The sequence below is a fragment of the Ruminococcus turbiniformis genome (assembly GCF_020687545.1).
Lineage (GTDB): Bacteria > Bacillota > Clostridia > Lachnospirales > Lachnospiraceae > Mediterraneibacter > Mediterraneibacter turbiniformis.
In genome coordinates, this window is the sequence record NZ_JAJEQX010000018.1 from 1 (window position 1) to 57671 (window position 57671).

The 57671-nt window shown below is 50.7% G+C and carries 54 protein-coding genes, 1 tRNA gene and 1 rRNA gene (1 of these 56 running past the window's edge); 9 read left to right on the plus strand and 47 right to left on the minus strand.

All coding sequences use genetic code 11. The annotated features are described in order from the left end of the window. From LKD70_RS10530 to iorA, 4 genes are all read right to left on the minus strand, one after another. A 16S ribosomal RNA gene (locus LKD70_RS10530) occupies positions 1–118 on the minus strand; the annotation flags it as partial. Between the two features lie 832 nt (positions 119–950). Further along, on the minus strand, positions 951–2183 hold the full coding sequence (locus LKD70_RS10535; protein WP_227707991.1) for a phenylacetate--CoA ligase family protein: 1233 nt from the start codon (positions 2181–2183) through the stop codon (positions 951–953). Beyond that, complete coding sequence (locus LKD70_RS10540; protein ID WP_227708056.1) at positions 2180–2761, minus strand: indolepyruvate oxidoreductase subunit beta; 582 nt, start codon at positions 2759–2761, stop codon at positions 2180–2182. Before LKD70_RS10540 ends, LKD70_RS10535 begins: the two co-directional genes overlap by 4 nt. Continuing rightward, complete coding sequence (gene iorA, locus LKD70_RS10545; RefSeq protein WP_227707992.1) at positions 2761–4593, minus strand: indolepyruvate ferredoxin oxidoreductase subunit alpha; 1833 nt, start codon at positions 4591–4593, stop codon at positions 2761–2763. The genes LKD70_RS10540 and iorA overlap by 1 nt, the downstream gene beginning before the upstream one ends. Positions 4594–5173: 580 nt before the next feature. Here iorA and LKD70_RS10550 point away from each other — a divergent pair. Together LKD70_RS10550 and LKD70_RS10555 are read left to right on the plus strand one after the other, a co-directional pair. Next, positions 5174–5398, plus strand: coding sequence for a hypothetical protein (locus LKD70_RS10550; RefSeq protein WP_227707993.1), 225 nt, complete (start codon positions 5174–5176; stop codon positions 5396–5398). Positions 5399–5401: 3 nt separating this feature from the next. Further along, a complete protein-coding gene (locus LKD70_RS10555) occupies positions 5402–5710 on the plus strand; it encodes a GNAT family N-acetyltransferase (RefSeq protein ID WP_227708057.1) in 309 nt (102 codons plus the stop codon). Between the two features lie 120 nt (positions 5711–5830). Here the strand turns inward: LKD70_RS10555 and LKD70_RS10560 are convergent, their stop codons facing one another. From LKD70_RS10560 to LKD70_RS10625, 14 genes are all read right to left on the minus strand, one after another. Continuing rightward, entirely contained in the window at positions 5831–6493 is a 663-nt protein-coding gene (locus LKD70_RS10560) for an ABC-2 transporter permease (RefSeq protein WP_227707994.1), read from the minus strand. Then, the gene (locus LKD70_RS10565) at positions 6490–7341 is read right to left on the minus strand and encodes an ABC transporter ATP-binding protein (RefSeq protein ID WP_227707995.1); all 852 of its coding nucleotides are present in this window, start codon (positions 7339–7341) and stop codon (positions 6490–6492) included. Before LKD70_RS10565 ends, LKD70_RS10560 begins: the two co-directional genes overlap by 4 nt. A 3-nt stretch (positions 7342–7344) precedes the next feature. After that, entirely contained in the window at positions 7345–7716 is a 372-nt protein-coding gene (locus LKD70_RS10570) for a GntR family transcriptional regulator (RefSeq protein ID WP_227707996.1), read from the minus strand. Between the two features lie 274 nt (positions 7717–7990). Further along, the gene (locus LKD70_RS10575; RefSeq protein WP_227707997.1) at positions 7991–8380 is read right to left on the minus strand and encodes a molybdenum cofactor biosynthesis protein MoaE; all 390 of its coding nucleotides are present in this window, start codon (positions 8378–8380) and stop codon (positions 7991–7993) included. A 68-nt stretch (positions 8381–8448) separates the two neighbouring features. Beyond that, complete coding sequence (locus LKD70_RS10580; RefSeq protein WP_227707998.1) at positions 8449–8883, minus strand: acyl-CoA thioesterase; 435 nt, start codon at positions 8881–8883, stop codon at positions 8449–8451. A gap of 134 nt (positions 8884–9017) precedes the next feature. Then, positions 9018–10394, minus strand: coding sequence for a DNA repair protein RadA (gene radA / locus LKD70_RS10585; protein ID WP_227707999.1), 1377 nt, complete (start codon positions 10392–10394; stop codon positions 9018–9020). 174 nt (positions 10395–10568) lie between these two features. Next, entirely contained in the window at positions 10569–10985 is a 417-nt protein-coding gene (locus LKD70_RS10590; protein WP_227708000.1) for an endosialidase, read from the minus strand. A 71-nt stretch (positions 10986–11056) separates the two neighbouring features. After that, positions 11057–13498 carry an ATP-dependent Clp protease ATP-binding subunit gene (locus LKD70_RS10595; protein ID WP_227708001.1) on the minus strand — a complete coding sequence of 814 codons (2442 nt, stop codon included), beginning with the start codon at positions 13496–13498 and terminating at the stop codon, positions 11057–11059. 13 nt (positions 13499–13511) lie between these two features. Next, on the minus strand, positions 13512–13880 hold the full coding sequence (locus LKD70_RS10600; RefSeq protein ID WP_227708002.1) for a GntR family transcriptional regulator: 369 nt from the start codon (positions 13878–13880) through the stop codon (positions 13512–13514). Positions 13881–14006: 126 nt separating this feature from the next. Beyond that, entirely contained in the window at positions 14007–14861 is an 855-nt protein-coding gene (folK, locus tag LKD70_RS10605) for a 2-amino-4-hydroxy-6-hydroxymethyldihydropteridine diphosphokinase (RefSeq protein WP_227708003.1), read from the minus strand. 53 nt (positions 14862–14914) lie between these two features. Further along, the gene (gene folP, locus LKD70_RS10610) at positions 14915–15721 is read right to left on the minus strand and encodes a dihydropteroate synthase (RefSeq protein ID WP_227708004.1); all 807 of its coding nucleotides are present in this window, start codon (positions 15719–15721) and stop codon (positions 14915–14917) included. Beyond that, on the minus strand, positions 15718–16221 hold the full coding sequence (locus tag LKD70_RS10615; RefSeq protein ID WP_407690955.1) for an HD domain-containing protein: 504 nt from the start codon (positions 16219–16221) through the stop codon (positions 15718–15720). Before LKD70_RS10615 ends, folP begins: the two co-directional genes overlap by 4 nt. Positions 16222–16226: 5 nt before the next feature. Further along, on the minus strand, positions 16227–16781 hold the full coding sequence (gene folE, locus LKD70_RS10620) for a GTP cyclohydrolase I FolE (protein ID WP_407690961.1): 555 nt from the start codon (positions 16779–16781) through the stop codon (positions 16227–16229). Positions 16782–16940: 159 nt separating this feature from the next. After that, entirely contained in the window at positions 16941–18299 is a 1359-nt protein-coding gene (locus LKD70_RS10625) for a bifunctional folylpolyglutamate synthase/dihydrofolate synthase (protein WP_227708005.1), read from the minus strand. A 193-nt stretch (positions 18300–18492) separates the two neighbouring features. On the opposite strand from LKD70_RS10625, the gene LKD70_RS10630 reads away from it, so the two are divergent. The 4 genes from LKD70_RS10630 to LKD70_RS10645 all read left to right on the plus strand — a co-directional run bounded on the left by LKD70_RS10630 (position 18493) and on the right by LKD70_RS10645 (position 22937). Then, positions 18493–18915, plus strand: a complete 423-nt coding sequence (locus LKD70_RS10630; protein ID WP_407690956.1) for a GntR family transcriptional regulator — start codon at positions 18493–18495, stop codon at positions 18913–18915. Beyond that, complete coding sequence (locus LKD70_RS10635) at positions 18908–19810, plus strand: ABC transporter ATP-binding protein (RefSeq protein WP_227708006.1); 903 nt, start codon at positions 18908–18910, stop codon at positions 19808–19810. The genes LKD70_RS10630 and LKD70_RS10635 overlap by 8 nt, the downstream gene beginning before the upstream one ends. Next, complete coding sequence (locus LKD70_RS10640; RefSeq protein ID WP_227708007.1) at positions 19785–21926, plus strand: DUF6449 domain-containing protein; 2142 nt, start codon at positions 19785–19787, stop codon at positions 21924–21926. Before LKD70_RS10635 ends, LKD70_RS10640 begins: the two co-directional genes overlap by 26 nt. A gap of 111 nt (positions 21927–22037) precedes the next feature. Further along, positions 22038–22937 carry a deoxyribonuclease IV gene (locus tag LKD70_RS10645; RefSeq protein ID WP_227708008.1) on the plus strand — a complete coding sequence of 300 codons (900 nt, stop codon included), beginning with the start codon at positions 22038–22040 and terminating at the stop codon, positions 22935–22937. A gap of 108 nt (positions 22938–23045) precedes the next feature. On the opposite strand, the gene LKD70_RS10650 is transcribed toward LKD70_RS10645, so the two are convergent. The 19 genes from LKD70_RS10650 to LKD70_RS10740 all read right to left on the minus strand — a co-directional run bounded on the left by LKD70_RS10650 (position 23046) and on the right by LKD70_RS10740 (position 43493). After that, positions 23046–23117 (minus strand) — tRNA-Arg (locus LKD70_RS10650). Between the two features lie 93 nt (positions 23118–23210). Continuing rightward, the gene (locus LKD70_RS10655) at positions 23211–23693 is read right to left on the minus strand and encodes a signal peptidase I (protein WP_227708009.1); all 483 of its coding nucleotides are present in this window, start codon (positions 23691–23693) and stop codon (positions 23211–23213) included. Beyond that, on the minus strand, positions 23690–26650 hold the full coding sequence (locus LKD70_RS10660; protein ID WP_227708010.1) for an isopeptide-forming domain-containing fimbrial protein: 2961 nt from the start codon (positions 26648–26650) through the stop codon (positions 23690–23692). The genes LKD70_RS10655 and LKD70_RS10660 overlap by 4 nt, the downstream gene beginning before the upstream one ends. Before the next feature lie 13 nt (positions 26651–26663). Beyond that, complete coding sequence (locus tag LKD70_RS10665; protein ID WP_227708011.1) at positions 26664–27218, minus strand: hypothetical protein; 555 nt, start codon at positions 27216–27218, stop codon at positions 26664–26666. Further along, positions 27215–28423 carry a hypothetical protein gene (locus LKD70_RS10670; RefSeq protein ID WP_227708012.1) on the minus strand — a complete coding sequence of 403 codons (1209 nt, stop codon included), beginning with the start codon at positions 28421–28423 and terminating at the stop codon, positions 27215–27217. The genes LKD70_RS10665 and LKD70_RS10670 overlap by 4 nt, the downstream gene beginning before the upstream one ends. Before the next feature lie 96 nt (positions 28424–28519). Then, positions 28520–29197: a TasA family protein gene (locus LKD70_RS10675; RefSeq protein ID WP_227708013.1), complete on the minus strand. Its 678-nt coding sequence runs from the start codon at positions 29195–29197 to the stop codon at positions 28520–28522. A 17-nt stretch (positions 29198–29214) separates the two neighbouring features. Next, complete coding sequence (locus LKD70_RS10680) at positions 29215–30183, minus strand: DUF5688 family protein (protein ID WP_227708014.1); 969 nt, start codon at positions 30181–30183, stop codon at positions 29215–29217. A gap of 305 nt (positions 30184–30488) precedes the next feature. Further along, positions 30489–31046, minus strand: coding sequence for an elongation factor P (gene efp, locus LKD70_RS10685; protein ID WP_227708015.1), 558 nt, complete (start codon positions 31044–31046; stop codon positions 30489–30491). A 53-nt stretch (positions 31047–31099) separates the two neighbouring features. After that, complete coding sequence (locus LKD70_RS10690) at positions 31100–31609, minus strand: YqeG family HAD IIIA-type phosphatase (RefSeq protein ID WP_227708016.1); 510 nt, start codon at positions 31607–31609, stop codon at positions 31100–31102. Further along, the gene (locus LKD70_RS10695) at positions 31602–32393 is read right to left on the minus strand and encodes a shikimate kinase (RefSeq protein ID WP_227708017.1); all 792 of its coding nucleotides are present in this window, start codon (positions 32391–32393) and stop codon (positions 31602–31604) included. The genes LKD70_RS10690 and LKD70_RS10695 overlap by 8 nt, the downstream gene beginning before the upstream one ends. A 96-nt stretch (positions 32394–32489) precedes the next feature. Then, on the minus strand, positions 32490–33212 hold the full coding sequence (locus tag LKD70_RS10700) for a peptidoglycan recognition protein family protein (protein WP_407690957.1): 723 nt from the start codon (positions 33210–33212) through the stop codon (positions 32490–32492). A gap of 254 nt (positions 33213–33466) precedes the next feature. Next, positions 33467–34921: an IMP dehydrogenase gene (guaB, locus tag LKD70_RS10705; RefSeq protein ID WP_227708018.1), complete on the minus strand. Its 1455-nt coding sequence runs from the start codon at positions 34919–34921 to the stop codon at positions 33467–33469. 285 nt (positions 34922–35206) lie between these two features. Beyond that, positions 35207–36832: a chaperonin GroEL gene (gene groL, locus LKD70_RS10710; RefSeq protein ID WP_227708019.1), complete on the minus strand. Its 1626-nt coding sequence runs from the start codon at positions 36830–36832 to the stop codon at positions 35207–35209. Between the two features lie 140 nt (positions 36833–36972). Beyond that, positions 36973–37260 carry a co-chaperone GroES gene (locus tag LKD70_RS10715; protein ID WP_087152540.1) on the minus strand — a complete coding sequence of 96 codons (288 nt, stop codon included), beginning with the start codon at positions 37258–37260 and terminating at the stop codon, positions 36973–36975. A 248-nt stretch (positions 37261–37508) separates the two neighbouring features. Continuing rightward, positions 37509–37835, minus strand: a complete 327-nt coding sequence (locus tag LKD70_RS10720) for a hypothetical protein (protein WP_227708020.1) — start codon at positions 37833–37835, stop codon at positions 37509–37511. Positions 37836–37852: 17 nt separating this feature from the next. Next, complete coding sequence (gene codY, locus LKD70_RS10725) at positions 37853–38632, minus strand: GTP-sensing pleiotropic transcriptional regulator CodY (protein WP_227708021.1); 780 nt, start codon at positions 38630–38632, stop codon at positions 37853–37855. Positions 38633–38763: 131 nt separating this feature from the next. Then, positions 38764–40845 (minus strand): type I DNA topoisomerase, encoded by a 2082-nt coding sequence (gene topA / locus LKD70_RS10730; protein WP_227708022.1) that lies wholly within the window; start codon positions 40843–40845, stop codon positions 38764–38766. 13 nt (positions 40846–40858) lie between these two features. Further along, positions 40859–41944: a DNA-processing protein DprA gene (gene dprA, locus LKD70_RS10735; protein ID WP_227708023.1), complete on the minus strand. Its 1086-nt coding sequence runs from the start codon at positions 41942–41944 to the stop codon at positions 40859–40861. A gap of 22 nt (positions 41945–41966) precedes the next feature. After that, a complete protein-coding gene (locus LKD70_RS10740; RefSeq protein ID WP_227708024.1) occupies positions 41967–43493 on the minus strand; it encodes a YifB family Mg chelatase-like AAA ATPase in 1527 nt (508 codons plus the stop codon). A gap of 310 nt (positions 43494–43803) precedes the next feature. Between LKD70_RS10740 and sigK the strand changes: the two genes are divergently transcribed. Further along, on the plus strand, positions 43804–44427 hold the full coding sequence (gene sigK, locus LKD70_RS10745; protein WP_227708025.1) for an RNA polymerase sporulation sigma factor SigK: 624 nt from the start codon (positions 43804–43806) through the stop codon (positions 44425–44427). A gap of 89 nt (positions 44428–44516) precedes the next feature. On the opposite strand, the gene pckA is transcribed toward sigK, so the two are convergent. The 9 genes from pckA to LKD70_RS10790 all read right to left on the minus strand — a co-directional run bounded on the left by pckA (position 44517) and on the right by LKD70_RS10790 (position 54842). Then, on the minus strand, positions 44517–46121 hold the full coding sequence (pckA, locus tag LKD70_RS10750) for a phosphoenolpyruvate carboxykinase (ATP) (RefSeq protein WP_227708026.1): 1605 nt from the start codon (positions 46119–46121) through the stop codon (positions 44517–44519). Positions 46122–46250: 129 nt separating this feature from the next. Continuing rightward, entirely contained in the window at positions 46251–46598 is a 348-nt protein-coding gene (locus LKD70_RS10755; RefSeq protein ID WP_227708027.1) for a hypothetical protein, read from the minus strand. Positions 46599–46604: 6 nt separating this feature from the next. Further along, entirely contained in the window at positions 46605–48098 is a 1494-nt protein-coding gene (gene thrC / locus LKD70_RS10760; protein ID WP_227708028.1) for a threonine synthase, read from the minus strand. A 106-nt stretch (positions 48099–48204) separates the two neighbouring features. After that, the gene (locus LKD70_RS10765) at positions 48205–49485 is read right to left on the minus strand and encodes a Na+/H+ antiporter NhaC family protein (RefSeq protein ID WP_227708029.1); all 1281 of its coding nucleotides are present in this window, start codon (positions 49483–49485) and stop codon (positions 48205–48207) included. Positions 49486–49677: 192 nt separating this feature from the next. Further along, positions 49678–50172, minus strand: a complete 495-nt coding sequence (leuD, locus tag LKD70_RS10770; RefSeq protein ID WP_227708030.1) for a 3-isopropylmalate dehydratase small subunit — start codon at positions 50170–50172, stop codon at positions 49678–49680. Then, on the minus strand, positions 50173–51447 hold the full coding sequence (gene leuC / locus LKD70_RS10775) for a 3-isopropylmalate dehydratase large subunit (protein WP_227708031.1): 1275 nt from the start codon (positions 51445–51447) through the stop codon (positions 50173–50175). Between the two features lie 83 nt (positions 51448–51530). Further along, entirely contained in the window at positions 51531–52616 is a 1086-nt protein-coding gene (gene asd, locus LKD70_RS10780) for an aspartate-semialdehyde dehydrogenase (protein ID WP_227708032.1), read from the minus strand. 100 nt (positions 52617–52716) lie between these two features. Then, complete coding sequence (gene argH / locus LKD70_RS10785; protein ID WP_227708033.1) at positions 52717–54093, minus strand: argininosuccinate lyase; 1377 nt, start codon at positions 54091–54093, stop codon at positions 52717–52719. A gap of 119 nt (positions 54094–54212) precedes the next feature. Then, a complete protein-coding gene (locus LKD70_RS10790) occupies positions 54213–54842 on the minus strand; it encodes an epoxyqueuosine reductase QueH (RefSeq protein ID WP_227708034.1) in 630 nt (209 codons plus the stop codon). A 146-nt stretch (positions 54843–54988) separates the two neighbouring features. Here LKD70_RS10790 and LKD70_RS10795 point away from each other — a divergent pair, with 146 nt between their 5' ends. Both LKD70_RS10795 and LKD70_RS10800 read left to right on the plus strand, forming a co-directional pair. Beyond that, the gene (locus LKD70_RS10795; protein ID WP_227708035.1) at positions 54989–55765 is read left to right on the plus strand and encodes an ABC transporter ATP-binding protein; all 777 of its coding nucleotides are present in this window, start codon (positions 54989–54991) and stop codon (positions 55763–55765) included. Next, positions 55749–56546, plus strand: a complete 798-nt coding sequence (locus tag LKD70_RS10800) for an ABC transporter permease (protein ID WP_227708036.1) — start codon at positions 55749–55751, stop codon at positions 56544–56546. Before LKD70_RS10795 ends, LKD70_RS10800 begins: the two co-directional genes overlap by 17 nt. 408 nt (positions 56547–56954) lie before the next feature. Here the strand turns inward: LKD70_RS10800 and LKD70_RS10805 are convergent, their stop codons facing one another. Beyond that, on the minus strand, positions 56955–57671 hold the 3' portion of the coding sequence (locus tag LKD70_RS10805) for a sodium-dependent transporter (protein ID WP_227708037.1). The gene runs 654 nt beyond the window's last position; the window shows 717 of its 1371 coding nt (coding positions 655–1371); the start codon falls outside the window, past its right edge; the stop codon is at positions 56955–56957.

Sequence of the window (57671 nt, forward strand, 5' to 3'; positions counted from 1 at the left end):
CGCCGCTCAGTCACAAAACTCTTCATCCGAAGAATCAAAGTAAAGTGCTTCGCTCGACTTGCATGTGTTAGGCACGCCGCCAGCGTTCATCCTGAGCCAGGATCAAACTCTCGTTAAAAGTGTTTGTATCCAGTTCAGAATTAACTACTAGCTAATTCTTCCCTTTTTACTGTGTTTGGTTCCGCTTCGGCTGTTCCTCAGCTCGAAACAAAGTTTCTCGCTTCGTTGGCTCCGCCAATGCTCGCATGCGCCATCCTCAGAAAACAAGTTTTCCAGTCTGCCGCCTTGCTCGCACAGCCTCCGCTGTTCGAAAAATTTTCTCTTCAAAGAAATTTTCAAGGGTTGTTGTCTATTGTTCAGTTATCAAGGTTCCTGTCGTTCTTTTCAAGCGACAGCTTTGATATTCTATCAAATCTCTTTTCGTTTGTCAAGAACTTTTTTATTTTTCTGTTTCATCGAAGCCTTCGTGATGTCCGGCTCTCGATGACAGCTTATATAGGTTATCACATCTTTCCGGTTCTGTCAACAACTTTTTTTCGTTTCTCAGCTCCCCGGTCGTTCCGCCTCCGCGTCTCCGGTTGAGCCGATCTGCTCTGTTGTTGTGTCCCCGTCATCAGCGACAGGTGCTATCTTATCATCATCGGAGGGAATTGTCAATGTTTTTTCTCTTTTTTATTTATTTCAGACAATTCACACAATTCTGTCTTTTCCCGGCATCTTTTTTCCCATATATTATGGCCTGCACGCCGCCCCGCTGCCCCTCCCTTCCTCTCAAACCCGGACAGATCCAGTACTCTCCATTCCCCGGGAATACCAGGAAACATCAAACAAAAAACCCAAAACAGAAAAAGCTGAAAACGCAAAAAGACCCTGGCCACAAATACTGCTTCCAGGATCTTACGTTCTTTATCTTCTTTTCTTCTTTCTGTCTGTTTCTCTCCGGAGTCCCCCTAATACCTGTTGTCAAATATTCTCGTAGACTTCTTTTCGCTTCTCGGCAGGTCTCCGATCGACACCGGTTTGACATGCACAAGAATACCGATCTTTTCTTTAAACGCCTTCTGTATCGCTGTCTCCGCCTGCTTCTTATCCACCCCTTTATTAATCTCCACAAAAAGTGTACACTCGTCCTTTCCAAACAGATGGTCCAGCATAAACTGATATTCACTGGAAGCCTCAGGCACGTTTTTAAGCATTTCTTCAATCTGGCTCGGGAAAATGTTCACTCCTTTTACCTTCACCATATCATCCGTTCTTCCGATCAGCGTATCGATTCTCGGGAATTTTGAACCACACTTGCATTCGCCCGGAATAAATCTTGTCAGGTCATGTGTTCTGTAGCGAATCAGCGGCGCCCCCTGCTTTCTCAGCGTAGTAATGACAAGTTCACCCACCTCGCCGTCCGGAACATTCTTCCCGGTCTTCGGATCAACAATCTCAAAATAGAGATAATCATCCCAGTAATGCATCCCGCACTCATATTCACAGCTCATAGCGATTCCCGGTCCGTACACTTCTGTCAGTCCGTAAATGTCATAGAGCTGCACGCCGAGTTCAGCCGCAATGCGCGCACGCATCTTGCTGCCCCATCTCTCCGAACCGATCACACCTTTTCTCAAATAGATTTTATCTGTCAGGTTTCTTTTTCCGATTTCTTCCGCCAGAAGAAGTGCGTAAGAAGACGTCGCGCACAGCACCGTTGATTTCATATCCTGCATCATGCGAAGCTGTTTCTCCGTATTTCCCGGCCCCATCGGAATCGTCATTGCCCCCAGATACTCTGCTCCGGCCTGGAATCCGATTCCGGCAGTCCACAGACCATATCCGGGCGTGATCTGGATACGGTCAAGTGCGGTAATTCCCGCCATCTCATAGCAGCGCGCAAACATTTTTGCCCAGTCTTCCACATCTTTTTTCGTATAGGGAATAATAACCGGGATTCCGGTTGTTCCCGACGAAGAATGAATCCGAACCACTTCTTCGTCCGGCACGGCCTGAAGTCCAAGCGGATATGCCTCTCTTAAATCTCCCTTCCACGTGAAGGGCAGTTTTTCAAAATCTTCCTGCGTCCTGACCGACTCAATATCGACATCTTTCAGCTTTTCTTTATAGAAGCATTCTTTTGAGGTGAGCTGCCGGAGGTTCTCCTTGATCATCTCAAACTGCAGTTCTGTCATCTTCATACTTGTTCTCCTCCGAGTTCCAGCGCCCTTTCATTGAGCGCGATATATTTTTCCTTCACGTTCCTTCTCACAGCCTCCAGCATTTCCTCCATGGAAATGCCAAGCGCACCGCTCTTTGCCGCAGCACCGAGAAGCGCCACATTGAGCACTTTCGGGGAACCCGCCTCTCTGCAGATTGCTTCTCCGTCAATCACGAGAAGCCTCCCGGCCTTTTCTTTCAGATAATCAAGCATCGTATCCGCAGTATAACCGCTTCCTCCCAAAGTTGCAGTTACCGGTTTTACGATCCTGCTGTTTGTAATCACAACTCCGTCTTCTTTCAGATACGGAAGGCATCGCACCGCTTCGCCCGGTTCAAAGGCAAGAATCACATCCGCACATCCAAACGGAATCAAAGGGGAATGAACATTTTCCCCTGCTCTCACATGACTTACTACCGATCCGCCTCTCTGCGCCATTCCGATCGTTTCAGTAGTGCGCACAAAATCTCCCTGTTCCATAGCCGCATACGCAATGAGCCTTGATGCCAGTACAACTCCCTGGCCGCCCACTCCGCACAGCAGACAACTTCTGCTCATCATGCCTCACCTCCCTGTCTGTCTGATTTTTGAATCGCCTCAAACGGACATACTGACGCACAGATTCCGCATCCGTAACAAAGTGACGGATCAATCTGTACACGTTCTCCTTCTGTCACAATTGCAGGGCATCCCAGCTCTTTGATGCACACTTTGCATTTCCGGCACATATTCTGATCGACTTCATATCCAGTCTGCGGTCTTGCCACCGCAATACACGGAGACTTGAATATAATAGCGCGGACGCCGTTTCCTTCCGCCGCCTTTTTCACTGTCTCCACCGCCTCCTCAAGCTGAAGGGGATCCGCCTCATAAATGCGCTCCACTCCGATTCCTTCCAGCACCTTCCGGATGCTGACTTTCGCGGCTACCTCTCCCATGATCGTTTTCCCCGTTCCGGGATGAGGCTGATGTCCTGTCATGGCAGTTGTGGAATTGTCAAGCACAACAAGCACGATATCATTTCCATTGTATACAGCATTCACTGCGCCGGTGATACCGGAAGCAAAGAACGTAGAGTCTCCGATAAATGCAAAATTCACTGCATCCGGCTCAATCACATGGAGCCCCTGCGCAATCGTTACGCCTGCTCCCATGCAGAGACAGGTATCCACCATATCAAGCGGCTGCGCATTTCCCAGCGTATAACATCCGATATCTCCGCTGAATACCGCCTTCTTTCCTTTCATCGCTTTTTTCACCGCGTAAAACGAAGCTCTGTGGGGACATCCCGCGCAGAGGACGGGCGGACGCACCGGCAGCTCCGGAGTCTCCGGATTAGATTCTATATCCTCAGACATCAGGGACATGCCGAGAAACTTTTCCAGGTCAGCCCGGATACTCTCCGTGCTGTTCTCCCCGGCATTCTTTGTATCTCCGGTCAGTTTTCCGCGCACCGTTACCGGAAGATGATATTTTCCCGCAATGCGCAGCAGTTCTCTCTCCACCATCGGATCAAGTTCCTCCAGAACGAGAACTTCATCCAGCCCTTCCAGATACTCTTTCGCCAGCCGCTCCGGGAACGGATGCGGAGTCGAAATTTTCAGAAGCGGCACTCCGTCCGGAATTACTTCTTTTGTGTATGCATAACTTATTCCCGATGCCGCGACTCCTTTACGGCAGTTCTTCTCTCCGATACCGGAGCCTGTCACAAAATTCCGCGGATAATCAGAGAGCAGTTCTGAAAGTTCAGCGTTTCTTTTTTCAATTTTCACATGATTCAGATAAGAAGTGCGTGGAAAAATCACCCAGCGCATCGTATCTTTAATAAACCCTTCCGGCTCTGCTGTTTCCATGTCCGGCAGAAGCGTGATACTCGCACAGGCATGACAGACTCTCGTAGTCGGGCGGAACAATACCGGCGTTGCATATTTCTCTGAAAACTCAAACGCCTCCCCGATCATTTCATACGCCTCTTCCGGAGATGACGGATCGAATACCGGAAGCTTCGAAAACTGGGCAAATGTTCTCGTATCCTGCTCTGTCTGGGATGAGATCGGACCCGGATCGTCCGCTGACACGATCACCATGCCCCCTTTCACACCCATATATGCAAGGCTCATGAGGGGATCAGAAGCCACATTTAATCCCACCTGTTTCATCGTAACGATTGTGCGCGCGCCTGCGTATGCCGCTCCGGCCCCCACTTCCATCGCTGCTTTCTCATTGACGGACCATTCCACATGGATCCGGCCGTCATTGTGTTTTGCAATTGTCTCCAGTATCTCTGTTGACGGGGTGCCCGGGTATCCCGCAGCCATGCGCACGCCCGCCCGGATGGCTCCGAGGGCGATCGCCTCATTTCCCATCGCCAGAATTTTTTTATCAGCCATAGATATATGTACTCCTTTATTGTGATATGTCACTTTTGTATTTTACCACAGTGAAGCAGGAAAAGGAACTGTTAAATTGTGATTTATCGGGAACCGGATAATTCCGCCGGGAGGAGGGTGTTGGTTTCACCCGCACTTTCGTTCGGGACGCAGCGCAGCGGTACATAGGTGCGCAAAGTACGCGCACCAAGTGTCGGCGCTGCTTTACGTGGTTCAACCAACACCCTCCTTCCGGCTAGGCGCATCCAGGAACTACGAAAATCACAAGTTTTCACTGGTATCTCCCGTCCATATATGTTATGATACACACAAAGCATTAACCATTTCCAGCATGTTTTTATTCTAAAAATGCACGATGCCATTTCAGAAATTCTAATCACATTCAGGAAAATCTCAATGCTTTTATTCCCATTCAATACAGCAGAGAGATTTTTTGAAAGGATCAGACAGACGAAACAGTCTCTTCTGCACCATTTATCAAAAAGGAGGCTGTCATATGACAAAACGCAACCTTAAATCCAGAAGCAAGAACTGAATCCTGAAAGAATTTCTGGACAAACACAGAGCGGAGGCGAAGGAAATGAGTATTTTTGAATATAATCAGGAACGTCATATGATGCAGGAGCGTGAAGCTGCCTGGAATGAGGGCAAAGAATCCGGCAGACAGGAAGGAATCCAGGAGGGTATTCAAAAAGGTATCCGGGAAATTGTCCAAAATATGCTCCGACAGGGACTTACCGATGAGCAGATCAAAAATTACTGCAACATCACCAGTGAGGAACTGGAAAAGTTCAAGGAAGAATAGAACATTTACACACAAACCAGAAAGGAGACCCCGAAAATGAACTTCAAACACAACGAAAACCAGATCGCCCTCTACTCAGAGGACGGCACACTGACTGCAGAGATCACGTTTCCTTACATCGACAGCGAAACCGTGAACATAAACCACACCTTCGTCGACTCTTCCCTGCGCGGTCAGGGAATCGCCGGGAAGCTCATGGAGGAACTGACAGCAGATCTCAAAAGCCGGAATTTAAAGGCTGTGCCTACCTGTTCCTATGCCGCGGGGTGGTTTGAGAAACACCCGGAATATCAGGACCTTGTAAAGAAGTGAGAAGCTGCTTTTCCATTCTTTTCGATTAAAATCATTCAGCGCCGTGCGAACGGGAGGGACACATACTGCGTTCCTTCTCATTCGCCGGCGCTGTTTTAGAAATAAGCCGTTTCAGGCTTCTCAAAACTCTTTCTTTTCCATCACATGCATGCTGCACAGAAAGGAAATAATCAGAGCCACAACTGCTGCCACACCGAAAATTGCGCCCAGCTCCCCAACTCCCAGACGGTTTGCCGCGGCAACAAGATCCCCCAGCACATTTCCCGGAATTTTCTCCAGAATCTGATAGATGCACACAACCAGAAGTGCCACTCCTCCGGCAACGATCGGAATGACCAGCTTTCCTCTTTCCCCGTCGAACTTCAGCCTGACCGGAATAAGAACGCTGTCAAACAGAAGAGCGATCGGAGCGATGAGACATCCGCCCAGAACCACCTCGGAGAGACTCGTCTCCATGCCCTGTACCGCCCAGATGACGATTCCCACTGCCATGCTGATCAGCCATGCACCGACTACGAGCAGAAGCGTGAATACATATTTTTCCACTGTATACTGCTTCCTTGTCACAGGAAGAGTGAAGAGAAACAGATAACAGTTTTCATACTCGTCATAGCTGATTGTCGACACTGTAAAAATGGCAAGTATTACTGTAACATAGGAGACGATTGTCAACGGATTTGCATTCATGGCGCCCCATACGATCCCCAGGACAAAAAGCGTGATAATCAGCGTTTTCCCCTGGTTTTTCAGAAGTTTTATATCTTTAATAAGCAGTCCTTTCACAGTTCTTTCCCTCCTGTCAGCATCATAATCACATCATCAAGTGCTCCGTTCTCCACTACGATATCCGGATAGTTTTCCCTGTAATACCGTTTCTGGTCTGTCAGGCAGTCATACCCGTATGACTCCCTTCTCACTCTCAGAATATGTTTCCGGTCAAGTCCGGCAAACTGCTCCGGTGACGCCTTGATCAGACCGTATTCGTTGAGCAGTACATCCGTATCCTCGTGCAGAATAATTTTTCCTTCATGTATCATGTAAATATCGTCGCAGAGTCCCTCCAGATCCGACGAGATATGGGAGCTGATCAGAATCGCCCTCTCCTCGTTCTCTTCCATGTACTCTCTTAACAGATTCAGGATCGCCTCTCTCGACATCACATCCAGACCTACAGTCGGCTCATCCAGAATGAGAAAATCCGCCCTGTGTGTGATCGCTGTGATCACTTTCAGTTTTGCCTTCATACCGGATGAGAACTCTTTGATAAACTTATCAGACGGCACGCTCATCTTCCGGCAGAGATTCATAAATTTTTCTTTTTCAAATCCCGTATACATGGCCTCAAGAACCGGCACGATATCTTTTACTTTGAGATATCCGCTGAAACCGGAACCGGTCATGACCGCTCCAATCTTCTCTCTGTCCTCCCTTGTCAGCTCCGCAGGGGACTTTCCGAAAAGTCTGATCTCTCCTCCGTCGTATGCGATCAGTCCAAGCAGCGCCTTGAAAGCCGTACTCTTTCCTGCGCCGTTCTCCCCGACCAGTCCGGTGATGCACCCACGCTCCACCTTCATCGTACACTTCAGGGTGAAATCCCTGTAATTCTTTACCAGGCTGTTAATTTCCAACATTTTCTAGTCCTCCATGATCAATTCAAATAACTCCCTGATCTCGCTGTCCTCAAGTCCGCATCTGCGGCCCTTCTCCACTGCTTTTGCCAGATCGTCCTCCACCTCCCGGCGCCGTTCTTCCATCATCCGCTCCGGGTTGGCCGCAGCCACAAAGGTTCCTTTGCCGTGGACAGTGACAGTGTACCCTTCCTGTTCCAGATTGTCATATGCTTTTTTGACAGTCAGGGCGCTGATCTTCAAATCTTTTGCAAGAGTCCGGACAGAGGGGAGTATGTCGTTTTCTTTCAAATCGCCGGCTGTGATCAGAGCCTTGATCTGATCCATGATCTGTTCATAGATCGGTACCATCGATGAACTGTTGATTATAATCTTCATTTTTGTCCTCCTCTTGATTAACAGTATATAACAGTATATAACTGTTGTCAACTGTTATATACTGTTTATTTTGAAATTTGTTTCTTTCCGGCTCCTTTCCGCTGAAACCACTATAAAGGCAATCACCGGAAGTGCCTGGCAGCACATTCCGGGATTGTAAGCGGTCGCCAAGGCCTCGGGCAAGCCCGGGCTTTGGCTAGGCCGCCTCACAAAAAAGCTGCCGCACTCAATCCGTGCAGCAGCTCCTTCCTGCTTAACGACTGAAATCACACAGTCAGCCAAATATTTCTTCTTCCGTCACGCACTGCGTTTTCAGCTCTCCCACGAGAGTCTGCAGCGCGTCCACAACATGAGGCCGGATATCGCCTCCGATGAGAACGAGCATGATGTCGTCTCCCACATTCAGCACTCCCTCATTGAGCCACACGCGCACATAGGAGATCCCGGGCATCTTCCGCGCACGCTCCACCGCTGCCTCCACTTTCGCCGCGTCGCTTGAAAAACGCATCGCCGTAACCTCGCCTGTATCTTCCGCGCCCTGTCTCACAGCCGCCTTGGCCGATCTGCGGACCACTCCGTTGTGAAAAAGATACATTCCGCACCCGGAAGCGCCCTCCTGTGATTTTGCTTCTCTTATCCATTCATCCATTGAAGGTGTTTTCATCTTTCTTCTGCCGCTCCTTTCACTCAGACTGTCTCTATGGCCTTTTCCCGTTCGCCCTCTGTTCAGCCCTATTCGCTCTTATTTTCCTGCTCTTCCTTGAGTTTTACCATTATCTCGTAAAACTCTTTCATTTCTTTGTTCATTATAACAGGTCTTCCGTCACGGTTCAGCATACAGTGAGTCGTCGTCCCGTAGGCACTGAGCACTCCTCCTTCGGACATGTTGTAGATATCATATCTGAGCGTAAACTTCACCTTTCCAAAGTCCTGGATGCTGACTGCGATCTCTATGTCATCGTCAAACTTCACACTCTTCCTGTACTCGCAGTCTGCGTGAAGTACCGGGCTTAAATACCCCATCTCCTCGAATCTCCGGTACGGATATCCAAGCTGACCCATCACGTCGATTCTCGCCTCCTCCATCCAGCGGATGTAGTTGGAATGATGGATAATCCCCATCTGGTCTGTCTCATAATACTTTGCTTTCCTTCTGTATCGTTCCATTTCTGTCCTCCGTTGTTCCATTATCTCGTCACTCTGTAATTTTATTGCTCCGCTATTTTATCACTCCGCTATTTTGCTGCTCTGTTATTTTGTTATTCCGCTACTTTTTTATTCCGTTATCTTCAGTCTTACTGTCAGATTCCCGCAACCGCATCCCCGATATTTTTCACGCCGACAAGCCGGATGCCCTTGATCCCCCTTACCATCTTAAGCGATACCTCCGGAAGAATGCATGTCTCAAACCCAAGTTTCTTCGCCTCTGCCACGCGCTGCTCCGGCATGCTCACCGCCCGGACTTCTCCGCTGAGTCCGACCTCGCCGAACACGATCGTCTTCTCATCCACCGGACGGTTCCGGAAACTTGAAACGATCGCCATCACGATCCCGAGATCAATCGCCGGCTCATTCATCCGGATTCCTCCGGCAATATTTACATAGGCGTCGGAACTGGCAAGCGCCATGCCAAGCCGTTTTTCCAGCACAGCCATAAGCAGGTTCACACGGTTGTAATCCGTCCCGGCAGCCGTCCTTCTCGGCATCCCGAAATTGCTGTGGCAGACGAGCGCCTGAATTTCGATCAGAATCGGCCTCGTTCCCTCGATGGAACATGCCACAACTGATCCGGAAGCGTGCTCCGGCCTTCCGCTCAGCATATATTCCGACGGGTTTTTCACCTCTGAGAGCCCTTCCCGCCTCATCTCGAAAACACCGATCTCATTTGTGGAGCCGAACCGGTTTTTCACCGCCCGAAGGATCCGGTAGGACGCATGGCGGTCCCCCTCAAAATAGAGCACAGTATCCACCATGTGTTCCAGCACTCTCGGGCCTGCCACGGTTCCTTCCTTCGTCACATGTCCCACAATAAAGATCGAAATATTCAGCCCTTTCGCAAGCTGCATGAGCAGATGGGTAGCCTCCCGCACCTGGGAGACGCTTCCCGGGGCCGAACCGACTTCCTCGCTATACATCGTCTGAATAGAGTCAATAATGACAAGATCCGGCTTCTGCCTCTCAATCACGCCCCGTATGATCTCCAGATTCGTCTCGCAAAGAAGCAGCAGCCCGGACGGAAACACGCCCATACGGTTTGCCCTGAGCCGGATCTGCGCCCGGGACTCCTCCCCCGATATATACAGTACCTTCCTCTGCGCCGACATCTCCCGGCATACCTGAAGAAGCAGCGTTGACTTTCCGATTCCCGGATCACCGCCCACAAGCACGAGCGATCCGGGGACGATCCCGCCTCCCAGCACCCGGTCCAGCTCTCCTATGCCGGTGCAGCACCGCACGTCGTTGTCCGCGTTCACCTCATTGAGCGGAACAACATCCGCCTCCCTTACCGACTCTCTCACCGATCGGGAAGATACAGTTGATCCCCTCGTAATCCCGCTGTCAATCCTCTCTTCCACAAAGCTGTTCCACTCTCCGCAGGCCGGACACTGCCCCAGCCACTTCGACTCTTCATGACCGCAGTTCTGACAGAAATATACGCTCTTTTTTCCTTTCGCCATTGTACCTTTATCCTCTCTGAAGCTGTTTTTTTCCGGATCGCAGGCAGCACACGTCAGAGCCGTTCGCTGTCCGCTGCCCGGCAAACGCATGCTCATGCAGGCATGGCATCCGCTTGCCGGGCTTATCACGCAAGAAAACAGGGTGGATTCACATCCACCCCGGAAAGAACTATCTCATTCGCATTTTGCGACTTTCACCTGCGCGCTGTTGTCTGCGCTCAGTTCTACACTGACGCTTAACTTTCCGCTTAAATTCGTACTCATCTTTCCTGCGGAAACACCGTCGATAAATACCTCGTACTCGCTCTCCGGCTCAAGCTCCAGCGTAAACTGCACGTCCCCCGCCGCAGATACCTCAAACGAAACTTCCGAGTCAGTCTCTCTGTAGCTCTCCACCGCGCTTCCCGGAACGGACTCATAGACGAACATTCCGTTTTTCTCAAGCTTTGTGATCTCCGAAAATGTCTTCACCTTATAAATATCACCCTGGAACTCGAAATTGTCCTTCTTTGTCTTCGCACCAAGCGTGTAGTCCCCAAAGCTGAGAGTGCCGTCGTTTTCTGCGTGCAATAAGTCTTTTACCGCTGCCATCTTAAATTTTCCTCCTAAGTATTTCAGATTCAATCTGCTATCGATATTATAATATAATCCGTTCTTTTTTTCTACTGAAATTTCTTCACTGTGAAGCGGATCTCCTTCTTTGCCGTCCCTGCCTCTACATGGTCTCCGGCCTTTATCTCCCCGGAGAGAATCGCGTCCGCAAGCTTATCCTCCAACTCTGTCTGAAGCGCGCGCCGAAGCGGACGGGCCCCGTATTTGGCGTCCGTTCCCTTTTCAACGATCAGATTTTTCGCCGAATCGCGCAGCGTCAGATGGATATCCATCTCCTCCGCCAGCCTCTTCGTAAAGCTGCGCACAAGAAGTGTCACGATCTTCTTCATGTGGCTCTTGTCAAGCGCATGGAACACAATCGTCTCGTCGATCCTGTTTAAAAATTCCGGACGGAAGATCATCTTCACTTCGTCCATCACATTCTGCTTCATCCGCTTGTAATCTCCCGCCGGATCTTCCTTTGCCGCGAATCCGAGTTTCTTCGGATCTACGATCGCCTTTGCCCCGGCGTTGGACGTCATGATGATCACTGTATTTGAAAAATCCACCTTTCTCCCCTGGGAGTCCGTGATATGTCCGTCGTCCAGCACCTGAAGAAGGATGTTAAACACATCCGGATGGGCCTTTTCGATCTCATCAAAGAGCACAACCGAGTACGGGTGGGTCCGCACCCGGTCACTTAGCTGTCCGCCTTCCTCGTGTCCAACATATCCCGGAGGAGAACCGATCATCTTTGAGACAGAGTGTTTCTCCATATATTCCGACATATCCACGCGGATCATCGCTTCCTCGCTTCCAAAAAGAGCTTCTGCAAGCGCCTTGGACAGCTCGGTCTTTCCCACGCCGGTAGGCCCGAGGAAAAGGAAGGAGCCGATCGGCCGCTTCGGGTCTTTGAGCCCGACTCTTCCCCTCTTTACCGCACGGGCGACCGCGCTGACCGCTTCTTCCTGTCCGACAACCCGCCTGTGAAGCACTGTCTCAAGTTTCTTTAAGCGCTCTGTGTCACTCTCGGTAAGCTTCTGCACCGGCACCTTTGTCCAGGCTGACACAACGGATGCAATCTCATCTTCCGTCACCGCCGGATGCGCTGCAGCACTCTTTTTATCAAAGCGTTTCTTCACCGTTTCCAGACGCGCTTCCACCTGCTCCTGCTCTTTCTGTATCATGGACGCTTCGGTGAAGTCTCCCCGGCGGATGCTCTCCTCTTTCTGAGAGACAAGTTCTTTGAGTGTTCCTTCCAGCGCTGAGAGCTGCTCCGGCACTTTGTATCCTTTCAGGCTGACTTTCGCGCACGCCTCATCCAGGACGTCGATCGCCTTATCCGGCAGATTCCGGTCTGTGATGTACCGCTCTGACATCTGTACCGCTGCCTCCAACGCGCTCTCTTCGATAGAAACGCGATGATGGGATTCATACTTTTCCTTCAGGCCGCTTAAGATGGCAAGACACTGCTCCTTTGTCGGCTCCTCCACGGATACAGGCTGGAACCGCCGCTCCAGAGCGGCGTCTTTCTCGATATATTTCCGGTACTCGGCAATGGTCGTGGCGCCGATCAGCTGTAACTCCCCTCTTGCAAGAGACGGCTTCAGGATACTGGACGCATCGATGGCGCCCTCTGCTCCTCCGGCTCCGATCATGGTGTGGATCTCATCCAGAAAGAGGATAATATTTCCGCTTGCCTCCACTTCCCCGATGAGGCCTTTCATCCGCTCTTCAAATTCACCGCGGTATTTGGATCCCGCGATGAGGCCGGGCAGATCGAGGGTGTAGATCCGCTTCCCTTTCATCTTCTCCGGCACGATTCCGGATGCGATCCGCTGTGCCAGTCCTTCGATGATCGCGGTCTTGCCTACACCGGGCTCACCGATCAGGCAGGGGTTGTTCTTCGTCCGGCGGCTTAACACTTCCATGAGCCGGTACATCTCCTGATCCCTGCCGATCACCGGATCAAGCTTTCCCTCCTCTGCGCGGGCCGTCATGTCCGTACAGTACTGCTCTGTCATGGAGCCGGCGCCTCTTGAGTCCTCCTGAAGCTCTTCCTGATACTCTCTTAAGTCCGCGCCCGCCGCGTTTAAAACATCCTGAAGGATCTTCTGAAGATTGATGTTAAGCGTGATCAGAATCCGTGTCGCCACGCAGTCCACATCCCGGATCATGGAGAGCAGCAGATGTTCCGTTCCGATCTCCGGAGCGTGCAGCCTTACAGCCTCCCTCTCGCTGTTCTTCAAAATGTCCTGGAACCTCGGACTCTCCTCAGGCTTCCGGCCGGCAAACACATTGTCCCGGGGAACGATCAGCTCATCCATAAGCCGGAGGATTTTCTCCTCCTCCACTCCGTTCTGGGAGAGCACCTGTCCGGACACTCCGGAATACTGCGCCCCGAGTCCAAGAAGGAGATGCTCGGTTCCGATGTACGGATGATTCATCTCCTTCGCTTTGGCGGCGGCAAACTTAATCGCTTCCTCCGCCTGTTTCGTATATGATAACTGCATAGATTCCTCCCTGTCACTCGTAGTCGTCAAATATTTCATCTACCAGATCGTGCACTTCCTGCCGCGAAATATTTTTGCAGCATCCCCTTGCAAGCACGATCTTAAGCTCCCGTCTCATCTCCTCGAGCTGCTCCATCTTGTCGATGTCAAGCGCAATGACGGCGCCTCTTCTCTTGTCCAGGCTGATGTATCCCTCTCTTTTCAGCACACTGTACGCCTTGTTCACCGTATGCATATTTACTCCGATTGTGTCGGCGAGCTGGCGGACCGACGGAAGAGAATCCCCCTCCCGTATGACGGATGTCGCAATCCCCATAATAATCTGATTGCAGAGCTGAACGTATATCGCCTCGTCACTGTCAAAATCAACTTCTATGATCATAACGGTCCCCTTTCTCGTTCGTGTTATATAAATAATAGCACACCATACAGTTCCTGGCAAGCGCAAAACCGGAAGTGCGTTCCGCACAGTCTGCCGTACCGCTTCGCCATAACCGGAAACGGGAATTTACCGCTGTGTTCCTGCCCGCGCTGCTTCTATTCTCCCTGTACAGTCTTCAAGCATCTCCGTCACTGTTTTTCCATATACCGGATGGCGCTTATACGGCGCGATCTGGGAAAGCGGCCTTAAGACAAACTCTCTCCTGTGCATGTCCACATGAGGAATGCACAGATTATTCTCCTGTACAACCTCATTATCGTAAAAGAGAATATCCAGATCCAGTGTTCTCGGTCCCCAGTGGATCTTCCTCTCCCGTCCTGCCTCTTTTTCAATCCGGTTCAGTTCTCCGAGCAGTTCCTCCGGAAAAAGAAGCGTCTCCAGTTCCAGGCATCCGTTCAGGAAATCTGCCTGATCCGTGACGCCGTAGGGCGCAGTCTCGATAAAGTCCGACACTTTCTTTACAGAGCATCCTCTGATATGATCCAGCGCTTCCACTGCGTTTTTCAGATATGTTTCCCGTTCTCCCATGTTGGAGCCAAGTGCGATGTACGCGGTGTGTCTTGCCCGCTCGATCTTCACGCTGACCGTCTTAAGAGGCAGTCCTACCGGAGCCCACGGTTTTTTGATCTCCAGGGCAATTCTTCCGATCTTCGGATAACGGATCAGAATCTCTTCTGCCAGACACTCCGCAGCCCTCTCAAGAAGCTGGTATGTGTTTTCCCTTAGGTAGCTGTCAATGAAGGCGCTGACCTCCCCGTAATGAACCGATGCGGTCAGATCGTCTGTCCGCCCCGCCTGCCTTGTATCTGTATACAGGTCCGCGCACACAAGAAACTTCTGCCCCAGCCGGTTCTCCTCCGGAAACACCCCGTGGTTTGCAAACACCTCCAGATCCTCGATCCGTATCCTGTCTTTCTGCATTGCACTTCCTCCCTACTACAATAATAACTTCTCGGAATCTTCAGCCCTGTTTCTCAGTATTTCATAAGGGCTCTTGTCATCGCGACTGCCCGCCTGTTTTTCTCCACGTCATGCACTCTCACAAAGGCACACCCCTTCTGGACACCGTAGACCGTCGTCACAAGTGTTCCTTCCTCCCTCTCTGACGGCGGAAGGTCAAGTGTCAGCCCGATTACGGATTTTCTCGACGTTCCGAGAAGTACCGGGAGCCCGAACTCTTTCATAATCTCAAGATGCGCGATGATCTCAAGGTTCATCTCATAAGTCTTGCCGAATCCCACGCCCGGATCCAGTATGATCCTGTCTCTGCCTATCCCCGCCCGGTCAGCGATCGCAAGGCACTCCCGCATGTCGTCCATAAATTCCGGCAGAAACTGTCCATAATCCGATCCGTTCCTGTTGTGCATTAGACAGCACGCCGCGCCGCTCTCCGCGATGACGCGGGCCATCTCTTCGTCGTACTTCAGCCCCCAGATATCGTTGATCAGATCCGCCCCTGCATCCAGAGCAGCCCGGGCCACTGCGCTTTTATATGTGTCCGCGGACACCGGGACATCAAACTCCTTTTTCAGCCGCTCGATCACCGGGGTGATCCGGGATATCTCTTCCCCGTCCGAAATCTGCTCATGGCCGGGACGTGTGGACTCTCCGCCCACGTCGAGGATATCCGCCCCTTCGCGCACCATCTGCTCCGCGTGAAAGAGCGCCGCGTCAGGGGTATTGTACTTTCCCCCGTCGGAAAAGGAATCCGGCGTCACGTTCAGGATTCCCATGATGTAAGTATTGTTGTCTGTGTCGAATTCTTTTCCGCCTATAATCATATCTCTATCTCCATATTTTTCTTTTCTTCATCCCAGTCGCATTCCCGCTCTGCCGGACAGGCAAAGCACATCCGGGACGCTTTGTCGCTCATATACAGAAGCCTCTCCAGAGGCTCTGCATCGCCTTTCAGTCTCCGGTGCCCGAGGATGGCTGTCAGAATCATCTGTTTCTCCTCCGGGGTGCATATACAGTCCGAAGGCAGTTCGTCAAGAATCTGTTCCGCAATCTTCGCACCGGCCTTCTCGTGAGGAATCCCCTCCTCATACTGCGCGTATTTTCCGATATCGTGGAGAACCGCCGCCAGGTAGATCGTCTCTTTTTCCAGAGGAAGCCCCTCTTCCAGCGCAGTGATGTACGCGATTCTCGCCACATCGAGGAGATGGTTCATCTGGTGCCGGCAGAAGATCCTCCCCTGCTCCAACTCTTCCAGCTTCCGGCTGCACTCACTGTACAGCGGATGCCGGAGAACAGCGTTTACCCGTTTCATCTTCTCCGCCACGCCGCTCACCTCCCGAGCATGCGGAAGAACCGCTCTTCCAGCACCGGATCGGATTCAAAAACGCCTCTTCTTGCAATCGTCACCGTCCTGCTGCCCGGTTTCTTTATTCCCCGCATTGTCATGCACATATGCTCCGCCTCAATCATAACGATGGCTCCCTTCGGTGCCATATGCTCCATCAGAGCATCCGCGATCTGTCCGGTAAGCTGCTCCTGGAGCTGGAGACGTCTCGCATAGGTCTCCACCGTGCGGGCAAGCTTGCTTAACCCCACCACTCTGCCGTCCGGAATATAGGCGATGTGCGCCTTCCCGTAGAACGGAAGAATGTGGTGCTCACAGGTGGAATAAAAAGTAATGTCCTTCTCCAGCACCATCTCGCTGCTCTTTGAAGTAAATGTCCTTGCCAGATGCACCGCCGCATCGTCCTCGGCCCCTGCGTACAGCTCCTCACACATCCGGGCAACTCTCGCAGGCGTATCCTTCAGCCCTTCCCGGTCCGTATCTTCTCCGATTCCTTCCAGAAAAAGCCGAACCGCCTGCTCTATTTTCTCATGATCTATCATTTTCATCCCTCTTTTTCTCTTTCCCGCCTTTGTTCGTTTCTGACTTTATCCGGCTCCGCTTTGATTCATCTCCGGCTTTGTCCGTTTCTGCCTTTGTCCGGCTCCGCTTTGATTCGTCTCCGGCTTTGTCCATCTCCGGCTTTGTCTGTCTCTGCCCTATCCTTCTTCATCTTTCACAGCGCGGTATGCCGCCTCTGCCTGCGAGAGAAAGGAAAGCGATCCAAACACAAGAACCACATCTTCCTCCGCAGCCTCCTGAATCGCCGCTCTCACCGCTCTTTCCACTGTCTCGGACGCTTCGTTTCCCGGCATCTCCCGCTCCGGCGCTCTTACGTCCCCACAGTAATCCCGGTAAACTTCCGCCAGCTCAGAAGCCGGAAGCACTCTGTTTCTGTCAGGAAGATCCACGGTAAAGACGGTATCCGCAGCAGGGCCCATAATCCGGGCGATCCTTCTGTATTCCTTATCCCGGAACACGCCTGTAATGTACACCAGTCTCCGTCCGTGGAAGTAAGTCTCCACAGACTCCTTAAGCTTCAGCGCTGCGTCCTCATTGTGGGCTCCATCCAGAATAAAAACCGGATTCTCCCCGAGACAGGTAAAACGCCCCGGCCAGACGGTGCGCTCCATGCCCCGCTTCACCGCTTCTGTACTGACTGCATATCCTCTTTCCTGCAGTGCGCGGATCACCTCCAGGGCTGTCACTGCATTCTCAATCTGGTTCCTTCCCGCCAGGACGGTGTGAAATTTTTCCCCGCGATCCCTGCATTCACCGCCGTTCTTCCATCCGCTGTATGCGAACCGGGTTCCCCGGTGACTCTCCTCCAGGATCTCTGCCCGGCGCGGGTCCGCCTGCACGTAACTGCAGCCGCACGCCTCCGCCCGGCTCTTTATCACCTCATTCACTGACTCCCTCTGCCGCACGGATACAACCGTGCATCCGGGTTTTATGATCCCTGCTTTGTTCTGCGCGATCTCCTCAACCGTGTCGCCGATAACGCCGATGTGATCCCTTCCAATGCTTGTAAACACAGCACAAATTGTATTGCTTACTATGTTTGTCGCATCCAGTTCTCCGCCCAGTCCGGCTTCCAGCACAACCAGGTCGCATTTCATTTCCCGGAAATATAAAAAAGCTATCGCCGTCTCTGCTTCAAACACGGTCGGGCTGTGTTCCCCGGCCGCTTCCATGCGGGCAATAGCATCTCTAACTTTCTCCGTCAGCTGCGCGAATTTTTCTTCCGGTATCCACTCTCCGTCCGTCTGGATCCGTTCCAGATAGGAGACTACCGTCGGCGAGACATACCGCCCGACTCTGTATCCTGCCTCACTTAGTATCGTTGAAGTGTATGCAAGCACAGATCCCTTGCCGTTTGTCCCTGCAATATGTATGAACTTCAGATCATCCTGCGGATTTCCGAGTTCACGCAACAGACCTCGAATCGTATCCAAGCCAAGTACACTTCCGTATTTCGACATTTCGTCCAAATATACCCTTGCTTCTCTGTAGGTCACGTCTTTTCATTTCCTTTCGGTAAAGACTCGTTCCGTGATATCATAGCACTATTTTGCAGGATGCACAAGTTTTTATTTGCCGGCCGGCAAAGTCCGGCAAAGTCCGGATTGACATGCCGTACAATATATGTTACGTTTAGTGTACTAAATGAAATAGTACACTTATTACAGTGTCATCGGTGTACGAGGGACAATGTATCCCTGTACACCGGTGCTGATTTCAGAGAAAGGGCGTACCATGATTGCGATTGACTATCAGAGCAGACTGCCTCTGTACGAGCAGATTGTCCGGCGTTTCCAGACGCTGATTTTAAGCGGCGCCATGCCGCCGGACACACAGATGCCCTCTGTCCGTTCGCTGGCAGTAGAGCTTTCCATCAACCCGAACACCATACAGAAGGCTTATTCCATGCTGGAACAGCAGGGCTATATCTATCCGGTCAAAGGGCGCGGAAACTTTGTCGCGGACACCGCTGTCCTCGTAAAGGAACAGAAGGGCTCCCTGTTTCAGGAACTGGAAAGACTGCTCTCATACGGCATGAAGCTGGGGATCACGAAGGAAGAATATCTGGAGGCCGTGGAGCGGCTCTGCCAAAAGGAGGAACACCATGATTGAGTTAAAGAATGCCGACAAGACATTTCGGAACGTCCACGCCGTTGACCATGTGACTGCACAGATCCGGGACGGGATGGTTTTTGGCCTGATCGGTTCAAACGGCGCGGGAAAAAGCACGCTTCTGCGCATGATCTGTGGGATTATCCGTCCCGATTCAGGCGAGGTGCTGGCCGACGGCCGACCCGTCTTCGAGAATCCGGAAGTCAAGGCTCAGATCTGCTTTCTGTCCGATTCGCCGTACTATTTTTCAAATGCGGACATCCGGCAGATGCGAGACTATTACTGTATGATCTATCCGTCATTTAACCGGAAGCTCTTCGACTCCCTGACAGAGAAGTTCCGCCTGGAGTCCTCGCGGAAACTGGCCTCCTTTTCAAAGGGGATGAAAAAACAGGCCTCCATACTGCTGGGGCTCTGTTCCGGCACAAAATACCTTCTCTGCGACGAGACGTTCGACGGGCTGGATCCTCTGATGCGCCAGGCAGTCAAAAGCCTTTTCGCCTCGGAGATGCTGAACCGGGATTTCACCCCTGTGATCTCCTCTCACAACCTCAGAGAACTGGAAGATATCTGCGACGGCATCGGACTTCTTCACCAGGGGAAACTCCTTCTGACCGAGGACCTGGACCAGATCCGCTGCTCCATATGCAAGCTTCAGTGTGTGATCCCCGACGCCCGCAGGGAAGAAGCGCTGATCCGGAGCCTGCGCGTTGTAAAAATAGAGCGTTCCGGCTCTCTTCTCACACTGACAGTGAGGGGAGACCGCTCAGACGTTCTCGATCTTGCCCGGGCGCAGGAACCGCTCTTCGCGGAAGTTCTGCCGCTGACACTGGAAGAAATATTCATAAGCGAAACGGAGGTGGCCGGCTATGACATCAAAGATTTCCTTTATTAAACTCATCCGCGCGGAATTAAAGCAGAGAGGATGGCTCCTTGCGCTGACCTGCATCGTCCTTTTTCTCTCCATGCCCGTATATTCGATGATGTGGCTGGATGCCTATATGACGAACTACGGCCCGTCCGAATATATCACGGCCGCCGAAATGTACACGGATATCCGGAATATGTTTCCCGGTCTCATAAACGGGTTCCGTTTTTCGATCCTGACTGCGGCCTTCGCAGTGTTCGGAGCGCTCAGCGCCGCAGCCGGGTTCGGATACATTCATTCCCGGGAAAAGCTGGATTTTTATCACGCACTTCCCATCAGACGAAGCCGCCGTTTTGCCGTATCCTGGCTCTGCGGGCTTCTCACATTCGTGGTGCCCTATGTCATATGCGCCGCGCTGACCGTGGCCGCAGGCGCGGTGCAGGGAATAATGGACGCGCAGCTTTCAGCCGCATGTGCTCTCGCGGCACTTGCCGGCATCCTGTGCTTCCTCCTCGTTTATCACACATGCATCCTCGGATTTATGCTCTCCGGCCGGACACCGTCCGGTCTGCTCGCCGCCCTTGCCATTTTTGTATACGCTTCCCTTGTCCTCGGGACAATAAGTTCTCTGCAGAATGTGTATTTTAAGACTTACTATTCCCCGGGCGAAACTTTGTCAGACCGTCTGATGCAGGTTCTCTCACCGCTGGGACTTTTCTCGGCGATGAACAACTTTACGGGCATGAACGGCTTCTCCCCTGTGTCTTTTATACTGGCGGCGGTCATGTCCTGTCTCCTCCTCGGGGCTGCCCTCATTCTGTACCGCCGCTACCCGTCAGAGGCCGCGGGGAATGCCCTTTCTTTCCCGGCAGCAGCGCCCTTTGCAAAAGTGGCAGTCTGCATACCGGCGTCAGTTTTTCTGGCGCTTTTTGCACAGGCATTTACCGGAGCGGACGCATCCGGATGGACCTTTCCGCTTAGTATTCTTGCCGCACTGATTCTCTGTGCGCTGATCGAATTTATCTACCGGATGGATCTGCGGCAGCTTTTAAAAGGATGGAAGTCTTCCCTCGTCTCCGTTGCGGGAGTGGCAGCGGTGCTTTGCATATTTCAGTTTGACCTGTTCGGATACGACACGTATCTTCCCCGGGAAGATCAGATTGAAAGCATCCGTTTCCGGGCGGACTCCTTTCCCGCCTATTTAAATTCCGTCGGATATTCGACGGGGTATGACGATGCTGACCTCTACTATTTCGGCGCTCCCGCCCCGGACAGCAGTACCCATCTGCTCTATACGCTCGCCCAGTCGGGTGTCCGCAGCACCCGGGACGAAAGCACCGGTTCCGAAGAAAACATACTGGGCGCGGCCTTCTGTTTTGAGCTTGAGAGCGGGCGCTCGGTCACACGATGGTATACATTGAACTTCAGCGATGCATATGATATCATGGAAGAGCTGTTTTTAAACGAAGACTACCGGCGTTCACTTTTCCCGGTTTTTACAATGGACCGGGAACAGATTTCCGGCGTTTCACTGACAGACGCCTACGCTACATCCACAGAGCTTCCACTCAGCGAGGAAGAGCGAAACAGTCTGCTTGACGCCTGTGAAAAGGATCTTCTCGCCGTGGACTTTTCCGTTCTTCAAAATGAGAGTCCTCTGGCAGAACTTTCTCTGGATATTCCGGATCCGTATGCAGTGACCTCTCTGCCTGCTTCCGCCGCCGCGGACACTGCCGCATCAAAAGATTCCTCTCTGGATCCCGATTCTCTGTTCACCGTCCGCGGGCTTTATATTTATCCGGGCTATGTCAATACGCTTGACTGGCTGGAGGAGCACGGGTACCGGATCCGCACAGAGATCGATCCGCAGGATGTGGCGGAACTGACTCTTACGCTGTCCCTTGAGTCTGTCCAGAGCGGCAGATACGACAGTCTTATCGGCTCTTTAAGCGGCACGGCCGTGTATACGGAGTACGGAGACAGCGGGCTTCTCACAGTTTCCGACACAGAGGACATTGCCGCAGTGCTGGAAAACACAGAGCAGTACTGGCCTGATCTTCTCGGAAACAGGCTGTCCTCCGGGGATTATCTGGACATCCGCTACCTGGAAGGGAAAGGATCCGCCGCATACGATGTGATATAATCCAGTGCAGTCGTGGCGCTGTGATCTGGTGCGGACGATGCCGTCTGGTATGATCTGATATGATCTGCCGCACGTCTTCCTGCATAGAAAAGAAAAGGAGAGTTACCTGTCATGATCATCGGTTCACATGTCGGCATGAGCGGAAAGGAAATGCTGCTCGGCTCCGCAAAAGAAGCCGTATCCTACGGCGCGGACACATTTATGTTCTACACGGGAGCGCCGCAGAATACAAGACGCAAAGAGATCAGCGAGTTAAACATCGGTCCTGCATGGGATTACATGAAAGAGCACGGCATCCGCGATATCATCGTCCATGCCCCGTACATCATCAACCTCGGAAATACCGTCAAGCCGGAGACCTTCTCCCTGGCGGTGGAATTTCTCGCAAAGGAGATTGACCGCACCGTAAGCTGCCGAAGCCACACTCTCATTCTCCATCCCGGCGCTCACGTAGGCGCAGGCACGGACGCGGGTACAGCCCAGATCATCAAAGGGCTTAACGAAGTGCTCACCGCTGACACCGACTGCCATATTGCGCTGGAAACCATGGCCGGGAAGGGATCTGAGATCGGCCGTTCGTTTGATGAGCTGGCGCGCATCTACGACGGAGTGACGCACAGCGAAAAGCTCCGCGTCTGCTTCGATACATGCCACACAAGCGACAGCGGATATGACATTATCCACCATTTTGACGATGTCATGGAAGATTTTGACCGGATCATCGGAAAGGATCAGATTGCCGTCTTCCACATCAATGACAGCAAGAACGTGCCCGGAGCGGCGAAAGACCGTCATGAGAACATCGGTTTTGGGGAGATTGGGTTTGACGCGCTGAACTATATCGTACACCACCCTGATTTTGAGAACATTCCAAAGATACTTGAGACGCCGTACATCCCGTCTCCGTCGAATCCGAAGAAATCCTTCGCCCCGTACCGGCATGAAATCGCAATGCTCAGAAGCGGCGTGTTCAATCCGGATCTGAAAGAAGAAGTTATCCGGGATGCGTAAGAGGATGCCAAGGTCTCGGGCAAGCCCGGACTTTGACTCGTCGTCTATACAAAAACCGGGAAATGCATCAGGCCCTGACCTGAACGCATTTCCCGGTTTTTCTGTTCCAGCGTCTGAACGGAGTCGAACCGTCGCACATGCCTCCGGAGGGCATTGCTCTATCCACTGAGCTACAGACGCATTCCGGCTGTCATAAAAGAGGAAAGCTTACACTTCCTCTTCAACAGCCGTAATTATCCTAGCACAAATACAGAAAAAAGTAAAGAGCTTTCTCTACAAATTCCTTCTGCCGGAAAACGCCCACAGCACCCAGACAAAAACAGCAGCGGTGGCAACCGCCGCTTTCACTCCCGGCAGCGCAAGCACATGTACCGCGTATCCTGCATATGGGACCCACGCCATTGTCTCTCCCGCGAAATTTTCCTCTGTAGTCACAGCAGCGTCCGGCACGTCGTTGCTGTCCCCCTTCGTGACAATCCCCTGTGCCGTAACCTCTGCCGCCCGGTGTGTCACAAGCACACCGGACGCACTCTCAAATGCGATGATATCGCCCTTTTCCACGTCTTCATACGCTCTGTTCGTATCCACGAAACAGAGACTTCCCACAGGAATCTCCGGCTCCATGCTTCCGCTCATGACGACATAGGGCCGGATACCCGCAGCCCGGGACAGAATCACTGCAAGGACGGCCAGGACAAGCGCCCCCTGCATCACGTCTAAGAGCATCCATTTTCTTCGTCTCCTTGCCTTTTTCATCTCCCGGTCTCCTCTGCCGCCAGAGTGAAGCTGTTTGTCTTAAGATCCGTATGCGAAAAACGGTCCCATGTAATCTTCCGGTTTATGAACGTCACCTCCGCGTCTTCCGCTGTCATGTCCGCGCAAACCGCAGCCTGGACAGGGGTAATTCCTCCGTAGGAAGTTTCTGCCGGGGAAAGCGACACGCTCACGTTCTCTGTCTGCGCGGTCACGTCTGTCAGAACATACCGGGAAACCCGCTTCTCCTCCACGGTGTATGTCCCGGAAGGGAGCCCCCGGATCACCGTCTGAAGCGTCGCCGTCCCGTCATCTGCCGTAAGCGACTCCACCTCATCCTCCGTAAAGGACACCGCCCGCGCGTAGGACCGCTCTGCCCCGGTCACATCTGTCCCGCGCACCTCGAAGAGAAAGACTGCGCTTCCGTGGAAGCTGTAAAAATCCTCCGCATAGATCGTCTTATTGATCGTCAGGTCAAGCAGCCTGACATTTTCCGCCGTGTAGGAAAACTTCTGTACTCCTCCGTCAGCCTCGAGAATGCAGAACTCCTGCTCCCATGCTCCGGTATAACCGTCCGGAATTTTCGTCTCCACGATTTTAAACCATCCTTCGTTGTCCTCTGTCCGCTCAACCGTTTCTTCATTATAATAGGTGCCCGCCGCTTCATCGAAGCTCAGGATCAGGGCCGGAGTTTTGCCGTATCCCCCTTCTTTCCTGCTCCATTCGTACACTGCGAACTCCGCACCCGGCAGCAGTTCTCCTGTCGCTTTATCCTTCTTTGTCACCTCAATCTCAGCTTTTGGCGCAAGAGGATCGTTCTTCACAGTATAAGAAAACTTCTGTCCTTCCCCGCCTTCCTGTGCCACCTGAAATTCCTGCTCCCATTTTCCTTCAAATCCTTCCGGACACTTTGTCTCCGCCGCCTTGAACCATCCGCCGTTTTCCTGCGTATATGTCAGTCCGGACAGGCTGTACGTCCCGTCGCCGTTGTTCTGCATCTTTCCGTATTCCGCATATCCGCTGCCGTCCCACTCATAAACAGTAAACTCCGCATCGGTCAGCGGGCGGCTGTCCCTGCTGCTGATTTTTGTCACTGAAATATCTCCCGTTCCCGCCGGTATTTTCAGTCTCGTAATCACCTCATTCGTCTCATAAGACTCATCTTCATAGGCCGATTTTACCGAGAGCACGGCTGTATTCGGAATCACACAGACTCCGTCCTGAAGGTAACTGCTCAAGTCCGCTCCTGCATCAATCTCCACTCGGATAATATAATGATAGTTTTTCCCGTAGAACGAGTCCTGTCCGGGATCACGGCACGTAAATGCAATCCGGTTTCCTGTACCGGTAATGGAAAACAGCTCTGTCACATCGTTTCCTCCGTCGTCCACTACCTTTGCATCGATATACCGAAGGCAGGATGCCAGCGTATCAGAAATACTGTACTCTGTGTAGTAAAATTTCCGGTCTGACTGAAGCGGCACGTTCTCTGAAATTTTATAGGTGAATATCTCCTCCCGCGCGTCCAGCGTATTTTCCCGCGCGTCTGTCTCATCGCTGTCAGAGACAGTCTTTACCGGAGGGTACGGCGTCGTTACTCTTGCGAATCTAGTCGCAGTGTAGCCAAGCCAGGAATATTTTCCAAGATCCGGATCATTTCTCACATCGCTCTCCGTAAAATGCGGGTACCGCCCGCCGCTCATTCCGTAATAAAACGGCAGTCCCAGATCATTGTTCCAAAACGTCAGGTTGTTGTACAGCCCGTATGAAAATGAATCTGACGTGAAATTGACAAGTACCTGACCGGAGCTGTCCTCATCCTCCCGGCTCGTCATCTCATACGCCCCGTCCGCAAACACCGGGTTTCCATTGTTATTCTGCGTATACAGAAGGCCGCAGTCGTCCGCCACAAAGATCTTGTCATAATCTGATGTAATCACACACGTCTGGGAGAAATCGATATCCGTAATCGTTGCGTACCCTTTCACCGTAACCGGTTCTCCTGTCTCGTGGTCATAAAACGCAATCGAACACTCCGCGTACCGCACTCCGTCCTCCGCGATTCCGATTGCCTGTGTGTCAAAACCCACTGTGCCGTACTCCAGACCGTACAGGGTCAGCAGTTCATAATCCGTGATCGTAAATTTCACATCCACGGAACGCCCGGCAAATGTACCCACATTCCGGTACCATGCCCCGATCTGACCTTTCAGAGAGTCGTCCGGCAGGTTGCACCAGTAAATGTGGTCTGCATACTCTGCCCCCGCAAACAGCGACGAGTCAAAACCGAACGGTTCCACCACTGTATTTTCATTGACCTTTGCCTGGAACTCATAGTCCCCGCTCACCACATCATCCGGAGCGAGCGTCTCAAACACATCCGAGGCGTTCACAAACGGCGCGCCCTCCGACTGGTACGGCCTGCTGCATATGCCCGCCGCATCGGTAATATACGTCTCCCCGTTCACCTGGAACTGGTATCCGAGACGCGCCAGGAGATACCCCTGTCCGTCGAAATATCTCCCGATCCCGTCAATTTTCTGATAGCCTGTCACCATCCACGCGTTCACCGGATCATAATACATCAGCCATGCATTGCTTCCCCATCTGACATCCGGCGTCGTCCGGATCCACCCGGTCACACAGTAGCCCGACTTGTCAAAATAGTACCATTTTCCGTTAATCGGCTGCCATCCGTCTGCATAGTAGGTATTCCCGCTGATCGTATAAAACCACCGTCCGCCCTCCATATGCCATCCCGGGGAATAACTGGCCCCGGACGTCACGCGCGACGCAGCCTTTCCTTCATAATAAGGCGCATGAAACGGCTGTGTGTACGCATTGTTTTCCATTGCCGCATAAGCTTCCCCGGACGGCGCTGCAAGGGCGGCCGCCGCGGAAAAGAAGAGCCCTGCCGCCACAGTCAGCAGAAGACGCATTCCTCTTGTTATATTTCTCATCGCATGTTTCACCTCACTCTCTCAGGAAAGAACTCCAGGCTTCCGCATACGAGCCGTAACTTCCCTGCTGAACAGACTCCTCATAGATATATATATCAAAATTCTCCTCCGCCATAAGGGAAGCGTCCGCCTCCGCCGAAAAGCTCACTTTTTCCATAAGAAGTCCTGTCTCCTCTCCGGGCGCCACCGCGTTTTCATAGTAATAGTAGCCTCCCAGCTTCGCATCCTCCTCCGGACTGATATATCTCCATCCGGTATCTTCCGGATACAGGACATCCACGCCTTTGCTCACATCCCCGTCACTGAACAGAACCGCCGCCCGGATGTAGCACGGAACTGACTCCGTATTCTCCACCCAGACTTCCTTTTCGTATGTACCTCCCGTGTCCGGCACACTGTCCGGATTCGTAAAATTCTCTTCTATGACAGAGGTATTGACGCCAACAGGCACTGCATTCTCCTCGGTGTCCCTGTCTGTCAGGTAGGCGAAAAGCATTCCCGCCGGGACGGCTGACATCACAGCCACAGCAGTAAGCAGCGCCGCAAAACCGTTTTGTTTTCTCATCATCCCGTCTCCTTTCCGCCATATGGCCTGTTCTTCGCTCTCCTGCCGGCTGCCTCTGTCCCGATCCCTTCTCTGCTCAGATACTGAAGAAGCGCCGCAACTCCCATGACAGCACCGCCAAGCATCATTACAAGGCCCGCAAGAGCGGCTCCGGACAGGCCATCATCTCCTGTTTTCACCGTCTGCACCGGTTCCGGAATCTCCTCCGTCGAAAAGATCCATCTCACACAGCTCGAAAGAAGAGAATAGTCGTTGTCAAGTTCTGCCGGCACATCGAGTGTAAAGCGGAAGTTTCCATTCTCCCCCGCCGGTATCGTTCCCAGACAGATGTTGTCTGTGATTGCCTCTCCCTTCAGCGGGCCGCTGTATATCACGAGCTCCTCTCCCCCGGTCTCCGCCGCAATGGTCAAAAGAATCTTCTCCAGTATGTCATCTTCCTCGACAATGACATTTCTGAAATAAATCCGTATCTCCTTTCCGCTGCTGTTGATCAGAGCCGCGTTGTCGCTGTAGCTGTCTCCCGGCATAAGGTAGGGCAGATTTTTAAAAAAATTGTCCGGGTCCGCTGTTAGCGCTTCCGCGTCCCCCTGGTACTCCACCTGCAGAGAAGTTCTCTCCTGTGTCTGAAATACCGTAATGTCGTGTCCGTTTTCATTTCTGCTCTCCTTTATCTCCGTCTGCCCCCACGGAGCCTCCGATTCAAAATCAGGCGTAAAATTGGCCGCCTGTATAGCGTCCGCATCGATCCGGAGCCGGAAGCTTTTCCCCTCCAGTTCGTCCTGCGGCAGATCTTCGGGAATGAAAATCCCCTTGAACACATCCACTGACTCTCCGTTTTTCAGGATATCCCGCAGGTAATAATATCCGTCCTGCGCCCTGATCCAGCACTCTTCCATCCCATACAGATCATCCTCTGTAACTGCACCGGTATCTTCAAAAGTCAGTTTCACGCGCACATAACAGTCCGCTCCCTCCCCCGTGATACGCGGGATTTTAGATATTTCCGCTCCCGGAAGAATATCGGGTATATCCTCCCACTCTTTTTCTGTTCCGTCTTCCGTCAGCATATATTCTTCCAGCCGGATATCAACAGTTCCTGTCTGGAAAATGTTTGTCACCGCCGCCTCGGGCATTGCGTAAACTGCCGTTCCGGATACGCACAGCAGCACTGACGCCGCCGCAAAACCGGCGGTTAAATTTCTCCGCATCTGACTGCCTCCTTTCTGCCTGCCGCCGGCGCACTATTGCACACTGCCGTTGCCGTACTTTTACACTGCCGGCAGGCCTCTTTTCTATTCAAATTTCTAAGCTGTCTCCGGAAGCTGGTTTTTCAGCACGTTCCACACTTCCGACGGAGACGTCACTCCGCCGCTGATATCTGAAGTCTGGATACCGTATGCATTGACAATGATATGCTGCGTGGACTCCTCAAGTCCCTGGCCCTCCACTGCGTTGATAAACTTCACACTGTCAAACAGTGCCGGCGTCGACTCATCCTGCTTCAGCGCCGTACATGCAGTAGCTGTACCGTACACATACAGATGCGTTACCGTACCTCTTCCCGCATCTTTCGTACCGCTTCCCATCTCTGTCCACCCGCGGTTCACCGTATAGGTAAAAAGCTCTTTCTCAGCAGACGGATTCTTCGTCCCGTCCTGGTTTGCAGTCACCACATTTTTATAAGGAACGGATACCTCCATGAAAACATACTCATCATTAATGCCCGTATTGACAATCTGAGGATCCTTCTCAATCTCCTGTTCCGGCGTAATATTCTCCGGGGGATTCCATCCCGGCTCCTCGATCTCCAGTGAGACTTTCCCGACAGTAAATGTATTGGTCACCGTATCTCCGTCTGTAAAATATGCCATGATCCGTCCCGCCGCGAGACTTCCCGCCAGTGCCAGTCCGACCGCAAGTACTCTGATTCCTCTGTGCTGCTTTTTTCCTCTGTTCTCTGTATTCACTCTGTAATTCTTCATTCTGTAGTCTCCTTCCACTAAAACACATTTTCCTGAACACAGCATTTCCCCGCACGGTTTTCTGTTCCGCAGAGGAGCCTGCCTGTATTTCTCTCATAAAGGTACACATGGTCACTTAACACTTCCTCGTCCTCCACCTGTGTCTCATTGACCTCTTTTACCATCTCGTTCATATCACTGCAGCAGAGCACCGGATTCTGAGGCACAATCACCACCTCATGGATACTGCTCGGAAGAATATAAAAATCTTTCCGCAGGATCTGTCCGATCATATCCAGCACATGAGGATAGGCCATGCATGCCGCTCCGTAACTCCTCAATTTGTTGGACAGTACATACATTCCGTCAGAACATTGTACATTTGCGGCAAACAGGTTGCCCGATTGGTCCGCTCTCCCATATTCCGTGCTTTTCCCCATAATTTCACGCAGCGCATACTTCATCGTAAAAAATTCGGCCGGAAGCAGCACTTTGGCATTTTCCGCAGCTGTTTTCCACAGTGTTTCCACTGTCACATCCCATCTGCGCATATGAGCATGATTGACCACAAGCGTGGCTGTGCTCTCCCCGTTCACTTCAAGAAGGACGTAGAATACGACAGACAGGTCAAGAAAGGCCAGATGCGGCACTTCTTCCAGAAATTCCCGGTTCGCCGCCGTGTTGATCAGCCGGAAGACAACTCTGTCCTTCACCCCTTCAAAAGTCAGAAGGTCCTCGCAGTTCCATGATTCTTCCTTGCGAATGCTCTCATAGAACTTCAGCATCTCTTCCACAACCTCGTCCATGGAAGTCCCGTTCCTGTAGTTTTCAAAAAATTCTTCCAGATAAATTGTCGGAGATATATTAACCCCCGGCGCCTCAATCAATATGCCGGTCCGCTCTCTCCCGTTATTCTTTACTGCGGTGTATATTCCTGCTCTTACACCTCCTGTCAGATTCAGGTTAATCCGTTCCTCAACCGCACACGCAAACTCATTGAAATCCATTAAACTCCTTTCTCTGTGCGGTCCGTCCTAAATTTGATGAGAAAATCGGTACGAAATGTACCTTTGAAATTAATGTGATACTTGAACAATATTATGTGATCCTGATTATAGATGAATCAGAACGAAAAAGCAATGGGGAATACTGAACAAAAAACACCCGAAATGTTTTTACAGTATTACATAAGTTTTGAGACCATTTTCCCCTTGACAGAAAAAACAGTAAAAAAACAGGACACGGTTCAGACCGCATCCTGCTTCGTTACTATCATATATTATATTATGATTCTGTATGATTTGTCTCTGTATTATACTCTTGACAGATACTCTCCTGTACGAGTGTCAATCTTCAGCACATCGCCTGTATCACAGAACAGCGGAACCATAACAACCGCTCCTGTCTCCACAGTAGCCGGCTTTGTTGCGCCCTGTGCCGTATCTCCCTTGAATCCCGGCTCTGTCTCTGTGATCGCCAGTTCTACGAACAGCGGCGGCTCTACGGAAAATACATTGCCTTTATGTGAACAGATCTTGACCGTCTCATTCTCCTTGACAAACTTCAGCGCATCTCCGACAACCTCACCGTCAAGTGCAATCTGGTCATATGTCTCAAGATCCATGAAATTGTAAAGATCTCCGTCTTTATAGAGGTACTGCATATCCTTTCTGTCGATATGAGCATTCTCAAATTTCTCAGTCGGGCGGAAGGTCTTCTCGACAACTCCTCCGCTGATGATATTTTTCAGTTTGGTTCTTACGAACGCCGCGCCCTTTCCAGGCTTTACATGCTGGAATTCCAAAATCTGATAAATATTACCGTCGATTTCCACGGTAATGCCGTTTTTAAAATCTCCTGCTGCGACCATTTATCTTCCTCCTTAAATCACGCTTTACTAACGTTCCATTTTATAATTCTATACTAAACTTCCTTATTTTTCAATCTTTTTTTATAGAAATGAAGGACGATCTTCTCCAGATACCGCTTCAGTACAATCTGGATCTCCTCCTTCGGATGAATCGGCTTTACAAGGATGTTATGGATTCCCGCCCTCTTGGCTCCCCATACATCGGTAAAAAGCTGATCACCGACAAAAACCGTGTTTGATCTGTCCGTCCCCATGATCTCCATGGCCTTTACATAATTCTTCGTGGAAGGCTTATGCGCATTGTAAATATACTTTGTACCGATCTCTCTGTTGAACATCTTCACCCGTTTCTCCTGGTTGTTGGAGATCAGACATGAGGCAAATCCGATGTCATTCAGGCGGGCAAAAAGCTTCTTCGCGCGCTCGTCCGCAGGAGCGCCGTGGGGCACAAGTGTGTTGTCAATGTCAAAGATCACCCCTCTGTACCCCTCTTCATACAGTTTTTCAAAAGGGATGATATAAGTGGACGCCACATACTCATCCGGGAAAAATTTTTCAAACATCACTCTTATCCAACTCCGTAAGCTTTGAAATCAGTTCCTCACAGATCTCCAAAATCGACTTGTTGTCCGTCTGCACTACAACATCCGCGGCAGCCTCATACTTCTCCCTTCTCTTCTCCATCAGCTCGGCAATGTATTCCACACTGTTGTTTCCGGCGAGAAGCGGTCTGTCATTGCTGTCCTTGACACGCTCATGTATCGTCTCCGGGCTTGCCGTAAGAAGCACGACGCGGCCGTTTTTCTTCATCTCAGTTACATTTTCCTCTCTCATGGCAACACCGCCGCCACAGGAGATTATGCAGTTCTTTCCTGTCTGCAGCTCTCTAAGCAGGCTCGTCTCCAGGTTCCGGAAATATTCTTCCCCGTAAGTAGCAAAGATATCCGGAATACTCATCTCCTCGCGCTCGGCAATCTCCTGATCCATTTCAACAAGCCGCATATCGAACATTGTGCTTAAGTAGTCCGATATCGTCGTTTTTCCCGCTCCCATAAAGCCGATCAGGACGATATTGTAGGAGAAAAGCTTTCTCGCCTGAATACGCTTACTGTTGCGCAGGATCCGACTGAATACGTCCTGAATTTCCTCCTGATACTTATTATCTTTAAGTTTCTCATCCAGCCGTCTCTTCTGTTTTGCCTCCTGAGCCGGCTGCAGAATCGGCATACCGTATTTTTCTTTATACGCCATAATCTTTTCGATGATGGCGTTTCTCTCCACAAGCGCATCAATAATTCTGTCATCACAGATCGCAAGCTGCTCGCGGTACATTTCCAGATCGTTCATTTTCACCCTCCGCAATTTTATACACAATACATCATATTATAGCAATTTTCATCTGCAATAGCAAGAACTTCCAGATCTGCATTTCTCGTGCATTTCTCATGTTCTCGCCATGGCAGCCGCCACGTTCTCCCGGAACTCTGTCCAGGCGTTCTCATGCTCCACGAAATATTTCGGACAGATCTTCCCCGTCACATCATAGTGCCGGATCACGCTCTCCTCAGTCAGGCCGAACTTCACGCACAGCCATGCCGTGAGCTGCACAAGAGAGCGGTACGTCTCATCTGTAAAATATCCGTCCTCACTGGGATGACACACCTCGATGGAAACCGTATCATTATTTCTCTCATTGGAAGCATAGGCCACCTCCCATGTGGGAACGCACTGAATGATCTCTCCATCCAGCCCAACGATAAAGTTGCTGCTTGCCTCCGTCTCCTGTGAATACTGCAGACCGTTAAAGTAATCCCTGTTCTCCTGCGCCGTGCTTCCGGGGTTGGCCGTATAGTGAATCACGATTCCATTGATTCCGTCGCTCTGGATTCCCGGCCTTGAATAAGGGTTGACATCCAGAAGCTGAACGTCAATTTCCGGCTCAGAAGCGTCCACGCTGACACTGCGCCCGTCCTGTGCAAAGATCATACGCACTGCAAGCAGGATGCTGAGTGCAGCCAAAATAAGGATCCCGGCCCGCATATACCGCATCTTCTGCTGCCGCGCCCGTGCGCTTTTTGTATGGTTTGCCCGCTTTGCGCTGCCCGGCTTTTTCTGCTGTGTCCGTGTTTTCGGCGTTCTTTTTCCTCTGTAACTGTTCATTGCCATGCCTCGATCCTGTCTTGTCTCTTCCCCGACGTGCCTTCAATCCCGCTTTGTCTTTCCGCTGATGCGCCTTCAATCCCGCTTTGTCTTTCCATTGATGTAACCGACAATGCCTGCAGGAACCATGAGAACACACAGAGTCAGAGAAAATATTTCCTCCCTCTGCCCGCTCTCACAGTTTCTGCAGGCATCTTTTCCCCCTTTTTCCGGCCGGTCATCTTGCCGCCGGAAAAAACAACAGTCTGATAATTGCCGCTTTACTCATCTACACTGTAGTTCGGCGCCTCTTTCGTAATATGAATGTCATGCGGATGGCTCTCGCGAAGTGATGCGGCGGAGATCTTCATAAATCTGCCATTCTCCTTCAGTTCTTCGATCGTCTTTGTTCCGCAGTATCCCATACCGGAACGAAGTCCTCCCATCAGCTGGAATACCGTATCCTCAACAGTTCCCTTGTACGCAACGCGTCCTTCCACGCCCTCCGGCACAAGCTTCTTGGCGTTCTCCTGGAAATAGCGGTCCTTGCTGCCGTTTTCCATGGCGGCAATGGAGCCCATTCCACGGTATACTTTATACTTTCTTCCCTGATACAGCTCAAATGTTCCCGGGCTCTCATCGCATCCGGCAAAGATGCTTCCCATCATACACACATTTGCTCCCGCTGCAATCGCCTTCGTCATGTCTCCGGAATATTTGATACCGCCGTCCGCGATAATCGGAATGCCGTACTCTTTCGCCGCCGTATAGCAGTCCATGACTGCCGTGATCTGCGGAACACCGATTCCCGCCACCACGCGGGTCGTACAGATCGATCCCGGTCCGATACCGACTTTGACAGCATCCACACCGGCCTCGATCAGAGCCTTTGCAGCCTCACCTGTGGCAACATTTCCGGCGATCACCTGAAGCTCCGGATATTTTTCCTTCACCATACGCACGGTACGGAGCACATTTGCAGAATGTCCGTGAGCGGAGTCCATCACAACCACGTCCACTTTTGCTTTCATCAGCTCTGCCACACGTTCCAGGCAGTTGGCTGTAATACCGATCGCTGCGCCGCACAGAAGCCGTCCCTGGGAATCCTTTGCAGAGAGCGGATACTTGATCTGTTTCTCAATATCCTTGATTGTGATAAGTCCCTTCAGGTTGCCCTCGTCATCCACAATGGGGAGCTTTTCCTTTCTGGCTTTTGCGAGAATCTTTTTCGCCTCTTCAAGCGTGATCCCCTCTTTTGCGGTAATCAGTCCTTCAGAAGTCATAGATTCCTTTATTTTCTTAGAGAAGTCTTCTTCAAATTTCAGATCACGGTTCGTGATAATTCCGACCAGCTTGCGTCCCTCCGTGATCGGAACGCCTGAGATACGAAACTTCGCCATCAGATTATTGGCATCCTCCAGAGTGTTCTCCGGCGAAAGATAGAACGGATCTGTGATAACACCATTCTCAGATCTTTTTACCTTATCCACCTCTTCCGCCTGTTCCTGGATTGACATATTTTTATGAATAATACCGATACCACCCTGGCGCGCCATCGCAATCGCCATGCGGTGCTCTGTAACCGTATCCATGCCCGCGCTCATCATCGGAATATTGAGTTTGATCTTCTTTGTCAGATAAGTTGACAGATCCACCTCATTCGGAATCACCTCCGAATACGCCGGTACAAGGAGCACGTCGTCAAATGTAATTCCTTCGCCAATAATCTTACCCATGTATGCTGACCTCTCTTTCTTTCAAATCCCAATATGTAAAATTGCAGATATTAACTGATATACTACCGAAATTTCCGGCATCTGTCAACTGTTTCCATTCTGCCCGGCCTAAATTTAAGCTTATTTATTTTAACATTTATTTATAAGCATTTCTTATTTATCCCGTCTGAATGCACTGTCTGTTTGGATAAATGCAGAAAAAGCACTTTTTCCTTCTGCAAAAGAAGGGAGAAAGCTGAACTTTCTCAATAAAATCCAGCTTTCTCCCTCTGTATTTTTCCGGAATTACATCATGCCCATTCCGCCTGCACCGCCTGCCGGAACTGCCGGCTGCGGCTCTTTGATTGTGGAAACAACAGATTCTGTTGTCAGCAGTGTGGATGCAACGCTTGTTGCATTCTGAAGAGCACTTCTTGTAACTTTCGCAGGATCAAGAATACCGCTCTCAACCATGTCCACATATTCCTCTTTATAAGCGTCGAATCCGATTCCCGGCTCAGACTCTCTTACTTTGTTGACAATAACCGCACCCTCAAGACCTGCGTTTGCAGCGATCTGATGCAGCGGAGCCTCCAGAGCTTTCAGGATAATTTTTGCTCCTGTCTTCTCGTCCCCTTCCAGTTCCTCTGTCAGTTTTGCAACTTCTTTTGCAGCGTGGATATATGCCGAACCGCCTCCTGCAATGATTCCTTCCTCAACTGCTGCTCTTGTAGCATTTAAAGCATCCTCCATGCGGAGTTTTGCTTCTTTCATCTCTGTCTCAGTAGCTGCGCCTACGCGGATAACCGCTACGCCGCCTGCCAGTTTTGCAAGTCTCTCCTGAAGCTTCTCTCTGTCAAAGTCAGATGTTGTATCTTCGATTGCTTTCTTGATCTGAGCGATTCTGTCTTCAATTGCCTTCTTGTCGCCATATCCGTCAACGATAACTGTGTTCTCTTTCTGAACTTTAACGGATTTTGCACGTCCGAGCTGTTCCATTGTCGTCTCTTTGAGGTCAAATCCAAGCTCCTCGGAGATCACCTGTCCGCCTGTCAGGATTGCGATATCCTGAAGCATCTCTTTTCTTCTGTCGCCGTATCCCGGAGCCTTCACTGCAACTACATTGAATGTTCCTCTCAGCTTGTTGACAATCAGAGTTGTGAGAGCCTCACCCTCGATATCCTCTGCGATGATGAGAAGTCTTGCTCCGGACTGTACGATCTGCTCCAGAAGCGGAAGGATATCCTGGATGTTGGAAATCTTCTTGTCTGTGATCAGGATATACGGATCGTCGAGAACCGCTTCCATCTTCTCCATATCTGTAGCCATATATGCGGAAATATATCCACGGTCAAACTGCATACCTTCTACAAGGTCAAGCTCTGTCTGCATTGTCTTGGACTCTTCGATCGTGATAACTCCGTCGTTGGATACTTTCTCCATCGCATCGGCAACCATCTCGCCTACAGACTCATCTCCTGAGGAAACTGCCGCAACTCTTGCGATCTGCTCTTTTCCTTTTACCTTGCTGCTCATCTCCTGGATTGCCTCAACAGCTCTGTCTGTCGCTTTCTTCATACCTTTTCTCAGGACGATCGGGTTTGCTCCTGCCTCAAGGTTCTTCATACCCTCATGAACCATTGCCTGTGCAAGGACAGTTGCTGTTGTCGTACCGTCTCCGGCCACATCGTTTGTCTTGGAAGCGACTTCTCTGATCAGCTGTGCTCCCATATTCTCGAATCCGTCCTCCAGCTCGATCTCTTTCGCGATCGTAACACCGTCGTTTGTGATCAGCGGTGCGCCGAATGATTTGTCAAGAACAACGTTTCTTCCTTTCGGTCCAAGTGTGACCTTTACTGTATCTGCCAGTTTGTTTACGCCCTTTTCCAGTGCTGCTCTGGCCTCAGCACCATATTTGATTTCCTTTGCCATTGCTGTACATCTCCTTATAAATTACTTGATTGATACACTAAGCTCGAAAGTACCTCGCTAAGTGTCCGGGGTTGATACACCTCATATTCACTCGGTGTATCGGCTAGAACACTAACCTCGAAAGTACCTCGCTAAGTGTTCTATGCCTCTACAATTGCGAGAATGTCATTCTGTTTTACGATGATGTATTCCTCTCCGTCAAGTTCAACATCTGTTCCTGCATATTTGGAGTAAATTACCTTATCTCCAACCTTTACCTGCATCACAACTTCTTTTCCATCTATATTTCCGCCCGGGCCTACTGCGATAACTTCAGCTTCCTGCGGTTTCTCTTTCGCCTGTCCCGGCAGCACGATACCGGATTTTGTCGTCTCTTCTGCTTCTAACTGTTTTAAAACAATCTTGTCACCCAATGGTACTAACTTCATTGTGATTCCTCCTTAACTATTGTTTGTTAGCACTCATTTCTCACGAGTGCTAAACCTCATGAATATAAAATAGCACTCTGCCCTCAATTTGTCAACACAGTTTACAAGGTTTTTATAAATTTCACAGGAGCCAGTTTCCTATAATCCCCGATAGTACTAAAGGTACCATTCCGGGATTGTAAGCAGCCGCCAGGTTCTCGTACAGGCCCGGACTTATGAACGCCGTCTGTACAAAAAAAAGCGTGCCCTTAAGCACGCTTTGTCATTCTTCTTCCTTCATACACGTTATAAAACCCGTTCTCGATCCGGAATTTCAGCAGATTCTGATCTTCCCTGCGAAACCTTTCCTTTACCACTCCCGTACAGTAGAGAAGTTCCGTTCTCGTCGATATATAGCACCGGTACTTCGCATCCAGCGATATGGCTGTCAGGTCATCCTCCTTAAGTTCCAGATAGATATAGTCTTCTTCCGGGTCATACTTATGTACCCTGCACTGACGTGTTGAATCATCAAAAATGCCGTCTGCGGATATAATCTTTTCCATCCGCAGATCGACGGGATTTCCTTCGTACATACTGTCTGTCCTCCCGGTTACATCCGTTCTTTCCTGATTCTGTCAAGCTCTGTGAAAACATAATCGTTAAGCACCTTGATGTAAGTTCCCTTCATTCCGGATGAACGGGACTCAATCACCCCTGCACTCTCGAATTTTCTTAAAGCGTTTACAATCACGGATCGGGTGATGCCGACCCGATCCGCCACCTTGCTCGCCACAAGGATTCCCTCTGTTCCTCCCAGCTCATCAAAGATATGGATGATCGCCTCAAGTTCCGAGAACGACAGCGTGCTGATCGCTGACTGTACGATGTGTTCCTTTCGTGTCTCTTCCGCACTCTCCTCATTGACCGACCGAAGCATCTCAAGTCCAACGACTGCTGTTCCATACTCGCTGAGAATAATGTCATCGATCGAGTACATTGCATCCTGCCTGTAAATAAACAGGGTTCCGAGTCTCTCCCCTGCAATGTCAATCGGAGTGATAATTGCCTGACATCCTTCCACTGCCTCCGGAGAAAATCCAAGTGTCTCCAGATTCACATTTTCCTTCGTGGACAAAATGCTCAGCAGCCGCTCGTTAAGCATCGAATCAATATGAGAACCTACCGACTCCGTGATCAGTTCATTGATCTCCTTGACACTCGGACACTTGCTCACGCCGAGTATCTTTCCCTTTCTGCTGACAACAAGGACATTTGAGTCAAGAATCTCTGTCAGTACTGCACAGATATCATTAAAAACGACCTTGCTCGAATTGTTATTATGGAGCAGCTTATTGATCTTTCTAGTTTTGTCTAACAGTTGTACGCTCATTACTTCCTCCGCATATTCTTGAACGCGTCAGAATTGTATATTCAAAATCTGACAAATTTATAGATATATTTATATTATCATACAATTTTCTGAATAGCAATACAATTTATCTATTCTTTTGTTTTTTTTCACTACTCTTCTTTTTTCCGCTTCACTGTGCTCACATAACCGCACTTTTCGTTCGCGCAAACAAGTTTGCTGCCCTTTTCAACCATATATCCACCGCACTCCGGACACTTTTCCGTTGACGGTTTCTGCCAGGACATAAATTCACATTCCGGATTATTCTCACATCCGTAGTACTTTCTTCCTTTCTTTGTCTTACGGATGACAACATCTTTCCCACAGACCGGACAGGGCACCCCGATTTTTTCAAGATACGGTTTTGTGTTGCGGCATTCCGGGAATCCCGGACAGGCGAGGAACTTTCCGTGAGGCCCGTATTTGATGACCATGTTTCTTCCGCACTCCTCGCAGATAACATCCGTCACCTCATCCTCGATCTTCACAGTCTCAAGCTCTTTCTCTGCCTTCTTCACAGCTTCTTCCAGATCCGGGTAGAAGTTTCGTATCACTTCTTTCCACTCGACCTTTCCCTCTTCGACCATATCCAGAAGTCCCTCCATGTTCGCCGTGAAATTCACGTCCACAATACTCGGAAAGGACTGTTTCATCATATTGTTGACTACCTCGCCGATCTCTGTAAGATAAAGGTTTCTCGCCTCTTTTGTGACGTACCTTCTCCCGAGAATGATCGAGATCGTCGGCGCGTACGTACTCGGACGACCGATTCCCAGTTCCTCAAGCGCCTTGACAAGGCTGGCCTCCGTATAGTGGGCCGGAGGCTGTGTGAAATGCTGCTTTTCTTCCAGGCTTTCCTTTGTCAAAACGGAATCCATATTCAGGCCGCCCACAAGAACATTGCTCTCTTCCTTCTCCTCATCCGCCTCTGTGTACACAGAGCGGAATCCCTCGAACAGAAGCTTGGAAGCCGCAACCGTAAAGCAGTACCGGCCGGCTCCTATCTTCACCGAAGTTGCCTCGTATCTGGCCGGAGTCATACGGCTGGCCGCAAAGCGTTTCCAGATCAGCTGATACAGCCTGAACTGGTCTCTCGTAAGGGAGTCCTTAATGGACGCGGGCGTCCGGGAAATATCCGTCGGACGGATCGCCTCGTGCGCGTCCTGGATCTTCTTTCCGTCATTTGAAGCATTCTGACGGGCCGCAGCGTACTCATTTCCGTATATGGAAGAGATATACTCTCTCGCGGCCGCATCCGCCTCGTCAGCAATTCTCGTGGAATCCGTACGCAGGTACGTTATGATACCCACTGTGCCATTTCCTTTGATATCGATTCCCTCGTAGAGCTGCTGTGCGATTCTCATCGTCTTCTGAGTTCCGAAGTTCAGTGCTTTTGCTGCCTCCTGCTGAAGCGTACTGGTCGTAAACGGAAGAGGAGCCCTGCGAATCCGTTCGCTCGTCTTTATATCCGTAATTTTAAACTCCGAGTTCTCGATCTCCTGCACAATCCCCCTCAGTTCTTCCTCCGAGTGAATTGTCATTTTCTTCTTATCAGTCCCGTAAAATTTTGCCACAAGAGGTCTCTTTTCCCCTTTGATCTTCAGCACTGCGTCGAGAGTCCAGTATTCCTCCGGAATAAATGCGTTGATCTCATCCTCCCGGTCAGCTACAAGCCTCAAGGCAACTGACTGAACACGGCCCGCACTTAAGCCCCTCTTTACTTTTGCCCAGAGGAGTGGGCTGATCATATATCCGACCATACGGTCGAGCACACGTCTGGCCTGCTGTGCATCGACCAGATCCATATCAATATCCCGGGGTGCTTTCAACGACGCTTTCACCGCATTTTTTGTGATCTCATTGAAAGTAATCCGGCGCATCTTCTTCTCATCCAGCTTCAGTGCTGCCGCCAGATGCCATGAGATCGCCTCTCCTTCACGGTCAGGGTCGGTCGCGAGATACACTTTATCTGACTTTTTCGCCTCTTTCCTTAGTGCGGCAAGAATATCTCCCTTGCCCCGTATCGTGATATATTTCGGTTCATAATCATGTTCAATGTCAATTCCGAGGGAACTTTTCGGAAGATCCCGCACATGTCCCTGAGATGCCGCGACTGTATAATTGCTTCCCAGAAATTTTTTAATTGTCTTCACTTTTGCAGGTGACTCAACAATTACCAAATAATGTGCCATAAAAATGTTTCCCCTATCTGATATAATGATTCTTTGATATTTCTCTGGCGTATCCTTTCAGTTCCAGCGACACCAGCAGTCCCATAAGTTCTCTGACATTCATCCCGGTCTCTGCGGCAAGCTGATCCACATCCTTTGGATACAAACCAAGACGACTATACACCAATTTTTCTGTAGTTTCAAGCACTTTTTCATTTTTGTCGCACTTTTCGCACGACTGTACATCCGGTTTCTGCTCAAGATGCCACTCTTCAAGCAGACTTTCCGGCGACAGGAGTATCCCGGCCCCCTGACGGATCAGGCGGTTGCATCCGTCGCTCAGCTCACTGTTCACGGGCCCCGGCAGCGCATAGATATCCTTTCCCTGTTCCAGTGCCAGATCTACCGTGATGAGCGATCCGCTCTTTTTTCCCGCTTCCATCACAAGCACCGCGTCGGAGAGCCCGCTTATGATCCGGTTTCTCGCGGGAAAGTGCTGCGGGAGGGGCGGCGTCCCCGGAGGCTGCTCGGACAGAATCCCTCCGTCCTGTTCCAGAATATCCATGTACAGACCTATATGTTCCCTCGGATAGCAGATATCCACTCCGCTGCCAAGAACCGCAAAGGTTCTCCCGCCTGCCATCAGGGCTCCCCTGTGTCCCATTCCGTCGATCCCTCTGGCCATCCCGCTTATGATCTCCACGCCTCTTCCCGCAAGCGCAGCGGCAAAGTCCACAGCATACTTTTCCCCGTACGGCGTGCACCTTCTGGCGCCGATGACCGCCGCTGTTCTGGAAGTCTCCAGAGGCAGCTTTCCCTTAACATACAGAGCATAAGGCATATCTTCCATCTCCCGGAGGCGGCCCGGATATTCCCTGTCAGACCAGGGAATAAAGCGGATCCCTTTCCCGCACATCTTTTCGTATTCCTCTTCCGGGTCTTCCTCCTTTTGTGCGTCTCGTATTCTGTCTTTCTCATTTTCATTCAGAAATCCGGCTTCCTCAAGCTGTGTTTCTTCTATATAATAAACGCTCTCTGCTGAATTCATGTGTTCTCTGAGCATCCTTTTTTTCTTCGCCGATATCCCCCGGATGCGCGCGAGCCAGTATTCATATTTCATCTTCTGTCTCCTTTCCCATACTCTATTTTTTCCAGTATTTGTTATCCACTGTGCGATAGCCGAGCGCCTCCCGCAAATGTTCCGTCCGGATCTGATCCTCCCCGTCCAGATCCGCGATCGTGCGCGCAGTCTTTATGATTCTGTGATAGCCGCGGGCGGTCAGATCCATGACGGAAAACGCCTGTCCCATCAGCTTTTTTTCCGCTTCTCCAAGTGCGCAGTATCTCCCCATATCATTCGCCGCAAGCCTCGCATTGCAGCGGATTTTAGTCCCTTCATACCGCTGTCTTTGTATCTCCCGCACACGGCAGACTCTCTTTCTGATTTCCGCGGAGCTCTCTTCCTTCGTCTCCTTTGTGAGATCTTCATACTGCACTCTGGGAGCTTCCACGCAAAGATCGATCCGATCCAGAAAAGGCCTGCTGATCCTGCTTAAATAGAGCTGAATCTGCAGAGGCGTACATGTACAGGAAGAATCAGGATATTTCCCGCACACACAGGGATTCATGGCTCCTACAAGCATAAAATCCGCCGGAAACTGATAGTTTCCGCAGCTCCTTGTAAGTTCTATGCTCCGCTCTTCCAAAGGCTGTCTGAGCACGTCGAGAACACTTTTGCGGAACTCCGGAAGTTCATCCAGAAAGAGTACCCCTCCGTGCGCCAGGCTGATCTCCCCTGGTTTCGGCACTGCCCCGCCTCCGACCAGAGCCGCCTTTGTCGCCGTATGGTGTACCTCCCGGAAGGGACGTCTGGTAATCAGCGGATGCTCCTCATCCACCATCCCGAGCACGCTGTATATCTTTGTAATCTCCAGACTCTCCTGAAAATCCAGAGGCGGAAGGATTCCCGCAATGCACCGGGCGGTCATGGACTTTCCGCTTCCGGGAGGACCGATCATCAGAAGATTATGCCCTCCTGCCACCGCGATCTCCGCTGCTCTCTTTACATGCCCCTGTCCTCTGATGTCTGCAAAATCCGGATATTGTCCGTTTTCTTCCGACTCTGTTTTCTCTTTTTCCCAGGCGCGCAGTCTCCGCTTCCCCTGAAGAAACTCCGCCGTTTCGGCAAGGCTTGTGACTCCATACACCTTCAGTCCGTCTACAAGTGCTGCTTCCGCCGCATTCTCCCGCGGGACGATGCATGCCGCAATCCCGCTGTCCCGCGCCTCCACCGCCGCCGGAAGAATTCCCGGGACTTTTCTCACTCTGCCGTCCAGGCTCAGTTCTCCGATCATCAGATACTTTTCCGCCGCCCCGGGATCAATCTGCCCCAGAGATGCCAGTATCGCCGCCGCAATCGGCAGATCAAAGGAGGCCCCTCTTTTTCTCATGGTGGCAGGCGACAGATTGACAACCGTCCGCTTCGGGGGAAAGTCAAACCCCGAATTTTTAATCGCTGTTCTCACCCGTTCTCCCGCCTCTTTCACCTCTGATGACAGATATCCTATCATATGAAATACAGGCAGGCCGTTTGATACATCCGCTTCCACACGGATCTGTTCCGCTTTCAATCCGTCTATGGAAACGGATAAAACTGTGCTGAAACTCATCTGTACTCCTTCCTTACAATGAGTCCCTGTCTGTAAAAAATTGCCGAGTAAACACCACTGTTTAACCTGTAACACTGAATTCCGGCCGATCCGGCCAGATACCCGTCTCCGGGCAAGATTACCGAAGCAGAAAGCCTTCGGGAATGTATGTCTATGATAGCTTACCACACTGCCGGATGTCAAGACACAAATAGGAAGTCCCAAAAGACAGATCCCCCAGAAATGTCCGGACCTGTACATTTTTCGGTGGAAAAGCACAAACCGCGCCGCTTTTTCATAAACTATATCAAATGTGCTAAGAGGTGCCGTCTTGAAATCATTTCCCAATCCCCTCACCCCAGCGGAAGAAAAATACTACATCCAGAAATATACCGAGGGAGATCTCGAGGCAAAGCACATCCTGATCGAGCGCAACCTCAGACTTGTAGCCCATGTAATCAAAAAATATCAGAATCTCGGGGAAGACCCTGAGGATCTGATCTCTATCGGGACAATCGGACTGATCAAAGCCGTTGTGACATTCAACCCCGACAAAGGAAACCGCCTCGCAGCCTACGCTTCCAGATGTGTGGAAAATGAGATTCTGATGCATCTCAGGAGCAGAAAAAAGGCCTCGAAAGAAATCTCACTGTACGAACCCATCGGAACTGACCGGGAGGGCAATGAGATCCGCCTCTATGATATTCTTGAGACCGATGAGACCGACGTCCCCGAAAAACTTTTTCTGAAAGAAAATATACAGAAACTGTATGAAAAGGTCGAAAACGAGCTTTCCCCGAGAGAAAAGCTCGTTTTAAAAATGCGGTATGGACTCTATAACGGCGAAGAGTACACGCAGCGGGAAATAGCCAGACAGATCGGCATTTCCCGCTCTTACGTCTCCCGGATCGAGAAAAGTGCAATCGAAAAACTGCGGGAGCACTTTGAGGAGTAAACGAAAATGTGCCCGCAGAAGGGATCATTTCCTTCCTCACGGGCACATTTTCAAATCACAGTTTTATCTGAGCAGAACGCAGTTTAAATTTACTCCTGCGGACCTGCTGCCACGAGAGCTTTTCCAAGCTCGTTGCTCTCGTATTTCTTGAAGTTCTTGATGAAGCGCGCTGCAAGATCTTTTGCTTTTGTCTCCCACTCGGAAGCATCAGCATAAGTGTCGCGCGGGTCAAGGATCGCCGGATCAACTCCCGGAAGCTCTGTCGGAACTTCGAAGTTGAAGTGCGGGATCGTCTTTGTCGGAGCTGTCAGAATTGAGCCGTCCAGGATCGCATCGATGATACCGCGGGTATCTTTGATGGAGATACGTTTTCCTGTTCCGTTCCATCCTGTGTTTACAAGGTAAGCTTTTGCTCCGCTTTCTTTCATTCTCTTAACAAGTTCCTCTGCGTACTTTGTCGGATGAAGCTCAAGGAAAGCCTGTCCGAAGCATGCGGAGAAGGTCGGTGTCGGCTCTGTGATACCGCGCTCTGTTCCGGCAAGTTTTGCAGTAAATCCTGACAGGAAGTAGTACTCTGTCTGCTCCGGTGTCAGAATGGATACCGGCGGAAGTACTCCGAATGCATCAGCTGAGAGGAAGATAACATTCTTAGCTGCCGGTGCTGCAGATACCGGGCGAACGATCTTCTCGATATGATCGATCGGGTAAGATACACGTGTATTTTCTGTTACACTTTTGTCTGCGAAATCAATCTTTCCGTCTGCGTCCAGTGTAACATTCTCAAGAAGAGCGTTGCGTCTGATTGCATTGTAAATATCCGGCTCGGATTCTTTGTCAAGGTCGATGACTTTTGCGTAGCAGCCGCCCTCAAAGTTAAAGATTCCGTTGTCATCCCAGCCGTGCTCGTCGTCACCGATGAGAAGTCTCTTCGGGTCTGTAGAAAGAGTTGTCTTTCCTGTTCCGGAAAGTCCGAAGAAGATTGCTGTGTTCTCGCCGTTCATATCTGTGTTTGCGGAGCAGTGCATGGAAGCAATGCCCTTCAGCGGCAGATAGTAGTTCATCATGGAGAACATACCTTTCTTCATCTCTCCGCCGTACCATGTATTTACGATAACCTGCTCGCGGCTTGTGATATTGAACATTACAGCTGTCTCTGAACCAAGTCCCAGCTCCTCGTAGTTCTCTACCTTTGCCTTGGAAGCGTTGTATACAATGAAGTCAGGCTCAAAGTTTTCAAGCTCTTCGTCTGTAGGACGGATGAACATATTTGTAACAAAGTGTGCCTGCCATGCAACTTCCATAATGAAACGGATTGCCATGCGGGTATCCTTATTTGCGCCGCAGAAAGCGTCAACTACGAAAAGTCTCTTGCCGGAAAGCTGTTTCTGAGCAATCTCCTTTACTGTGTTCCATGCTTCCTGTGTTGCAGGATGGTTGTCGTTCTTGTACTCGTCAGATGTCCACCAAACTGTGTCTTTGGAGTTCTCATCCATTACAATATATTTGTCTTTCGGAGAACGGCCCGTGTAGATACCTGTCATAACGTTGACAGCGCCAAGCTCACTTACCTGACCCTTGTCAAATCCTTCAAGGTTCGGATTCGTCTCTTCTTCGAAAAGCATCTCGAATGAAGGATTGTGAACAATCTCAGTTGTTCCCGTAATGCCATACTTTGTTAAATCAATATTTGCCATATACGCTCTTCCTCTCTCTTTCTTTGTATTTTCTACTGCGATATTCTGGCCGCAACGTACCAGATAGTATTTATTATACAAAATACTCGTTAAAAAATCAACATTATTCTGCTGCCGGCATGTTTTATGTTACCAGTATGTTTTTTTCAGTTTTGTTGTATACCCGCCAAACCAGAGCAGAACAACAAAAAACAGAAACAGAACGACATTATCTACTGCCGACATCGGAATAACAAAAAGATGGATAAAGTCCACCACGCCGAAAACGATGCCTGTAATTCCGAGCACAAGAAGCGCAATACCCGCTCTTTTCATATATGCTTCCTTGTCTTTGCACCGCTTGCCGGCATAATTTTTCCCGAGGAGAAATCCTGTGTTGATCAAACCTCTCGTCTTCATAACTATAAAAGAATAGATCGCGTAAGCGCCCAGGCAGAAGGCGAAGGCACTTACAAGCCCCCAGATACTGTCACCCATAACCTCTTACCCCCGTATTCCGAGAATTTCTTTTACCGTATCTTTCATATTCTCCGGATCGCATTCTTTTCTGTGACGGATATCAGCGTTCCGGATCTCCTCAATTGCATTCGGAACCTCCATACCGGATATTCTGCTCAGCTCATCCACCAGATCGAACTCGTCGGCGCCGTCATATTTCCCGTCGATCGCCGTCATGACACTGTGGATGAATTTGTACGGACTGGCCGTGGAAGCTATAAGGCATTTTGCCGGATCCTGGCTGTCTTTGCGGTACTGCGCGCACACATGTGCAGCAACCGCCGTATGGGTGTCCATCACATACCCTGTGTGCTCATATGTTGTGCGGATCGTCTCTTTCGTCTCTTCCTCCGTCGCGTATCCTCCCTCAAAATCACCGAGTTTTTCCCGCATTTCCGGTGTAATTTCATAAGAGCCTGTCTCTTTGAGCTGCGCCATCAGATCCCGGTTTTTTTCAGAGTCCTGTCCCGCAATCGTGTAGATCAGTCTCTCCAGATTGCTGGAAATCAGGATGTCCATAGAAGGAGAAGAGGTAAGGATAAACTCCCGGTTTCTGTCGTACACACCGGTACGGAAGAAGTCAAAGAGCACCTTGTTTTCATTTGACGCACAGATCAGTTTCGCGAACGGAACTCCCATCTGTTTCGCATAATAAGCTGCAAGAATGTTTCCGAAATTTCCGGTCGGAACAGTCACGTTAATCTCCTCACCGGAGACAATCTCTTCATTTTCCAGAAGTTTCGCGTATGCATATACATAGTAGACAACCTGGGGCACAAGCCGTCCGATATTGATGGAATTGGCAGAGGAAAACCGGTATCCTGCCTCTGCGAGTTCACTCTCCAGCTCTCTGTCTTCAAAGAGCGCCTTCACCCCGCTCTGTGCATTGTCAAAGTTTCCGTGGATCGCGACAACAGCGGTATTCTCCCCCTTCTGCGTCACCATCTGAAGTTCCTGTACGCGGCTCACTCCGCCCTTCGGATAGAAGACAATAATCTTCGTACCCGGTACATCCGCGAATCCTGCCAGCGCCGCCTTTCCGGTATCTCCGGATGTGGCTGTCAGGATCACGATCTCGTCGGTCACATTGTTTTTCTTCGCCGCTGTTGTGAGCAGGTGCGGAAGGATAGACAGCGCCATATCCTTAAACGCGATTGTCGCACCGTGGAAAAGCTCCAGATGATATGTGTCACCCACTTTTACGAGGGGGGCGATCACATCTGTATCAAACTTGGAATCATATGCGCTGTCAATGCAGTGCTTTAATTCTTCCTCTGTGAAATCTGTCAGGAACAGTTTCATCACTTCATAGGCTGTTTCCTGATAGCTCATCTTCTTCAGTTCATCCATTGAAACGTCCAGCTTCGGAATGCGCTCCGGCACAAACAGACCGCCGTCGTCGGCAAGTCCCTTTAAGATCGCCTGGGAAGCCGTCACTGTATTTTCGTTGTTTCTCGTACTCTTGTATAAAAGATTCATTCTCTTACCCTCTTTAATCTTTCTATCGGTTGCTGCTCTGAATTATAACACAGATTGCAGCGTGAAGTAAACAAATCCCGATGTTTCCTTTTTCTTCGCCCGTCGTTTACTTTTTCTGCAGCAGGATTGCAATGATGCCGCAGACCGCCATCAGAACCGGATACACCGTGTGCGGTATAATCTCAAAAGGCGTCAGTCCTGTCAGCGTCGCCGCTGAGAGGAGCTGCGCGCCGTAAGGAATCAGCCCCTGTCCCACGGAGGTAAACATATCAAGAAGCGAAGCCGAACGCTTCGGATCCACTCCGTATTCATCGCTGATCTCCTTTGCGATCGGTCCTGCCATGACAATCGCCACTGTGTTATTTGCCGTACACAGGTCCACCGCGAGAGCCAGAGCGGCAATTCCAGCCTGGGCGCCTTTCTTTCCTTTTATCCGGCTGCGGATCAGATGCAGAATAAAGTGAATTCCGCCGTTTGCTCTCACAAGAGAGACAATGCACGCGACAATGATGGAGATCACGGTAATATCATACATGGACGTCACGCCCTGCCCCACCACGGAAAATATCTCCGTAATCGCAATGTTTCCCGCTGCCACACCGACAATGAGCGAGAGAACAATGCCGCTGATCAGCACAAGGAAGACATTGATTCCGATAAGCGCACCCACAAGCACAACAAGATAGGGAAGCACTTCAAGAAGGCTGTAGTTTAACCCCTCATCCATATTAAAGCTGATATCTCTTGCCGTGAACCAGAAAAAGAAAACCGTAAGAACCGCTGCCGGAAGAACGATCAGGAAATTTGCTTTGAACTTGTCCTTCATCTCGCACCCCTGGGTCTTTACGGCAGCGATCGTCGTATCTGAAATCATGGAGAGATTGTCTCCGAACATCGCCCCGCACACTACAGCTGCGACGCAGACAGCAAGAGAAAATCCGGTTGTCTCGCTGACTCCGGCCGCAATGGGCGCAAGAGCCGCGATTGTTCCCATGGACGTTCCCATGGAGACAGAGATAAAACACCCGATAACAAACAGACCCGCGATAACGAAATCCGAAGGGATCAGCGTCAGTCCCAGATTGACCGCACTTTCCACTCCTCCTGCCGCGGTAACGGCCCCGGAGAAGGCACCCGCACAGAGGAAGATCAGGCACATGGTAATGATATTTTCCTCTCCGAGTCCTCCTGCAATAATCTTAAGTTTCTCATCAAAGCTTACTTTTCTGTTCTGCAGAAACGCTGCGAACAATGCGACGAGAAAGGCCACGATAGCCGGCATCGCGTTAAAATCCTGAAACAGAATTCCCGATCCGAGAAAGAGTACAAGAAATACTCCGATCGGAAGAAGAGCAGATGCCCTTCCGTTTTTGTTTTCTTTTTCCATAGTTCCCCCTTTCACCGGCATCCTTCACCGGACAGACATTCTCCCGGGATTGCAGGCGGCCGCCACGGCCTCGGACAGGCCCGGGATTATGAACGCCGTCTGAACAAAAAGGGGTGCCTGCATGACACATGCCGCATCCCTTTTTATCTCCGTATCCGCCGCCTTTCTCCCACGGCGGTACACACGGATTTTTCAGTCCTTCTTTTTGTTGTTTGTATAATTGACCAGTCCTCCGGCCGCGATCAGCTTCTGCATAAACTCCGGGAACGCCTGTCCCTGGAACTGGGTTCCTTTTGTCAGATTACAGATCTTGCCGCTGTCAAAATCCACCTCAACTTCATCGCCTGCCTCGATTCCTTTCGCCGCCTCGGGACACTCGATGATCGGAAGTCCGATATTGATCGCATTCCGGTAAAAGATTCTCGCAAATGTCTCCGCAATGATGCAGCTTACGCCGGCCGTCTTCAGACAGAGCGGCGCATGCTCCCTTGAAGAGCCGCATCCGAAGTTCTTATTTGCTACGATTAGATCACCCGGCTGTACTTTCTTCACAAAATCCGGGTCAATGTCTGCCATGGCGTGACTCGCCAGTTCCTGCGCGTCGAAGGAATTCAGGTATCTTGCCGGGATGATCACGTCTGTATCCACATTGTCCCCGTATTTAAAAACATGTCCTTTTGCTTTCATTTACATGTCACCTACTTTCTCAGGATTCGCGATATATCCGGCGATCGCGCTGGCTGCCGCAACCTCCGGGGAAGCCAGGTAAATCAGGGAATCCACATGTCCCATACGTCCCACAAAGTTGCGGTTTGTCGTGGACACGCACTTCTCTCCCGCTGCCATAACGCCCATATGTCCACCCATGCACGGTCCGCAGCTCGGTGTGTTCACCGCGCATCCTGCGTCCACAAAGATCTCCAGAAGTCCTTCCTCGATACACTGCTTATAGATCTTCTGCGTCGCGGGAACAACCATGACGCGCACATCGGGATGTACGGTATGCCCTTTCAGGATTGCCGCCGCCTTTCTCATGTCCTCCATGCGGCCGTTTGTGCAGGAACCGATCACAACCTGATCAATCTTAATCGGCTCCATGGCTTCTACTTCGTCGATCGTCTTCGCATTTCCCGGAAGATGCGGGAATGCAACCGTCGGACGCACTTCGGAAAGATCAATCGTGATCACTTCGTCATACTGCGCGTCTTCATCCGCCTCATAGATCGTGTACGGCTTCTTTGAATGTTCCGTGATATACGCAAGGGCCTTTTCATCCACCGGGAATATTCCGTTCTTCGCGCCGGCCTCAATCGCCATATTCGCCATTGTAAAGCGGTCGTCCATAGAGAGGTTTGCAATGCCGTCTCCGGTAAATTCCATCGATTTATAGAGGGCTCCGTCTACACCGATCTTTCCGATGATGTGAATGATGATATCTTTTCCGCTCACGTATTTCCCTGGTTTTCCGGTCAGGACGAACTTGATCGCGCTCGGCACCTTAAACCAGATCTCTCCTGTCGCCATGCCTGTCGCAACGTCTGTCGTCCCCATTCCTGTGGAGAATGCGCCGAGCGCTCCGTATGTGCATGTGTGGGAATCTGCCCCGATAATGCACTCTCCCGCAGTCACCACGCCTGCTTCCGGAAGAATCGCGTGCTCCACGCCGGATTTCCCCTGCTCAAAATACCAGGTCAGTCCCTGCTCTTTCGCGTACTCACGGATCGCCTTTGAGTTCTCCGCGGACTTGATGTCCTTGTTCGGCGTAAAATGATCCGGCACAAACACGACTTTGTCTTTGTCAAATACATGATCCGACATCTGCTTTATGATCGGGAGCGCCATGGGGCCGGTGATATCGTTCGCCATGACTACGTCAAGCTTTGCCTCGATCAGCTGGCCCGCCTCGACAGAGTCAAGTCCCGCGTGAGCTGCCAGGATCTTCTGTGTCATTGTCATTCCCATTGGAAATCATCCTCTTTCTTTATAAATATTATAATATCATTTCTGCAAACATTTTCTGATTATTTTGCTGCGGTATATCCTTTTTATTTTGCAGCAATATATCCCTTTGCAGTCAGAGCCTCGGCACAGAGTACCGCGCCGCCTGCCGCGCCTCTTACTGTGTTGTGTGACAGTCCGATGAACTTGTAGTCATACATGCTGTCCTCTCTGAGACGTCCGATGGATACGCCCATACCGTTCTCATAATCCACGTCCAGTGTCACCTGCGGACGGTTGTCCTCCTCAAGATACTGGATAAACTGCTTCGGTGCGCTGGGAAGTCCTGCCTCCTGCGGGAAGCCTTTGAAGTTCACAAGCTTTTCAATAAGCTGCTCTTTCGTCGGCTTTTTCTCAAAATTGATAAATACGGCTGCAGTATGTCCGTTCAGCACCGGAACGCGTACGCACTGGCATGTGATCTTCGGAAGCTCTGCCTTGACGATCTGGCCGTTCTCCACTTTTCCGAGAACACGGAGCGGCTCCTGCTCGCTTTTCTCTTCCTCTCCTCCGATAAACGGGATAATATTTCCGATCATTTCCGGCCAGTCTTTAAATGTCTTGCCCGCGCCGGAAATCGCCTGGTATGTCGTCACCACAAGCTCTTTCGGTCCGAATTCTTTCCACGCCGCAAGGCAGGGCGCGTAGCTCTGAATGGAGCAGTTCGGTTTCACGGCGATAAATCCGCGCTCTGTTCCGAGACGTTTTTTCTGATCCGGAATCACGTCAAAGTGTTCAGAGTTGATCTCCGGAACTACCATCGGTACATCCGGTGTCCAGCGGTGAGCGCTGTTGTTTGACACAACCGGCGTCTCTGTCTTCGCATACGCTTCCTCGATGGCACGGATCTCGTCCTTGCTCATATCAACCGCGCTGAACACGAAATCCACTGTGGACGCCACGTGCTCCACGTCATTGACGTTGAGTACTGTCAGATTCTTTACCGCCTCCGGCATGGGAGTGTCCATTTTCCATCTGTCTCCCACAGCCTCCTCGTATGTCTTTCCCGCGGATCTCGGGCTTGCCGCAACTGTCACGACCTCAAACCACGGATGGTTCTCAAGCAGCGCGATAAAACGCTGTCCTACCATTCCTGTTGCTCCTAAAATACCGACTTTCAGTTTCTTCTCCATTTTTCTCTCCCTTTCTCTTCTCTAATGTATGGTTCTTCTTCCTGATTCTCTGTTTTTATCAGAATATGCTTCTCATTCCTCTTTATGAACAGGCTGCATGTTACTCTGCAAGATACGCTTCTTCCGCCCGGATCACCTTTTCCATCGCCTCCGGCCCCGGCGCTCCGACAGTGTTGCGCATCTCCACGCATGTCTTCATGCTGATCGCGTCGTAAATATCTTCCTCAAATACCGGAGAAATCGCCTTAAATTCCTCCAGGCTCATATCATCCAGCGCAATCTTCTTCTCAATGCAGTAGAGAACAAGACGCCCTACGATGCCGTGTGCATCCCGGAAGGGAACTCCGTGGTTCACCAGATAGTCCGCCGCGTCCGTTGCGTTTGTGAATCCGTGCTTTGCACTGTCCTCCATACGTTGCTCATTGAACTTCATCGTCCTTAACATTCCCGTAAAAAGTGCAAGGCATCCTTTCGTCGTGTCGATCGCGTCAAAGACAAACTCCTTGTCCTCCTGCATATCCTTGTTGTATGCAAGCGGGATTCCCTTCATCGAAGTGAGAAGAGACATCAGAGCCCCGTACACTCTTCCGGTCTTTCCGCGTACAAGCTCCGCGATGTCCGGATTCTTTTTCTGAGGCATGATGCTGCTGCCCGTACTGTACGCGTCGTCAATCTCCACAAACTGGTACTCGTTGGAATTCCAGATGATCACTTCCTCGGAAAACCGGCTTAAATGCATCATGATCGTGGACATGGCCGAGAGCAGCTCGATCAGATAGTCCCGGTCAGACACGGAATCCATGCTGTTGAGCGTGGGTCCGTCAAATCCGAGAAGCTCTGCCGTGTACTCCCTGTCCAGCGGATAAGTCGTGCCTGCAAGCGCTCCCGAGCCAAGCGGGCAGAGATTCATCCTTCTGTAAATGTCCTTCAGCCGGGAACGGTCTCTTTTGAACATCTCGAAATACGCTCCCATATGATGCGCCAGCGTAATCGGCTGGGCCTTCTGAAGGTGGGTAAATCCCGGCATATACGTCTCTTTGTTCTCTTTCATCAGCTTAAGCAGCACTTCCAGCATTTCCTTCAGAAGGCCGTCAAGCTCCGTAATCTCATCTCTTGTGTATAGCTTCATGTCAAGCGCCACCTGGTCGTTCCGGCTTCGCCCGGTGTGAAGCTTTTTACCCGCGTCCCCGATCCGGTCGATCAGATTCGCCTCCACGAAACTGTGGATATCTTCATATTCATCCGTGATCTCAAGCGCCCCGCTCTCCACATCCGCACGGATGCTCTCGAGACCCTTTATGATCTGCTCCTTCTCATCGTCTGTCAGAATCCCCTGCTTCGCAAGCATGGTCACATGTGCGATGCTCCCGCGGATATCCTGCCCATAAAATCTTTTATCAAAGGAGATAGAAGCATTGAAATTGTATACAAGCTTGTCCGTCTCTTTCGTGAAACGGCCGCCCCATAACTGTGCCATTTCCTTTACCTCTCTTCTCTGTTTATCCGAAAATGCAGACTGCGCTGCATTTTCCACTTAGTTTAACACAGTAAAGTGTTCTGTGTCTACTTAAAACTTGAATTTTCCGGCAGCCACCCTTAAACCGTACCTCTTTCCCGCATGGAAAACTCGCATCCGCAGTAGTCCTGTCTGTAAAGCCCGAACTCTTTCGAGAGTTCAATGGACCGCTTATAGCCGTTCTTTTTCTTAAAATCAGACATAAGATACTCCACGCCGTATTCCCTGCCGACTCTGACGCCGATCTCATTTAACTTCTGGGCATTCTTAAGGGGACTTATACTCAGCGTGGTCGTGAAATAGTCGAATCCGCCCGCCGCAGCCTGGCGTGCCGCCTCCGTAAGACGCAGCTCATAGCACTTCATGCATCTGGCTCCGCCCTCTTTTAACTCCTCCATGCCCCTTGCCATCTCATAAAATTTTTCTTTTTCGTATTTCCCCGCGAGGAAGGCAACCGGATATTTAAAATACATGTCACGAATCAGTTTCTGCTGCTCCAGTATCCGTTTCGTATATTCACTCTCGGGATAGATATTCGGGTTATAATAGAGCACAGTGATTCTGAAATACTGAGACAGATATTCGAGCACATAGCTGCTGCACGGCGCGCAGCAGCTGTGGATCAGAAGGGACGGAACCGTTCCCTCAGCCTCAAGTTTCTTCAGCAGTTTCTCCAGTTCCTTCTGGTAGTTTACCTTCTGTACGTTCATCAGTCCTTCTCCTGTCTGATATAATACTATCTGCTATTATACCGCTTTCCTCATGGGTGTACAACGCCAATTGCCATTTTCCCTCACGGAAACAGCGTTTTTTCATACACTAACTATAGATATAAGGTACAGACGGATGTGATGCCATGACTCCAATACTTGAATTAAATCATATTAATTATTCCTATCATACACCGGACGGGGAGACAAAGGCCCTGTCCAATATTTCTTTCTCCCTCTCCCAGGGGGAGTTCGCCGCCGTAGTCGGCCCTTCGGGATGCGGAAAATCCACTCTGCTCTCGCTCATCGACGGCCTGATGCAGCCGGAAAGCGGCACGATGACGCTAAACGGAGAACCGCTGACGGAAAACTCTTCCAGAATCGGCTATATGCTCCAGCACGACCATCTCTTTGAATGGCGGACCGTATACCGCAACGTACTGCTCGGCTCAGAGATCAACGGGCATATCACGCCTGAGATCCGCCTGAGGGCGGATGAGCTTCTCAGGCAGTACGGGCTGGAGCGTTTCCGCAATTCCCGGCCGTCCGAACTCTCCGGCGGTATGAGACAGCGGGCAGCGCTGATCCGGACTCTGATCCTCAATCCGGATCTTCTGCTTCTGGATGAACCCTTCTCCGCCCTTGACTACCAGACGCGCCTGACTGTAAGCGACGATATCGGCCAGATTATACGCCGCAGCGGGAAAACCGCGCTTCTCGTCACCCACGATCTCTCAGAAGCGGTCAGCCTGGCAGACCGGGTGATTGTCCTGACAAAGAGGCCCGCCTCCGTGGCGAAGATCATCCCCGTTGCGTTTTCCGCGGAATATGACACGCCTCTGCGCCGCAGAAGCGCTCCGGAATTTAAAAATTATTTCAATGAAATATGGAAGGAGCTGAATCGAGATGAACAAATCAACTGACGGCCAGGCGCTGTTTTTGAAAAAAATGCGGCAGCACCGCCTTGCAGTCCGGACCGCCCGCATCACCGTACTGATTCTCTTCCTGCTTCTCTGGGAGCTGTGCGCGAATGCCGGCGTGATTGACTCCTTTATCTTCAGCAGTCCGTCCAGAATCGCGCTCTGCTTTTGGGAGATGGTGACAGACCGTTCGATCTTTCTTCACATCGGTGTCACCCTTTACGAGACGATCGCCAGTTTTCTTCTCGTAACTTTCAGCAGCATCCTCATAGCAGTACTTCTCTGGTGCAGCCGGATTGTCTCAGAGATTCTGGAACCCTATCTCGTCGTTTTGAACAGCCTGCCGAAATCAGCTCTCGCGCCGCTTCTCATCGTGTGGCTCGGGGCGACTCCCGTCACGATCATCGTGGCCGGCATGTCTGTGGCCGTGTTCGGAAGCATTATGAATCTGTACACCAGTTTTATCACCGTTGACCGGGAGAAAATCAAACTCATATACACGCTCCACGGCAGCAGAAGGCATGCGCTCTTTAAAGTCGTCCTTCCCTCCTGCATACCGGTGATCATCAGCAGTATGAAAGTGAACATCGGCCTGTGTCTTGTGGGCGTTGTGATTGGAGAGTTTCTGGCAGCGAGAAGCGGGCTCGGATATCTGATCATCTATTCCAGTCAGGTGTTTAAGATGGATTGGCTTATTATGTCGATTGTGCTGCTGTGCATCATGGCGATGGGACTGTATGCGGTGATCGGAGCGGTGGAGAAATTGTATCAAAAACGATTTTGAAATTTGAAAAAGCATACCCTCCGACAGTTCTAAAGCTGAATTTGTCTGAGGGTATTTAAAAAATTCTTTTATCAGTTGAAGCATATACTCAACCGCCTGAAGCTGTGTTTTTGCTTCGTCTGCAGAGGCAATAAAGAAATCTATATCTTTATTGACATCATGCACTGATTCTTACCCCTCTTCTTTTACACTGCGATAGTAAGGCAGATTATCCACCCTTGCATACGATCCATATACAATGACACTGTCAGGAGTATTTCCAAGAAGTTTGTATACCTGACGCCTTCTACGTTTTTCGTCACTCTAATCAGCTTTTTCACAGGCTGCGCCCTATGCAAGAAAAGAAGAGCCCCCTCATTCGTGCAAGCACGATGAGGGAACTCTTCTTTTCTTGCGCATGGCTTAAGTCTAGCCTGCAAATTTGCTCCAGTATCCCTGGATGAAGAGGAAGATTACGATGAGCGGTACAATGAATGTCGCGTAGAATCTTACCCACTTCGGGAATTTTAATCCTTCTCCGGTGTTTGCTTCAGCGAGGAAGTTTTTCCAGCCCCAGCCGTAGCGTGTCGTACAGAAGAGTACATACACGAGACTTCCGAGCGGAAGCAGGTTATTGCTTACGATAAAATCTTCCAGATCAAGAATTGCCGTGCCTTCTCCCAGAGGTGCGAACCCGCTCAGCACATTGTAGCCGAGCACACACGGTATGGAGAGAATAATAATCGCCACAAGGTTGACTGCCACTGCCTTTTTTCTTGAGCATCCGGTCAGATCCATCGCGAACGCAATAATGTTCTCAAACACCGCAATAATCGTTGACGCTGATGCAAAGAACATACACAGGAAAAAGATTGCGCCCCAGAATCTTCCGCCTGCCATGGAATTGAAAATATTCGGCAGTGTAATAAAAATCAGGTTCGGACCGCTGTCCGGATTTACGCCGAAGGCAAAGCTTGCCGGGAAGATAATAAGTCCGGAGATCAGCGCCACGCTTGTGTCAAGTATAGTAATGCACACAACTTCCCCAGCCAGTCTTCTCTTCTTATCAATATAGCTTCCAAAAATCGCCATTGCTCCGATTCCGAGACTCAGCGTGAAGAACGACTGACCCATAGCGGCAGAAAT

What these genes read in the sequence shown, in the direction of transcription:
- LKD70_RS10535 (WP_227707991.1), bottom strand. Translation starts at nt 2,183, where the DNA reads ATGAAGATGACAGAACTGCAGTTTGAGATGATCAAGGAGAACCTCCGG.
- LKD70_RS10540 (WP_227708056.1), bottom strand. Translation starts at nt 2,761, where the DNA reads ATGAGCAGAAGTTGTCTGCTGTGCGGAGTGGGCGGCCAGGGAGTTGTA.
- iorA (WP_227707992.1), bottom strand. Translation starts at nt 4,593, where the DNA reads ATGGCTGATAAAAAAATTCTGGCGATGGGAAATGAGGCGATCGCCCTC.
- LKD70_RS10550 (WP_227707993.1), top strand. Translation starts at nt 5,174, where the DNA reads ATGAGTATTTTTGAATATAATCAGGAACGTCATATGATGCAGGAGCGT.
- LKD70_RS10565 (WP_227707995.1), bottom strand. Translation starts at nt 7,341, where the DNA reads ATGTTGGAAATTAACAGCCTGGTAAAGAATTACAGGGATTTCACCCTG.
- LKD70_RS10570 (WP_227707996.1), bottom strand. Translation starts at nt 7,716, where the DNA reads ATGAAGATTATAATCAACAGTTCATCGATGGTACCGATCTATGAACAG.
- LKD70_RS10575 (WP_227707997.1), bottom strand. Translation starts at nt 8,380, where the DNA reads ATGAAAACACCTTCAATGGATGAATGGATAAGAGAAGCAAAATCACAG.
- LKD70_RS10580 (WP_227707998.1), bottom strand. Translation starts at nt 8,883, where the DNA reads ATGGAACGATACAGAAGGAAAGCAAAGTATTATGAGACAGACCAGATG.
- radA (WP_227707999.1), bottom strand. Translation starts at nt 10,394, where the DNA reads ATGGCGAAAGGAAAAAAGAGCGTATATTTCTGTCAGAACTGCGGTCAT.
- LKD70_RS10590 (WP_227708000.1), bottom strand. Translation starts at nt 10,985, where the DNA reads ATGGCAGCGGTAAAAGACTTATTGCACGCAGAAAACGACGGCACTCTC.
- LKD70_RS10595 (WP_227708001.1), bottom strand. Translation starts at nt 13,498, where the DNA reads ATGCAGTTATCATATACGAAACAGGCGGAGGAAGCGATTAAGTTTGCC.
- LKD70_RS10600 (WP_227708002.1), bottom strand. Translation starts at nt 13,880, where the DNA reads ATGATCATAGAAGTTGATTTTGACAGTGACGAGGCGATATACGTTCAG.
- folK (WP_227708003.1), bottom strand. Translation starts at nt 14,861, where the DNA reads ATGCAGAAAGACAGGATACGGATCGAGGATCTGGAGGTGTTTGCAAAC.
- folP (WP_227708004.1), bottom strand. Translation starts at nt 15,721, where the DNA reads ATGATTATAGGCGGAAAAGAATTCGACACAGACAACAATACTTACATC.
- LKD70_RS10630 (WP_407690956.1), top strand. Translation starts at nt 18,493, where the DNA reads ATGTATCCCTGTACACCGGTGCTGATTTCAGAGAAAGGGCGTACCATG.
- LKD70_RS10635 (WP_227708006.1), top strand. Translation starts at nt 18,908, where the DNA reads ATGATTGAGTTAAAGAATGCCGACAAGACATTTCGGAACGTCCACGCC.
- LKD70_RS10640 (WP_227708007.1), top strand. Translation starts at nt 19,785, where the DNA reads ATGACATCAAAGATTTCCTTTATTAAACTCATCCGCGCGGAATTAAAG.
- LKD70_RS10645 (WP_227708008.1), top strand. Translation starts at nt 22,038, where the DNA reads ATGATCATCGGTTCACATGTCGGCATGAGCGGAAAGGAAATGCTGCTC.
- LKD70_RS10655 (WP_227708009.1), bottom strand. Translation starts at nt 23,693, where the DNA reads ATGAAAAAGGCAAGGAGACGAAGAAAATGGATGCTCTTAGACGTGATG.
- LKD70_RS10660 (WP_227708010.1), bottom strand. Translation starts at nt 26,650, where the DNA reads ATGAGAAATATAACAAGAGGAATGCGTCTTCTGCTGACTGTGGCGGCA.
- LKD70_RS10665 (WP_227708011.1), bottom strand. Translation starts at nt 27,218, where the DNA reads ATGATGAGAAAACAAAACGGTTTTGCGGCGCTGCTTACTGCTGTGGCT.
- LKD70_RS10670 (WP_227708012.1), bottom strand. Translation starts at nt 28,423, where the DNA reads ATGCGGAGAAATTTAACCGCCGGTTTTGCGGCGGCGTCAGTGCTGCTG.
- LKD70_RS10675 (WP_227708013.1), bottom strand. Translation starts at nt 29,197, where the DNA reads ATGAAGAATTACAGAGTGAATACAGAGAACAGAGGAAAAAAGCAGCAC.
- LKD70_RS10680 (WP_227708014.1), bottom strand. Translation starts at nt 30,183, where the DNA reads ATGGATTTCAATGAGTTTGCGTGTGCGGTTGAGGAACGGATTAACCTG.
- efp (WP_227708015.1), bottom strand. Translation starts at nt 31,046, where the DNA reads ATGGTCGCAGCAGGAGATTTTAAAAACGGCATTACCGTGGAAATCGAC.
- LKD70_RS10690 (WP_227708016.1), bottom strand. Translation starts at nt 31,609, where the DNA reads ATGTTTGAAAAATTTTTCCCGGATGAGTATGTGGCGTCCACTTATATC.
- LKD70_RS10695 (WP_227708017.1), bottom strand. Translation starts at nt 32,393, where the DNA reads ATGAACGATCTGGAAATGTACCGCGAGCAGCTTGCGATCTGTGATGAC.
- LKD70_RS10700 (WP_407690957.1), bottom strand. Translation starts at nt 33,212, where the DNA reads ATGGCAATGAACAGTTACAGAGGAAAAAGAACGCCGAAAACACGGACA.
- guaB (WP_227708018.1), bottom strand. Translation starts at nt 34,921, where the DNA reads ATGGGTAAGATTATTGGCGAAGGAATTACATTTGACGACGTGCTCCTT.
- groL (WP_227708019.1), bottom strand. Translation starts at nt 36,832, where the DNA reads ATGGCAAAGGAAATCAAATATGGTGCTGAGGCCAGAGCAGCACTGGAA.
- LKD70_RS10715 (WP_087152540.1), bottom strand. Translation starts at nt 37,260, where the DNA reads ATGAAGTTAGTACCATTGGGTGACAAGATTGTTTTAAAACAGTTAGAA.
- LKD70_RS10720 (WP_227708020.1), bottom strand. Translation starts at nt 37,835, where the DNA reads ATGTACGAAGGAAATCCCGTCGATCTGCGGATGGAAAAGATTATATCC.
- codY (WP_227708021.1), bottom strand. Translation starts at nt 38,632, where the DNA reads ATGAGCGTACAACTGTTAGACAAAACTAGAAAGATCAATAAGCTGCTC.
- topA (WP_227708022.1), bottom strand. Translation starts at nt 40,845, where the DNA reads ATGGCACATTATTTGGTAATTGTTGAGTCACCTGCAAAAGTGAAGACA.
- dprA (WP_227708023.1), bottom strand. Translation starts at nt 41,944, where the DNA reads ATGAAATATGAATACTGGCTCGCGCGCATCCGGGGGATATCGGCGAAG.
- LKD70_RS10740 (WP_227708024.1), bottom strand. Translation starts at nt 43,493, where the DNA reads ATGAGTTTCAGCACAGTTTTATCCGTTTCCATAGACGGATTGAAAGCG.
- pckA (WP_227708026.1), bottom strand. Translation starts at nt 46,121, where the DNA reads ATGGCAAATATTGATTTAACAAAGTATGGCATTACGGGAACAACTGAG.
- LKD70_RS10755 (WP_227708027.1), bottom strand. Translation starts at nt 46,598, where the DNA reads ATGGGTGACAGTATCTGGGGGCTTGTAAGTGCCTTCGCCTTCTGCCTG.
- thrC (WP_227708028.1), bottom strand. Translation starts at nt 48,098, where the DNA reads ATGAATCTTTTATACAAGAGTACGAGAAACAACGAAAATACAGTGACG.
- LKD70_RS10765 (WP_227708029.1), bottom strand. Translation starts at nt 49,485, where the DNA reads ATGGAAAAAGAAAACAAAAACGGAAGGGCATCTGCTCTTCTTCCGATC.
- leuD (WP_227708030.1), bottom strand. Translation starts at nt 50,172, where the DNA reads ATGAAAGCAAAAGGACATGTTTTTAAATACGGGGACAATGTGGATACA.
- leuC (WP_227708031.1), bottom strand. Translation starts at nt 51,447, where the DNA reads ATGGGAATGACAATGACACAGAAGATCCTGGCAGCTCACGCGGGACTT.
- asd (WP_227708032.1), bottom strand. Translation starts at nt 52,616, where the DNA reads ATGGAGAAGAAACTGAAAGTCGGTATTTTAGGAGCAACAGGAATGGTA.
- argH (WP_227708033.1), bottom strand. Translation starts at nt 54,093, where the DNA reads ATGGCACAGTTATGGGGCGGCCGTTTCACGAAAGAGACGGACAAGCTT.
- LKD70_RS10790 (WP_227708034.1), bottom strand. Translation starts at nt 54,842, where the DNA reads ATGAACGTACAGAAGGTAAACTACCAGAAGGAACTGGAGAAACTGCTG.
- LKD70_RS10795 (WP_227708035.1), top strand. Translation starts at nt 54,989, where the DNA reads ATGACTCCAATACTTGAATTAAATCATATTAATTATTCCTATCATACA.
- LKD70_RS10800 (WP_227708036.1), top strand. Translation starts at nt 55,749, where the DNA reads ATGAACAAATCAACTGACGGCCAGGCGCTGTTTTTGAAAAAAATGCGG.